The sequence below is a fragment of the Okeania sp. SIO2F5 genome, from assembly GCF_010692685.1.
In the GTDB taxonomy this organism is placed as follows: Bacteria; Cyanobacteriota; Cyanobacteriia; order Cyanobacteriales; family Microcoleaceae; genus Okeania; species Okeania hirsuta.
Genome location: NZ_JAAHGU010000007.1, coordinates 6,081 through 63,751, shown reverse-complemented (window position 1 = coordinate 63,751; position 57,671 = coordinate 6,081). Strand labels below are relative to the sequence as shown.

The 57,671-nt window shown below is 36.2% G+C and carries 45 protein-coding genes, 2 pseudogenes and 1 riboswitch (1 of these 48 only partly in view); of the genes and pseudogenes, 23 read left to right on the top strand and 24 right to left on the bottom strand.

Annotation, left to right across the window (positions count from 1 at the left end; translation table 11 throughout):
* Positions 1–344, top strand: partial view of an MBOAT family protein gene (locus F6K27_RS04580; RefSeq protein WP_287273608.1) — the end only. The gene continues 1,168 nt to the left of window position 1, outside the view; 344 of the gene's 1,512 nt are visible here — the last part of the coding sequence; the start codon falls outside the window, past its left edge; it ends in the stop codon at positions 342–344.
* Between the two features lie 852 nt (positions 345–1,196).
* Here F6K27_RS04580 and F6K27_RS04575 read toward each other — a convergent pair.
* The 6 genes from F6K27_RS04575 to F6K27_RS04550 all read right to left on the bottom strand — a co-directional run bounded on the left by F6K27_RS04575 (position 1,197) and on the right by F6K27_RS04550 (position 7,377).
* A complete protein-coding gene (locus F6K27_RS04575; protein WP_287273610.1) occupies positions 1,197–2,879 on the bottom strand; it encodes a hypothetical protein in 1,683 nt (560 codons plus the stop codon).
* Positions 2,880–3,870: 991 nt separating this feature from the next.
* The gene (locus F6K27_RS04570) at positions 3,871–4,125 is read right to left on the bottom strand and encodes a hypothetical protein (protein ID WP_287273612.1); all 255 of its coding nucleotides are present in this window, start codon (positions 4,123–4,125) and stop codon (positions 3,871–3,873) included.
* A complete protein-coding gene (locus tag F6K27_RS04565) occupies positions 4,112–4,285 on the bottom strand; it encodes a hypothetical protein (RefSeq protein WP_287273614.1) in 174 nt (57 codons plus the stop codon). The genes F6K27_RS04570 and F6K27_RS04565 overlap by 14 nt, the downstream gene beginning before the upstream one ends.
* A 189-nt stretch (positions 4,286–4,474) precedes the next feature.
* The gene (locus tag F6K27_RS04560; protein ID WP_287273616.1) at positions 4,475–5,302 is read right to left on the bottom strand and encodes a sulfurtransferase; all 828 of its coding nucleotides are present in this window, start codon (positions 5,300–5,302) and stop codon (positions 4,475–4,477) included.
* A 10-nt stretch (positions 5,303–5,312) separates the two neighbouring features.
* Positions 5,313–5,870: a hypothetical protein gene (locus tag F6K27_RS04555; protein WP_287273618.1), complete on the bottom strand. Its 558-nt coding sequence runs from the start codon at positions 5,868–5,870 to the stop codon at positions 5,313–5,315.
* A gap of 247 nt (positions 5,871–6,117) precedes the next feature.
* A complete protein-coding gene (locus F6K27_RS04550; protein ID WP_287273620.1) occupies positions 6,118–7,377 on the bottom strand; it encodes a hypothetical protein in 1,260 nt (419 codons plus the stop codon).
* Positions 7,378–7,420: 43 nt separating this feature from the next.
* Between F6K27_RS04550 and F6K27_RS04545 the strand changes: the two genes are divergently transcribed.
* The 4 genes from F6K27_RS04545 (at position 7,421) to F6K27_RS04530 (ending at position 12,979) form a co-directional block, all read left to right on the top strand.
* A complete protein-coding gene (locus tag F6K27_RS04545; RefSeq protein WP_287273664.1) occupies positions 7,421–8,311 on the top strand; it encodes a tRNA (5-methylaminomethyl-2-thiouridine)(34)-methyltransferase MnmD in 891 nt (296 codons plus the stop codon).
* A gap of 862 nt (positions 8,312–9,173) precedes the next feature.
* Positions 9,174–10,544, top strand: a complete 1,371-nt coding sequence (gene glmU, locus F6K27_RS04540) for a bifunctional UDP-N-acetylglucosamine diphosphorylase/glucosamine-1-phosphate N-acetyltransferase GlmU (RefSeq protein ID WP_287273622.1) — start codon at positions 9,174–9,176, stop codon at positions 10,542–10,544.
* A gap of 443 nt (positions 10,545–10,987) precedes the next feature.
* The gene (locus tag F6K27_RS04535) at positions 10,988–11,986 is read left to right on the top strand and encodes an NAD(P)-dependent alcohol dehydrogenase (protein WP_287273624.1); all 999 of its coding nucleotides are present in this window, start codon (positions 10,988–10,990) and stop codon (positions 11,984–11,986) included.
* Positions 11,987–11,995: 9 nt separating this feature from the next.
* Complete coding sequence (locus F6K27_RS04530) at positions 11,996–12,979, top strand: zinc-binding dehydrogenase (protein ID WP_287273625.1); 984 nt, start codon at positions 11,996–11,998, stop codon at positions 12,977–12,979.
* A gap of 212 nt (positions 12,980–13,191) precedes the next feature.
* Here the strand turns inward: F6K27_RS04530 and F6K27_RS04525 are convergent, their stop codons facing one another.
* Together F6K27_RS04525 and F6K27_RS04520 are read right to left on the bottom strand one after the other, a co-directional pair.
* Positions 13,192–13,824 (bottom strand): GUN4 domain-containing protein, encoded by a 633-nt coding sequence (locus F6K27_RS04525; RefSeq protein WP_287273627.1) that lies wholly within the window; start codon positions 13,822–13,824, stop codon positions 13,192–13,194.
* Between the two features lie 486 nt (positions 13,825–14,310).
* Entirely contained in the window at positions 14,311–14,589 is a 279-nt protein-coding gene (locus F6K27_RS04520; protein ID WP_287273629.1) for a hypothetical protein, read from the bottom strand.
* A 97-nt stretch (positions 14,590–14,686) separates the two neighbouring features.
* Here F6K27_RS04520 and F6K27_RS04515 point away from each other — a divergent pair, with 97 nt between their 5' ends.
* Both F6K27_RS04515 and F6K27_RS04510 read left to right on the top strand, forming a co-directional pair.
* On the top strand, positions 14,687–15,043 hold the full coding sequence (locus tag F6K27_RS04515) for a hypothetical protein (protein WP_287273631.1): 357 nt from the start codon (positions 14,687–14,689) through the stop codon (positions 15,041–15,043).
* An 84-nt stretch (positions 15,044–15,127) separates the two neighbouring features.
* Entirely contained in the window at positions 15,128–15,292 is a 165-nt protein-coding gene (locus F6K27_RS04510) for a hypothetical protein (RefSeq protein WP_287273633.1), read from the top strand.
* An 89-nt stretch (positions 15,293–15,381) separates the two neighbouring features.
* Here the strand turns inward: F6K27_RS04510 and F6K27_RS04505 are convergent, their stop codons facing one another.
* The 4 genes from F6K27_RS04505 to F6K27_RS04490 form a co-directional block, all read right to left on the bottom strand.
* Positions 15,382–15,765, bottom strand: coding sequence for a DUF6516 family protein (locus F6K27_RS04505; RefSeq protein WP_287273635.1), 384 nt, complete (start codon positions 15,763–15,765; stop codon positions 15,382–15,384).
* A complete protein-coding gene (locus F6K27_RS04500) occupies positions 15,755–16,045 on the bottom strand; it encodes a hypothetical protein (RefSeq protein ID WP_287273636.1) in 291 nt (96 codons plus the stop codon). The genes F6K27_RS04505 and F6K27_RS04500 overlap by 11 nt, the downstream gene beginning before the upstream one ends.
* Positions 16,046–16,120: 75 nt before the next feature.
* Complete coding sequence (locus F6K27_RS04495; protein ID WP_287300844.1) at positions 16,121–16,264, bottom strand: hypothetical protein; 144 nt, start codon at positions 16,262–16,264, stop codon at positions 16,121–16,123.
* A gap of 134 nt (positions 16,265–16,398) precedes the next feature.
* Entirely contained in the window at positions 16,399–16,638 is a 240-nt protein-coding gene (locus F6K27_RS04490) for a DUF6516 family protein (protein WP_287273637.1), read from the bottom strand.
* 408 nt (positions 16,639–17,046) lie between these two features.
* On the opposite strand from F6K27_RS04490, the gene F6K27_RS04485 reads away from it, so the two are divergent.
* Positions 17,047–17,757 carry a hypothetical protein gene (locus F6K27_RS04485; RefSeq protein ID WP_287273639.1) on the top strand — a complete coding sequence of 237 codons (711 nt, stop codon included), beginning with the start codon at positions 17,047–17,049 and terminating at the stop codon, positions 17,755–17,757.
* Between the two features lie 419 nt (positions 17,758–18,176).
* Here F6K27_RS04485 and metH read toward each other — a convergent pair whose 3' ends face one another.
* The gene (metH, locus tag F6K27_RS04480; protein WP_287273641.1) at positions 18,177–21,752 is read right to left on the bottom strand and encodes a methionine synthase; all 3,576 of its coding nucleotides are present in this window, start codon (positions 21,750–21,752) and stop codon (positions 18,177–18,179) included.
* Positions 21,753–22,305: 553 nt separating this feature from the next.
* Between metH and F6K27_RS04475 the strand changes: the two genes are divergently transcribed.
* Positions 22,306–22,608, top strand: a complete 303-nt coding sequence (locus tag F6K27_RS04475; protein WP_287273642.1) for a hypothetical protein — start codon at positions 22,306–22,308, stop codon at positions 22,606–22,608.
* On the opposite strand, the pseudogene F6K27_RS04470 reads toward F6K27_RS04475, so the two are convergent.
* Positions 22,591–22,766: pseudogene (locus F6K27_RS04470) on the bottom strand (IS1 family transposase); the annotation flags it as partial. The gene F6K27_RS04475 and the pseudogene F6K27_RS04470 overlap by 18 nt on opposite strands.
* 216 nt (positions 22,767–22,982) lie before the next feature.
* Between F6K27_RS04470 and F6K27_RS04465 the strand changes: the two are divergent.
* A pseudogene (locus tag F6K27_RS04465) lies at positions 22,983–23,180 on the top strand (DUF4277 domain-containing protein); the annotation flags it as partial.
* 653 nt (positions 23,181–23,833) lie between these two features.
* Positions 23,834–24,032, top strand: a riboswitch (Glutamine riboswitch).
* Between the two features lie 582 nt (positions 24,033–24,614).
* Here the strand turns inward: F6K27_RS04465 and F6K27_RS34290 are convergent.
* The 3 genes from F6K27_RS34290 to F6K27_RS04450 all read right to left on the bottom strand — a co-directional run bounded on the left by F6K27_RS34290 (position 24,615) and on the right by F6K27_RS04450 (position 28,466).
* Positions 24,615–24,740: a transposase gene (locus F6K27_RS34290; RefSeq protein WP_161565008.1), complete on the bottom strand. Its 126-nt coding sequence runs from the start codon at positions 24,738–24,740 to the stop codon at positions 24,615–24,617.
* 201 nt (positions 24,741–24,941) lie between these two features.
* The gene (locus F6K27_RS04455; protein WP_161564302.1) at positions 24,942–25,106 is read right to left on the bottom strand and encodes a hypothetical protein; all 165 of its coding nucleotides are present in this window, start codon (positions 25,104–25,106) and stop codon (positions 24,942–24,944) included.
* A 681-nt stretch (positions 25,107–25,787) separates the two neighbouring features.
* Positions 25,788–28,466, bottom strand: coding sequence for a DUF3536 domain-containing protein (locus F6K27_RS04450; protein WP_287275440.1), 2,679 nt, complete (start codon positions 28,464–28,466; stop codon positions 25,788–25,790).
* Positions 28,467–30,105: 1,639 nt separating this feature from the next.
* Between F6K27_RS04450 and F6K27_RS04445 the strand changes: the two genes are divergently transcribed.
* From F6K27_RS04445 to F6K27_RS04430, 4 genes are all read left to right on the top strand, one after another.
* Entirely contained in the window at positions 30,106–32,631 is a 2,526-nt protein-coding gene (locus tag F6K27_RS04445) for an HAD-IC family P-type ATPase (RefSeq protein WP_287275442.1), read from the top strand.
* A 1,326-nt stretch (positions 32,632–33,957) separates the two neighbouring features.
* On the top strand, positions 33,958–35,076 hold the full coding sequence (cax, locus tag F6K27_RS04440) for a calcium/proton exchanger (protein WP_287275444.1): 1,119 nt from the start codon (positions 33,958–33,960) through the stop codon (positions 35,074–35,076).
* A 262-nt stretch (positions 35,077–35,338) separates the two neighbouring features.
* Positions 35,339–36,109: an imidazole glycerol phosphate synthase subunit HisF gene (gene hisF, locus F6K27_RS04435; protein ID WP_287275446.1), complete on the top strand. Its 771-nt coding sequence runs from the start codon at positions 35,339–35,341 to the stop codon at positions 36,107–36,109.
* Positions 36,110–36,199: 90 nt separating this feature from the next.
* Positions 36,200–36,412 (top strand): hypothetical protein, encoded by a 213-nt coding sequence (locus F6K27_RS04430; RefSeq protein WP_124142948.1) that lies wholly within the window; start codon positions 36,200–36,202, stop codon positions 36,410–36,412.
* 757 nt (positions 36,413–37,169) lie between these two features.
* Here the strand turns inward: F6K27_RS04430 and F6K27_RS04425 are convergent.
* From F6K27_RS04425 to F6K27_RS04415, 3 genes are all read right to left on the bottom strand, one after another.
* Positions 37,170–37,820 (bottom strand): hypothetical protein, encoded by a 651-nt coding sequence (locus tag F6K27_RS04425; protein WP_287275448.1) that lies wholly within the window; start codon positions 37,818–37,820, stop codon positions 37,170–37,172.
* A gap of 252 nt (positions 37,821–38,072) precedes the next feature.
* Positions 38,073–38,195, bottom strand: coding sequence for a hypothetical protein (locus F6K27_RS04420; protein WP_287284145.1), 123 nt, complete (start codon positions 38,193–38,195; stop codon positions 38,073–38,075).
* Positions 38,196–39,100: 905 nt separating this feature from the next.
* Positions 39,101–41,131, bottom strand: a complete 2,031-nt coding sequence (locus tag F6K27_RS04415) for a flavin-dependent dehydrogenase (protein ID WP_287275450.1) — start codon at positions 41,129–41,131, stop codon at positions 39,101–39,103.
* Positions 41,132–41,433: 302 nt separating this feature from the next.
* Between F6K27_RS04415 and F6K27_RS04410 the strand changes: the two genes are divergently transcribed.
* Both F6K27_RS04410 and F6K27_RS04405 read left to right on the top strand, forming a co-directional pair.
* Complete coding sequence (locus tag F6K27_RS04410; protein WP_287275452.1) at positions 41,434–41,667, top strand: hypothetical protein; 234 nt, start codon at positions 41,434–41,436, stop codon at positions 41,665–41,667.
* Positions 41,664–41,822, top strand: coding sequence for a hypothetical protein (locus F6K27_RS04405; protein ID WP_287275453.1), 159 nt, complete (start codon positions 41,664–41,666; stop codon positions 41,820–41,822). Before F6K27_RS04410 ends, F6K27_RS04405 begins: the two co-directional genes overlap by 4 nt.
* A 476-nt stretch (positions 41,823–42,298) precedes the next feature.
* Here F6K27_RS04405 and F6K27_RS04400 read toward each other — a convergent pair whose 3' ends face one another.
* Positions 42,299–43,360 carry a tetratricopeptide repeat protein gene (locus F6K27_RS04400; protein ID WP_287284147.1) on the bottom strand — a complete coding sequence of 354 codons (1,062 nt, stop codon included), beginning with the start codon at positions 43,358–43,360 and terminating at the stop codon, positions 42,299–42,301.
* Positions 43,361–43,682: 322 nt separating this feature from the next.
* On the opposite strand from F6K27_RS04400, the gene F6K27_RS04395 reads away from it, so the two are divergent.
* Positions 43,683–44,123, top strand: coding sequence for a helix-turn-helix domain-containing protein (locus F6K27_RS04395; protein ID WP_287275456.1), 441 nt, complete (start codon positions 43,683–43,685; stop codon positions 44,121–44,123).
* A 375-nt stretch (positions 44,124–44,498) separates the two neighbouring features.
* Here F6K27_RS04395 and F6K27_RS04390 read toward each other — a convergent pair whose 3' ends face one another.
* Together F6K27_RS04390 and F6K27_RS04385 are read right to left on the bottom strand one after the other, a co-directional pair.
* Positions 44,499–46,217 (bottom strand): alpha/beta hydrolase, encoded by a 1,719-nt coding sequence (locus F6K27_RS04390; protein ID WP_287275458.1) that lies wholly within the window; start codon positions 46,215–46,217, stop codon positions 44,499–44,501.
* A 1,796-nt stretch (positions 46,218–48,013) separates the two neighbouring features.
* A complete protein-coding gene (locus F6K27_RS04385; RefSeq protein ID WP_287275460.1) occupies positions 48,014–49,369 on the bottom strand; it encodes an FAD-binding oxidoreductase in 1,356 nt (451 codons plus the stop codon).
* A 229-nt stretch (positions 49,370–49,598) separates the two neighbouring features.
* Here F6K27_RS04385 and F6K27_RS04380 point away from each other — a divergent pair, with 229 nt between their 5' ends.
* A complete protein-coding gene (locus F6K27_RS04380; RefSeq protein ID WP_287275462.1) occupies positions 49,599–50,957 on the top strand; it encodes a hypothetical protein in 1,359 nt (452 codons plus the stop codon).
* A 48-nt stretch (positions 50,958–51,005) separates the two neighbouring features.
* The gene (locus tag F6K27_RS04375) at positions 51,006–51,401 is read left to right on the top strand and encodes a DNA-binding protein (protein WP_287275464.1); all 396 of its coding nucleotides are present in this window, start codon (positions 51,006–51,008) and stop codon (positions 51,399–51,401) included.
* 286 nt (positions 51,402–51,687) lie between these two features.
* Here the strand turns inward: F6K27_RS04375 and F6K27_RS04370 are convergent, their stop codons facing one another.
* The gene (locus F6K27_RS04370) at positions 51,688–51,837 is read right to left on the bottom strand and encodes a hypothetical protein (RefSeq protein ID WP_161564304.1); all 150 of its coding nucleotides are present in this window, start codon (positions 51,835–51,837) and stop codon (positions 51,688–51,690) included.
* Positions 51,838–52,442: 605 nt separating this feature from the next.
* On the opposite strand from F6K27_RS04370, the gene F6K27_RS04365 reads away from it, so the two are divergent.
* The 4 genes from F6K27_RS04365 (at position 52,443) to F6K27_RS04350 (ending at position 56,683) form a co-directional block, all read left to right on the top strand.
* Positions 52,443–52,598: a hypothetical protein gene (locus tag F6K27_RS04365; RefSeq protein WP_287300843.1), complete on the top strand. Its 156-nt coding sequence runs from the start codon at positions 52,443–52,445 to the stop codon at positions 52,596–52,598.
* A gap of 361 nt (positions 52,599–52,959) precedes the next feature.
* On the top strand, positions 52,960–53,082 hold the full coding sequence (locus tag F6K27_RS04360) for a hypothetical protein (RefSeq protein ID WP_287284149.1): 123 nt from the start codon (positions 52,960–52,962) through the stop codon (positions 53,080–53,082).
* A gap of 120 nt (positions 53,083–53,202) precedes the next feature.
* Entirely contained in the window at positions 53,203–53,874 is a 672-nt protein-coding gene (locus tag F6K27_RS04355) for a helix-turn-helix domain-containing protein (RefSeq protein WP_240038756.1), read from the top strand.
* Positions 53,875–53,959: 85 nt separating this feature from the next.
* Positions 53,960–56,683 carry a peptidase domain-containing ABC transporter gene (locus tag F6K27_RS04350; RefSeq protein WP_287275466.1) on the top strand — a complete coding sequence of 908 codons (2,724 nt, stop codon included), beginning with the start codon at positions 53,960–53,962 and terminating at the stop codon, positions 56,681–56,683.
* Positions 56,684–57,671 lie beyond the last annotated feature (988 nt).

Below are 57,671 nucleotides of genomic sequence, written 5' to 3'. Positions count from 1 at the left end.
TAATTAGTTGGTTGTTAACTCAGAGTATGGTTTTTGGTGCTTGGATATTTTTCCGACTGCCAAATTTGAGGGATTCTATTTGGGTGATTGATCATTGGTGGAGTTATGATGGTGATGTTCAATTTGTGGATAAAGTTTATCTGGAGGCGATGGGTTTAGAAAGGTTACAGTTGGTGTGGTTAATTTTTGGGGTTGTGGTGCTTATGGCGGTTAATTATTGGTTTCATCGAGGTTTAAAGTTACAGTTAAATTGGCAGTTAAAAGTTTTGTTAGTGCCTGTATTTTTCTTTGTTGTTTGGTTGTTGGCACCGGAGGGTTTGCCTTATATTTATTTTGATTTTTAAAGAAGGAAGAGGGAAGAGGGAAGAAGGAAGAAGAAAGAAGAAAGAGGGAGGAGGTAAGAAGGAAGAGGGAAGAAGGAAGAGGGAATAAAAGGAAGAAATAAGAAGGAAGAGGGAATAAATATTGAATAAAAATGATACAGTAGTTTCCGAAGTTATGAAGTACAACTAAATGAAGTGAATGTTTTTTCCGAATAATTAATAATTAGGGCTTACTGATTAAATTTAAAAGCATTGACAAATAAAGATTTTAGCCTTTTTGGGTCGAAAAAAATGTAAGTTTGTAGGTCTAAAAAGCTCAAAAAATTAGTATTTATGGCAATAGTTGGGCAGAAAAATCAAGGGGTAACTCTTCCTCCTACCTCCTCTATAATTCCCATTTATCCTGACTCCTGACTCCTGACTCCTACCCTTCATCATTTGAGCTAACTTGCACAAAGAAAACAGAATTTTTATGCTATTTATGTTTCCTTATGTGCTTTTGTATTTTTCTAAGTCCCCTGTTGTTGTTGTATTATATTTTCAGGTTTCTGTACCGATTTAATGTTTTGCGTAATGGCTCGTATACTACAAGATATTTACTAAGTGTACTTTTTATCGTTTCATAAATATTAATTTTTTCCTATTCAATCAGGGTTAATAATCTACAACTATCTCTAGATAACTCTAGATTTTGTCAACTTCCTAATCCGGAATTTTAAGTTCTAGGAAAATGCCACCACTTCAGAAATTCAAACCAATTTAATTAGGTTCTTCTAGATTAGATATGATGACTTACTAGCTGATAATTATTCAAGCTCGCATCTCATCAAAAAATTTTAACTGAATATTATTAAGCACTTTAGATCACCAATTTTAAAACTCAGAAGTAGTTAGTTTAATATCTGCTGCTAACCAAGCTTTTTCAAACTCTTGTTTGACTTCAGCAGCTTCTTTTTGTTTACCTTGTGCCAATAAACTTTTTGCTAATCCATATAAAGACCAACCATTATTTGGATGCTGTTTTAAATCTTGACGGTAAACTACTTCTGCTTCTTTTTCCCGATTTAATTTTAACAAAGCTGCACCTAAAGATTGACGTACAGGATAATACCAATAAGGAGGTTCCATATAGGGTAAATTATCCTGAAGTTTTACGGCAGTTTGGTATTCGGAAATCATCTCTTCATTTTTATCTTTTAGGTATGCCATTTTTGCCATTAATAAATGATTAGCAATTGAAATTAAATTTGTAGCAGGAACATTTGCAGTTTCCAAAGCACTAAACTCTGAATTTTGCAATAATTTGTTGATTTTTTGATACTCAAATTGAGCATTTTCTAAATTTCCCTTACCAACCCATGCCATACCTCTTGCATAATGCCACATTGCCATTGTATAGGGTAACTTATTTGATGGTTGAGATTCGGTAAGAATTTCATCCCACTTACCAAATTGCACCAAAGAAAAATAGGGAGTGGGGAGAAACATTTCAGTCAAAGGAAACTGCTCAACTTCCTGAAGAGAAACTTTATCTACTAATTTTCTAGCGGCATTAATTGCATCTGTACTACGTCCTTCCATACTAGCTGCTGACCAGAAAAAATGAATATTGTGAGGATAATAAAGTGCTGAATATAATCCTTTTTGTTGAGAAGTTGCTAGAAATTTTTCATCGGCTTTAATCGCATTTTCGTTACTACTAGCTGCATCGTGATAACGACCAATTCTGAGATATAGATGAGACGGCATATGTACTAAATGACCAGAAGCAGGAACTAAATTCCGGAGATTATCTGCTGATTTTTCTGCTTTTTCTGGATATGGGGAAGCTTCTAGGGCATGAATATAATAATGTATTGCTCCTGGATGATTTGGATTTTTTTCTAATACAAACTCTAATTTTTTAACAACTTCATTCGTTAAAGGTTGAGGTTCACCATTTTCTTTCCAGTAATTCCAAGGCATTAAATCCATTAAAGATTCAGCAAATAGAGTTGCTGCATCTAAATCATTAGGATATTGTTTGGAAAGTTCTCTCATGGTATTAGCATAAGCCATATCTAAAGGTTGACGATTTTCTAAATTTTGAGCAGAATATCTTTGAGATAAAGCATTAATATAAGATTGTTCTATAGAAGTAGTTTTGCTTGAAAGTTTTTGAGCTTTTTGAACAGCTTGATAAGCAGTAGGAATAGATTTTTGATTCATCGGTGCATTAATATTAGGACCTTCTGATAAAGCAATACCCCAATAACACATTGCACAATTAGAATCTAGTTTAGTTGCTTGTTGAAAAGAACGTTTAGCTTCATCATGGTTGAAGCCAAAAATCAAGGTTAAACCTTGGTCGAAGTAACGTTGAGCTTCAGGAGAATTTGTTGTTATTTGATGATGGATATTTCCTAAGTTATTCCATAGAGGAACTACACTGTTTAATTGATTTTGGTTTCTCTCACTAGCTGACCAAGAAGGATTTAAAGTAAGTGTAATATAAATGCAAGTAGTGAGACAGATAGAGATAAGAAAAATCTGATTTTTTTTTGTTTTAATATTCATACTATGGTTGTTAATTATTGAATAAGGTTATTTAAGATGTCAAGTTTTGCTCTATTTTTTGTATTGGTGTTTTTGGCAATAACTTATTTAAAAAAATATTATTCTGAGGGCAAGTAAACTTCTTTATTTATAGAAGACAATATTACTATAGCAATTCTTCAGGTAGGGTATTGTATAGCGCTGTGCGCAGGCAACAGCTCATCTGGCAACAGGCAACAGGGGGAATAAAAGACCGGTAATACAAGACTTTTAGCTATTGGACAGTTCTTGTAATTTGTAAATATGCCAGCGCACATTGCTATATAACCTCAAAGCTTTACTAAAATTTTATTTTTTTAGTAGCTATAGTCCGTTTAATTAGCAGTAAAAAAACTTGACTCTATATCTTAAGCAAGTCTCCCTAATTCTATCTATTTTCCTTTTTTTGGCTGTTACTTACCCCGCAATATTTATAAGTATTCAACCAAACAGTTTCTGATTTTTTCTGAATTCCTTCTTTTTAGTTCAATAGGGTTCAGTTAAGGATTTTTTTGGAAGTTCTGTAAATTGTATAACCTCAAAGCTTTACTAAAATTTTATTTTTTTAGCTATAGTCCGTTTAGTTAGCAGTAAAAAAACTTGACTCTATATCTTAAGCAAGTCTCCCTAATTCTATCTCTTTTCCTTTTTTTGGCTGTTACTTACTCCGTAATATTTATAAGTATTCAACCAAACAGTTTCTGATTTTTTCTGAATTCCTTCTTTTTAGTTCAATAGGGTTCAGTTAAGGATTTTTTTGGAAGTTCTGTGATCTGAAAAGCTTATCTAATGGTTCCATAGTATAGGAGTTTTGGTCTTATCTATTTGCGCAGCATTCCGTAGGAAACCGTATTGCTTTTTAGTTGAAGGAGTTACAGGAAACCCAGAATAAAAAATTACTTCCTTAACTTACCAAGAATAAATCTGTTCCCCAAAATTTCCGTGACTATTTTCATCAGTATTCAAGAGAACATCATATAATTCCATCTGAATTACTCCTTTCAGTTGATTGACTCTCTAGCAAATAAGAACACCAATAATTACCACTACCTCCATCAAATTTTATTGTCTTAATACCTGGGATTTTCCATAACCATAATTTGAGATAAGGAGTTACAGGAAACCCAGAATAAAAAATTACTTCCTTAACTTGCCAAGAATAAATCTGTTCCCCAAAATTTCCGTGACTATTTTCATCAGTATTCAAGAGAACATCATATAATTCCATCTGAATTACTCCTTTTAGTTGATTGACTCTCTAGCAAATAAGAACACCAATAATTACCACTACCTCCATCAAATTTTATTGTCTTAATACCTGATATTTTCCATAACCATAATTTGAGATAAGGAGTTACAGGAAACCTAGAATAAAAAATTACTTCCATAACTATTTCAGCCAAAATCAGATTATTTATGCTAATTTTATCCTTTATAGAATCATTCTTGCTTATTCTTACTTGACCAGAAAATCAGGTATCAAGCCTCCCCTTGAAATGGGTAAAAATCAACAAAATTCAGTGTTTCAAGTCTCCCTATGCCATGAAATACTGATAACTGATAAATGTTAACTGAAGTTACTTATTATCTACTAAATAAGAACACCAATCACTCCAACTACCTGCATAAAGTTTTCCTGTATTAATACCCGCCATTTTTAACGACCATAAATTCACACAAGCAGTCACACCAGAACCACAATAAACCATAACTTCCTCAGCACTTTTTACTTCTTCCCAGCGAGAAACTTGTTCCGAAACTTTCGCCTGACTATTTTCATCAGTAACTTGTTTCCAAGGATAATTAACCGCCCCTGGAATATGACCAGCAATAGGGTCAATAGGTTCATGTTTTCCTAAGTAGCGATCGCTATCTCGCGAATCAACTAATACTACTTCTGGTAAATCTTTTTTGGCTTTAACTGTTTCTATATCTACTACCATTTTTGATTGAATTTGGGGTTCAAAGAAACCTGCTTTTGGGGTAGAAATTTCATTAGTAATTGGATATTTTTTTTGCCACTCAGAAAAACCGCCATCTAAAAGAGCAACTTTTTCATGGCCCATGTATGTCAATAACCACCATAGACGGGAAGCAAAGGCAAAGCGAGAATCATCATAAGCTACAATTAGAGTCTCTCGGTATTTAACACCTATACTTGCTAATTTTTGACTAAGTTTATCAGGAACGGGTAATGGGTGACGCCCGCCATGTTTTTGTACTGCGCTGGAAAGGTCCTGATTAAGGTCTAGATAGAATGCACCAGGGATATGACCTGCTTGATATTGTTTTTGGCCTAATTCTGGGTCAGCTAAAGAAAAACGACAGTCGATGATGATTAGGTCTGGGTCATTGAGATGGTCTACTAACCACTGAGGAGAAATAAGAATATTTTTATTAGTCATATTTACTAAGTTAAATTAAGTATTCTTCTGATAATAATAGTTGAGGATAGGTGGTAAAACTATTGATTGTTTGTGGCGATCGCTTCACTAACATTTTACTGATAAAAACAACTACTGCCATGAATAAGATTACCACAACTATCCCTAGAGTTATCTTACTAATTTTGAGATGATTCCAACTTCTATTTTTGATAGTATTAATTTTTGGCTTTGAATCAAATCTATATTGTTGATTATCATCAAAATTAGGCCAAGTTAAACTAGATGAGGAATTTAATGTTAAATCAAACTCCTGACCCCAAATTGCATAATCATCCCTGTATCTTTTAATTAGTAATTTAACTCTTTTAATTGATTCAGGAGCTAATTCTATTAATTGATGTCTAACTATATCTACAATATAACTTCTCTCTGGCAATTCTTCAGATTCTAGGAGTATGTGTAACCATCCATTTACTGCACTAACTTTTGCATTAATACCTTGAGGATGTAACGTTCCATTTAATAGGGTAGCAATGGATTTAGAATTTCCTTGTTTAGCAAGTTCGATAAATCTATATTGAACCATAATTAATTACCTCTGAATAATGAATTGCAAATATAGCAATATGATTTTAGTTGTGAGATATTGAAGATTTTTAGGGAACAGGGAACGGGGAACAGGGAAAAGAGAAGAATAAAAAAATGAATATCTTATGAATAAGATAACTGCTATACCGTATACTTTTAAGAAACATCTCAATTCTCACATCTGATTCCTGATTGCTATATTTGTTTTTATTTACTTCGTAAGTATTTCCTGTGGAATGCTTACTTTACTTTTTAATTTTCGCTACTCTAATTGCATAGTCAGCATAGCCTTGATATTCTTTGACTTTTTTTCTAGCTTGTTTATATTTAGGATGAGATGCTGGCACTATTTTCATAAATTCTGTTGCGTCTTGCCACTGACTTGCTACTGCTTCCCATTCTATTTTAGTCTGGGCATATTGAGCCATTTCTGCTGCATTTATAGCTCGATTAACTGCAAGTTTAAATGGGTCTGGTGGCGGTAATACAATAGTTGTTTTTGGGATAGGTGAAGATTTTTTTATTGGGGAATATACAGGTGTAGGTTTAGTTTTTACTTCTTCAACTTCTAGGTTTTCGGACTCAACTTTTTTTGTTATTGGTGAGGGTTTTTCCGGAACTATAACTACAGGTTTTTCGGACATTAATTGCCATTGAGAAAATCCATATACACCTAATGCCAGTAAAGGAATAATCAGTAATACAAAAATATTATCTTTGATTTTTTTCTGAATATTTTGTAAGTAATTATTTTTTTTTATTTGATGAATTTGCTTGGCTTTGTTTGCTTTATTTTTCGCTAATACTGATTTAGGTTTATTTGTTGTTACTCCATAATAAATGCTAGATTTTGCCAGTTCATGTTCTGTTTTATGCAAATTAATCTGAGGTTGTTTGGAAAAGTTTTTATTTTTTAGAGTCGGACTAGGACTATATATTTTGTTCAAGACAAAAAATATTTTAGATGAAAATTCAAATTGATATAATTTAGCTGCTACAATTAACCAGACACTAATAAAGACAAATAAAAGTAACTTATCTATAAAAGTTTCAGGATGTAAAAATTGACTTTTTTCTAAAACTGCAATTTGATAATTTAGGTTAAACCAAGGCAAAATTAATGTATATATTAAAGTTGCTGCCAGAGTACTAATAATAATTATTAACCAGCTATATAAAGCTTTCCACCAACTTATAATTGGCGGAAATAAGAAAAAAATATACCGATAACTTCGATCTAAAATTTTCCGAAAAGCATGAAAAATCAAAATAAAATAATGATGCAAAAAAGCAAAAGCAGGAATCAAAAAAAACAGAAAAATAATACTCAAACAAATGAATAACTCTAAACTTCCCCCTAGTTGTTGCCAAAAATATACTCCCAGTTTTAAATCCTTAATTACGGCAACTAAAATAGTTAAAAAATAAACCATAATTAAAGCCTTTAACCAAGAACTAGGACAAGGAAACCAAGGAGGTAAGTATAATTTTTTCTGTTTATTCATTTAGATAACTATTTCAGAGGAAAAATTGACAAATCACAAATTCATGCCACAACTAACAGCAGATGGCTCCTTTACTTTTTTTTCACCCGAATTTGGTGAAACTTTTCACTCTTATTTTGGTGCTCAACAGGAAGCAGAATTTAAGTTTGTTTACCCAGTTCAACTATTATCTAGAGTACATCAACCCGTGGTGTGCCTACTTGACGTTTGTTATGGACTAGGATACAACACAGCTTCTGCTTTAGCGGCCATCTGGAAAATTAATCCTGATTGTAAAATTCAATTGGTGGGCCTAGAATTAGACCCAGAAGTGCCAAAAGCAGCGATCGCTACAGGTCTTCTAGATAATTGGCCTGACCCTGTGCCAGAATTATTAGCTACTCTAGCTAATACCCATCAATTACAAACAGAAAAAATTCAAGCCAAACTGCCCATCGGGGACGCTAGAATAACTATTCAAGAACTAAATAACTCCGGTTTCCAAGCTGATGCTATATTTCTCGACCCCTTTTCTCCACCTAGTTGTCCTCAACTTTGGACAGTAGAATTTTTGCGCTTAGTAGGTAAGTGTCTCAAACCTGATGGTTATCTAGCAACATATTCCTGCTCTGCAGCAGTCAGAAAAGCATTACTAGAAGCTCATTTGAAAATTGGTTCTACTGCACCAGTAGGTAGGCGATCGCCAGGAACAGTGGCCAGTTTTACTGAAGAATATTTACCCCCACTGTCCGAAAAAGAAAAAGAACATTTACTAACTCGCGCTAGTATTCCCTACCGAGACCCCCACTTATCAGACTCGGCAGAAATTATTATGCATCGTCGCCAGTTAGAACAACAAAAATCTTCCCTAGAACCTACATCTCATTGGAAAAAACGTTGGTTGTTGAAGAAGGAGTCAGGAGTCAGGAGTCAGGAGTCAGGAGTTCAAATTTAAAAGTCAAAAGTCAAAAGTCAAAAGTCAAAAGTGAGGATATATGAAACTATGAAACTATAAGTACTGGAGAGTACAAAGTTCTGCTAAAAAACAGTTGGCTATCAAGATTGAAAGTGTTACTGGGAAAGGTTTACAGCACCTACTGTTGTGAATGGAGAATTTTTAACCTTGAGTCCGTGAAACCCTTGACTAGCAATAGTTATTCCCAGAACTTTGCACTGTCTAGTATAAGTAGTCATGCTATATTAATGAAACATACTCTAAAGCTAAAAAGCTGATGCTGTAAAAATTACAGAGAATAAAATTAGGTAATTAATTTTGCTTAAGCACTTAGCAGTGCTTGAGGGGTATATTTACAAATTGCAGAGACTACCCAATAGCTAAAAGTCTTATATTATCTGCTTTTTATATCAAATCCGCTAAAAAATGTTCCATTAAAGCACCGTAGAAGTCAAAAGTCAAAAGTCAAAAGTGAGATTTTATGAAAAAAAAGCAGTGCTTGAGGGGTATATTTACAAATTGCAGGGACTACCCAATAGCTAAAAGTCAAAAGTGAGATTTTATGAAAAAAAAGCAGTGCTTGAGGGGTATATTTACAAATTGCAGAGACTACCCAATAGCTAAAAGTCTTATATTATCTGCTTTTTATATCATATCCGCTTAATGTCGGTATCAAAAAAATGTTCAATCTGAGCGCCATTGCCAAATCTTTCTCAATCTCCCCTACTCTCCTACTGCCCTACTCCCTATCTCCCACTTTTTCTAAACAACCACCTCGAGGACTGCCATATATGAGAGGATAAATATTATAGATTCGCTAATATAACGTTTCTTATTCAATAAGAAAATAATCTCAAAAATCATGGTAGCGGTAGCAATTTTAGCGGCTGGACGTGGCACCAGAATGAAATCTGACCTACCTAAGGTATTACACCAGTTAGGTTCTTGTACCTTAGTTGAACGGGTATTGAAAAGTTGTGTTTCTATTCAACCATCGAGAATAATTATTATAGTTGGTTATCGTGGAGACCTTGTACAAGAGTCTCTTCTGAATACTGAAAATCAAGACGATAACTTACCCACCCCGGAATTTGTAGAGCAAAGGGAACAATTAGGGACTGGTCATGCCGTTCAACAGTTATTACCCAGTCTTGAAGGATTTTCTGAAGACCTTCTGGTTTTAAATGGGGATGTACCATTATTACGGCCAGAAACTCTGAAGAATTTAATTGACACTCACAAAGAAAATCAAAATTCAGCCACCATCTTGACTGCGAATCTGCCTAATCCCAAAGGTTACGGTAGAATATTCTGTGATACAAATAATATCGTTACACAAATAGTAGAAGACCGAGACTGTACGGCAGCTCAGAAACAAAACCACCGAGTAAATGCCGGAGTCTACTGTTTTAGATGGCCAGCTTTAGCAGAGATTTTACCAAGACTTACCACAAATAATGACCAACAAGAGTACTACATAACAGATACAGTTAATTTTCTCAGCCCTGTTATGGCAGTTGATGTGAATGACTATCAAGAAATTGTTGGTATTAACGACCGTAAACACTTGGCTACAGCTTATGATATTTTGCAAACGCGGGTTAAAGATGATTGGATGAGCGCTGGAGTAACTTTGATAGACCCCGATAGTATCACTATTGATGATACAGTTTTGTTACAACGGGATGTGATTATTGAACCACAAACTCATATTCGGGGTAGAAGTACCATTGGTGCTGGTAGTCGTGTTGGGCCAGGAAGTTTGATTGAAAATAGTCAGATCGGTAAAAATGTATCGATTTTGTATTCGGTGATTTCTGATAGTGCGGTGGCAGATCATACTCGTATTGGCCCTTATGCACATCTACGAGGAGATTCTCAAGTGGGTTCTCGCTGTCGAATTGGTAATTTCGTAGAATTGAAAAAAGCTCAGGTGGGCGATCGCACTAATGCAGCTCATTTATCTTATTTAGGGGATGCGACCTTGGGAGAAAAGGTAAATGTTGGTGCAGGTACAATTATTGCTAACTATGATGGGGTGAAAAAACATCATACCGAAATTGGCGATCGCTCTAAGACTGGTGCAAATAGTGTATTGGTTGCTCCTGTGACTTTGGGGGAAGATGTGACGGTGGCGGCAGGTTCGGTAGTAACAAAGAATGTGGAGGATGATAGTTTGGTTATTGCTCGCTCTCGACAACTTACGAGAAAAGGTTGGCGGTTAAAGCAGTAACTGTACTCAGGTGAGTTGAAAGATTACTATCCCCCTAATGAATGCTTGGATAAAGTCAATTGATCAATTGCTATTCCTGGTTCTTCAAAAATATAAAAATCAACGCCTGTTTACTAGGTTACTGATTATTGACGTAGCTCAAGAACCATCGATTATTCTAAACCAAAATTTAGAGGTACAGAGATTATACAACTTAACTATTAGGAGAGTAGGGTAGTAGGGAAGATGGTTAGAGAGAATTTTGAAAAAGGAGTCCAGTAGGGTGCGTTAATGAAATGTAACGCACCATTTATAAATGCAATACGGTTCAGGAGTCCAGTAGTAGACTGACACATATTCAATGGTGCGTTACGACAGACTGTTAAATGGCTTTCATAGTCTAAATTTTAGCCGTCTAACGCACCCTACAAATTTTGCTGATAACTGATAACTGATAACTAATTATGAAAGCTTTTGAAATTCAGGAATTTGGTAATTTAGTCTGTACTGAAAGACCACAACCACAACCAAAATTTGGAGAAGTTTTAGTGAAAGTTAAAGCTGTCTCCCTTAACTATCGAGATATTTTAATGGTTAAAGGTCTTTACAACCCCCATCTACCTTTACCTGTTATTCCATGTTCCGATGGAGCAGGAGAAGTTGTGTCAATAGGAGAAGGTGTCACTAAATTTAAACCTGGAGACAGAGTTGCGAGTATTTTTATGCAGAAATGGCGATCTGGTAATTTAACTAAGGAAGCATTTAAGTCAGCTTTGGGTGGTGAAGTTAACGGAATGTTGGCAGAATATGCAGTCTTGTCTGAAGATGGTTTAGTAAGTATTCCGTCTCACTTATCTGATATAGAAGCAGCAACTTTACCTTGCGCTGCAGTAACAGCTTGGCACGCTTTAATGGAAGCAGGTTTAAAACCAGGGGAAACAGTGTTAGTTATGGGAACAGGCGGGGTTTCTTTGTTTGCTTTACAGTTTGCAGTTATGGCAGGAGCGCGAGTCATTGCAACTTCCAGTAGTGATGAAAAGTTGCAGAAGGTGAAGCAGTTAGGTGTATCTGATGTAATTAATTATAAGTCTGTGCCAAAGTGGGAAAAACAGGTTTTGACCTTAACCGAGGGAGTGGGAGTTGATTATATTGTGGAAGTCGGTGGAGCAAATACTTTAAGTAAGTCTTTAAAAGCAGTCAAAATGGGAGGGCAAATTAGTTTAATAGGTGTATTAGCAGGATCGCAAGCAGAATTTAATCCTTTACCTGCGGTGATGAAAGGAGTCCGGATACAAGGAATTTTTGTCGGTTCGCGCCAAATGTTTGAGGCAATGAATAAGGCCATAGATGTGAATAAATTACATCCTGTATGCGATCGCGTCTTTCCATTTGAGTCAGCTCCAGAAGCACTAAGTTATATGGAAACAGGTTCCCATTTTGGCAAAATTACAATTCAACTTTAGGAGATAAAAATGAAAGCATTAGTATTGGATAAACCAGGAACTCCCGATAGTTTACTTATGGCCGAAATGCCTTTACCACAACCAAAAGCAGGAGAAATACGGGTAAAAGTTCATGCAGTAGGATTAAATCCTGTTGACTACAAAGTAGCTGCTTCTGGGTCGTCAAGGTGGAGTTATCCATTTATTTTAGGGTTAGATGTGGCGGGAGTTGTGGATGCTGTCGGTGCTGATGTGACTGACTGGCAAGTTGGAGATCGAGTTTATTATCATGGAAATTTGTCTAAACCCGGAGGTTATGCAGAATATACTAACGCTACCGCCATAGCAGTTGCTCCACTTCCAGAAGGTGTTTCTTTTACTGAAGCTGCTGCTATTCCTTGTGCGGGTTTGACTGCTTACCAAGCTTTGCATCGACGCTTGCACATTCAGTCAGAGCAAACTATTTTAATTCATGGTGGTGCTGGTGGGGTAGGTGGTTTTGGAGTACAGTTGGCAGTGTTAGCTGGGTTGGAGGTAATTACAACTTGTTCTCGGAGTAATTTTGATTATGTGCAACAGTTGGGAACAAAGTATTTAATTGACTATAAAAATGAGGATGTAGTTGCGAGAGTGAAAGAAATTACTAAAGGGCGGGGTGTTGATGCAATTTTAGATACGGTTAGTTCGGAAACTGCAACAAAAGGTTTTGAAATGTTGGCATTTAATGGTGGAATTGCTTGTATTGCTGGGTTGCCAGATTTTAGTAAGTTTAAACCTTTTAGTATTGCTGCTTCTATCCATGAAGTTGCTTTGGGAGGTGCTTATTTATCTGGGGATAAAAGAGCAATTAAAGACTTAGGGAAGATGGCAAGAGAAATGGGGGAATTAGTCAGACAAAAAAAAGTTGATTCAATGTTGACAGAAGTAATTAGTTTAGAGGAAATACCAGAAGCATTAAATCGTTTAAAAGGCCGTCATGTCCGAGGTAAAATAGTTGCTAAAGTTGAGGGATAAAGTGTATTGGAGAAAAGACAATGTCTTTGTAATATCATATCCGGATAATAGCGCCATAGAACTCCGTTCCCTTTACACGTTAAGGCAGTTGTGCGCCACCAAACAAAAAACTTTCTCCTTTTCCTCCTCTTCTTATTTCTTCCCTCCTGACTCCTGACTTCCACTCCTGGGAGGGGTTAGGGGTGGGTTTACTCCTGACTCCTTCTTCTAATTTAGAGGTTACATTCTTGAACCTTAGAATATAATATCCGACGCAAACGTTTAGTAATCATAAATTCTGGGATATTCACAGTAGCATCTAGCTCTCTTAAAGCTATTGGCAAATGACCTTTAGGAGCATTTTCTGAAAAATTTAACTGCTCATATTTTTTCCATTTTCTGGATTTTCTCCAACCTAATTGATCGCCGAATAGTTGGTAACTTTGTGGGTCGTATGCTTCCAAATTATTGCCAGTTTCTAAGTAAATTGATACTTGAATACTAAGACCAAATTTATCTTCAGAATACTTCCGCCAGAGTCGGTCTATATTACTGATTTCTTCACAAGAAATTTTTTCTTTTATTGCTCTTGTATTGATACCTCCTCCTCTCTTTCTTTGAGTTAAAGTTAAAATCAAATCGTATGTTTCTTCGTCTGCTTCTTGCCATTTATTATCTGCTAATAAATTTTCTAACTTAGAATAAGGAGAATTCTCTTGCTCTGGTGAAGTAATAATTTGAGATTGAGAAATATCTGATTTATTGTGGGTTAATATTTCTAGATTATTAGAATTTGCTAATGATGGAAATGCTGCCAAAATAATCCATAAAAAAACAATTAAATTTTTGAATTTATACTTAATCATAAATCAACCTCCAAATTATTTATTATCATGTTCTAGAATTTATTAAAAATACAACAATTTTCTAGTGGATGAGGTACATCTTGGAAGTAGGGAGTAGAGAGTAGGGAAGAGGAAAGAGAGGATAGAGATTAATATTGAACTGTACCTCACCATCTTAAAAAGTGCTGTAAAATTGTTGTCAGTTTACCTCATAAACCTGAAATACGCTGTATAAGTAATCCTATTTAATTAAAATTTTATAGAAAATATATTGGAATTAGCAACCAACTGCTAAATATTTAGGCTAAAATCCACCTCTATCTCGGAGAAGGACTAAGTTACGATAAACATTATCATACATTTTTAAATTTGACTAACTTCTTGAAGTCAAATAATCGTAACCATTCAGCTATTAATAGTAAAGTTTAAGGCGTTTCAGCAACATCAAGTTAATTTGGCCTCAATTTATCAATCGCTTTTACCTCCTGCAAAGCAATAGCTGATAGCTTACAAATAATCTTTCCACAAATGAAAATTAGTTGTCCTACCAAGTAAAAATACACCCTCTCCTTCTATTCTTGATTGCCTCAATAAATTACACGCATTTGCGATAACATAATCTAGACAATCTCGATCTGCCAACAATATATCTTGTTCCGTTTCATATAATGAAACACCTTCATTTCGCAAACATCTTCTTGCATAAAATACAGTCATATCTCTTCCTAATATTTGTTTAATCCATGCCCTTGCTCCAATGGCAAATCCTTGATTCAGATTACACATAAATACTAACCCACAAATACTGCTAATAATAGGTCTGATCCGTTCTCCCTTTTCATTAAAAGCTTGGTCTAATGGTAAATTTTTAAGTTTTAAGTCTTTGAAGGATATTAACGATATAATCGAACGAGCGAAGAAATCAGGTATTCGCATTCCTAGATTTCTGCGGAGTAAAAATGGAGCAACCAAAACTGATGGTGCAGCAGCAAGAAAAATTTTAAACTTAGTCTCTTATCTGCAAAAAAGGCGACAAATTAAAGCAGTTATATTTATCCGCGATCTAGATAATCAACCTGAGCGACAAAAAAGTATTGAACAAGTGCGCTCGGAATATAGCGATCGCCCACTTCAAATTTTTATGGGAATGGCGAATCGAACGCGAGAAGCATGGGTTTTGAATGGTTTTATTGGGTTGAACAAATCAGAAGAAAAAACTCTTGAAGAGATTAAAAATTAATTAAATTTCGATCCTTGTCAGGAGTCTCATAGACTGCGCTCCAATTCAAAAGAAGAATCGGATCGTATTAGAAATCCTAAAGTGGTGCTGGAAAAACTTACAGGAGGAGACTTTGAAAGAGAAAGGAAGTGTTGGGAAGAGACGGATTTGGAAATTTTACGAAACAGAGGTCTTAGTACAGGATTAACCGATTATATGAGTGAAGTCGAAAATCAGTTGACTAGCATTATCAAAAATGGGTTAGTTTAAAAAATCAGGACTTACGCAGAACCAACATAATATTTAGTAGGGGCGAATGGCATTCGTCCTTACAATAGAAGTCGAGCAACAAGCTATAACTACTTCAAAAGATTGTCAATTTCCTCTAATACCTCTACCAAAGTAGGGGCATTTGAGGAAATCACATTATCTTGAATACCCTCATGTTTATGGTGAGGAAAATTTGGTAAGTTTAGCTTTTTATGATGCCTCGTATTATCATAGCGGAAAATCAGATTATTTGAAGCTGTCATATATTGATACGAATACATATCGCGGTTTATTGTTAATTCCACATCTACAAATTCTCGCACCATTAAAACAGAATTATCTAGAAACTTGATTTCGCCTCGAATCATACCTTCAAAATCACTTCGTTGAGAGGGTATAATCTGAAAATGTTGCACTACTTCACAAGCTACGATTAAATCGTGAAGTTCCTGCAAGTAATCTTCAAATAACAAACTCAATATCTCCCAATGTATCTATCTTTTCTTCCAGTCGTTTCAACATCAAAGCTTCCCCTATCCATTCATCTAATTCTAAAGTTTCTTCAAATTCGTCATTTTCATATCGAAGCAGAAATTCTTGAGTGGATAACTGATATTTTTCTTCAAATTCTAAGATTCTTTTTTTTGTTTTAACAATTCCTGATTTCAGGGATTTTACCCTGTCAGATATCATATTTTCAATGGTGTTTTTTAATAATTCTGGGTGCTGGCATTTAATCTTAAGTTCTGGCATATTTATCTCCTATAAAAGTTCTTCAATTGATTTGAAGTTTTCTATATATAAAATAATCACAAAAACCGACTTTTTTCATTGTTGATTATACAGATAACTGTCGTGATTAATTGCGCCATCTGTTACATTACATTCCACAGGATTTTTACCGAAATCCCAAATAGAAGGTGTTTTTTGATGCTGGAGATAATAATTTTCCCTTTTTCTTGAAAAATTCAAATTATTGGCTTTCTCCTAACAATTCTTGAGGTATTAATAAGCCTTGTTCTGTTGCTATTAATTTCATGTTTAATTACCTCAATTAATCTTGTAGATTAATTCATTAAAATTACTCTATCTCAGAATTGCAATGCTTATGCAAAACTTTCAATCTCCTGTAATACGTCTACCAAAGTAGGAGCATTTGAGGAAATAACATTATCTTCACTTCCATCATGTTTATGATGAGGAAAGTTGGGCAAATTTAGCTTTTTATGGTGTCTAGTATTGTCATAACGAAAAATCAAGTTTTTGGAGGGAGTCATATATTGATAATTGAAACTATCCTTTATGACTTTATTTATAGGTCTAAAACTCCTGAAGAAATTTTCCAAACTTATAAAGTAACTGTAGGTTGGGTAGAACGATAGTGAAACCCAACACGCGCCTTAGTGCCTTACTATTGTTGGGTTTTTCCGTTGGAAATGCTCCGCAAACGTTCCACTTCCTTCCAGTCGCAATGACTTGAGTATCGTAATTATCTGTAACTGACTTGAGAATGTCATAATCATAAATTATCAGTCTTATTTCCTTTTTATATCAGAGTCAACTGGCAGCTAAAAACTCAAAACTGATAACTGATAACTGATAACTGATTACGGATGCTGCACTTAATTTGCCACTTTTCCATCAATCAAATAACAAATTTTGACATTAAAAAGTAAGTAATTTCTGCAATTTTTAAAGATTTGGTAAAGTTTGCAATCATCCCCTTGATATATAAAATTGGGGGGGGTAATATTATGAAAGGTGCAATCTTCATGTTTTTCACGCCCAAAGTTTTTCATACACATACATACACAGAAATAATCAACATGAATTTAAGTAACTTAAGCAAGCAAATCCTTGCAGCGATCGCTGGTGCGACGGTTTCCCTGGGAGCAACCTTTTCCCTCCTAGCTCCTTCAGCACAAGCAGCATCGTTTACCACTGAGTTTAAAAACGGAGACGGCGACGTGGTTTTTGAATTAGACTGGAGCGGCGAGTTCGGAGACGACGGGATTATATCTGGGAAAGACGGAGAGCTGACTGGGGAGTGGACTTTAAGGGACGCATACGGCGAGTCTTACTCTTTTGGGAGCTACTTCCTTACAAGGTACTCTAATTTTACTTACTCGGTCTCCACAGATCTTAATATCCTTAATATCGATCCTATTACAAATCGCATCACTTCAATTAATCTGCCACGAGTATATTCTTATTCTCCCCAATATTCCTTTTTGTTATCTTGGGCTAGATATGGGCTAGAGGGGGGACATATCAGCGATCCGAAGCTCGGGTTTCGTTTCGGCCAGGGTGGCGTGTTGAGGGAATTTGAAAATATTGCGAATTGGGAGACGAACCGACGAGACGAACAAGTATCAACCCCCGAACCTTCTCTCACATTAGGTTTTATCACACTTAGCGGTTTAATGCTAGGTGGAAGCATAAAGAATAGAAAGGGTAAAGGCTAAGAAGTATAGTCAGAAGGAGTCAGGTTAAAATTAACGTCACCGAATTTGTAGGGGCGGGTTTCACCAGAAACTTTTGTACGCAATTCAGTTATTGATCTAAACCTGCCCCCCATACAGTGAGGTTTGGGGGCGGGTTTACCTAATCAATGTGTTTTCCCAATAATCCCCTATGAAACCCGCCCCTACATGATTTCCTTAGCAGTTATTCATCACTATTATCTATATCCATACTGTCTTTGAGTGGCGATCGCGAACTCAGAAACCCGGTTTCTTCAAGAAACCGGGTTTCTTGTAGCGGGGGATAAGCACCCCACTCTTTCCTCCTGACTCCTGACTCCTGTCTACTGACTCCTTCTTCCCTCCTTCCTCCTCTTCCCTCCTGACTCCTGTCTCCTGACTCCTGACTCCTTCTTCTCTACCTACGCACTAAAATACTTCGCCACTGGATGATAAGTAATAATCGCTGTCGTAGACTGTTCTGGATAAAGCTGCTCACTCTCATCCATATACATATCAATTCTATCTACTTGCAACAGGTCTAACTGCTTAAACTGGTCTTGCATATTCGGGCAAGCAGGATAACCAAAACTATAACGCGACCCTTGATAACGCTGTTTCAGAATCTCCTTAATATTATCTGCATCCCCTGCACCGAAACCTAACTCCCGACGAATCCGAGCGTGTAACCATTCTGCCATCGCTTCGGCAGTTTGTACCGCCATACCGTGGAAATACAAATAATCTGTATACTGATCGGCAGCAAACAACTTCTGCGCAAACTCAGTCGCTATTTCTCCTACTGTTACAGCGTGCATCGGGAACACATCAATAATTCCCGAATCCTTGGGAGCAAAGAAGTCTGCAATACACAACCGTCGTCCTGATTTTTGCCGTGGAAACTCAAAACTGTTGACAACTGTTGTTGCTTTACCAGTCTTATTCATTTCGTCGGAGTCGTAAATGAAAAGTGTATTTCCTTCTGCTTGACAAGGGAAGTAACCATAAATTGCTTGGGGATACAGCAACTTCTCATTAACTACCCGTGATTTCCAAGTTTCCAGAATCGGATAAACCTTTTCTGCTAAAAACTCATTATATTCTTCCCGTGGTTGACCTTGGGGTTTACGGAATTGCCATTGCCCTGCCATCAACGCTTGCAAATCTAAATACCAGAATAATTCCTCAAATGGCATATCTTCTGGTTGTAATAACTTGGTTCCCCAGAATGGAGGAGTGGGGCGAGGGATATCTACTGCTACATCATCGGAACGTCGTGTATCTATTACGACTGGAACATCAGGTTTAGTTTCCTCTTTTTCTTCAGTAGCAACTTTGCCATTACCATTACTATGAACCTTACCGTTACCGTTACCGTTACCGTTTTCTTCGGCAAACTCACCCAAGAAACCTTTAATATCATCCCACTGACTTTCTGATTTTGCTGGCATCAACTTATCCATGAAATGCAAATCGGAAAACGCATCTTTACCATAAACGACTTTACCTTTGTAGGTATTTTGGCAATCTTCATGGACGAATTTCGGAGTCAGAGCAGCACCACCTAAAATCACGGGAACGGTAATACCTTCTGCGTTAAATGTTTCCAAGTTGTCTTTCATAAATGCGGTTGACTTCACCAATAAACCACTCATGGCGATGCAGTCAGCATTATGTTCGCGGTAAGCAGCAATGATATTATCAACTGGTTGTTTAATTCCTAAATTAATTACCCGATAACCGTTGTTGGAAAGAATGATATCTACGAGATTTTTACCAATATCGTGAACGTCTCCTTTGACAGTTGCAATGAGGAAAGTTCCCTTAGAATTATCCTCACCTGACTCTTCTGCTTCCATGAAAGGTTGTAGATAAGCAACTGCTGCTTTCATAGTTTGAGCAGACTGCAATACAAATGGTAATTGCATTTGTCCGGAACCGAATAATTCTCCCACTACTTTCATGCCATCTAATAAATAGACATTGATAATATCTAGGGGCGGATATGTTTCTAAAGCTATTGCCAAAGCATCCTCTAAACCGATACGTTCCCCATCAATAATATGTTGTTTTAAACGTTCTTCAATTGGTAAATTTTGTGTGGCAGAACGGTCTTTTTTAGTTGTTTTACCCTGGAACATTGTTGTTAACTCAGCCAGAGGATCGTAAGTACAAATATCCCCATCAAATTCACGTTGGTCATATATTAGTTTCCGACAAACTTCTTGCTGTTCTGGTTCAATTTTTGACATGGGTAAAATTTTACTGGCACTAACAATAGAACCATCCAAACCTACTGCCATTGCTTCATGCAAAAATACCGAGTTCAACACTTGTCTTGCTGCGGGATTTAAACCGAATGAAATGTTAGAAACCCCAAGCATTATATGACAACCTGGTAACTCTTCCCGAATCCTTTTAATAGATTCAATAGTAGCTTTTCCATTTTCCCTATCCTCTTCAATCCCTGTAGAAACTGGCAAAGCTAGGGTATCAAAGAACAATTCATGGGCAGGAATACCGTATTCTATTGCTGCATCATAAGCTCGTTTTGCTATTTCAAATTTTTTATCTGCCGTCCGCGCCATTCCATCTTCATCAATGGTTCCAACTACCACACCAGCACCATATTTTTTCGCCAATTCTAATACTTTAAAAAAACGAGGTTCTCCATCTTCATAGTTAGTAGAATTGAGCAAACATTTACCGCCAGCAACTTTTAAACCCGCCTCCATTTTTTCCCATTCTGTGGAGTCTAACATCAGAGGCAAATTAACATTTGTGACTAAACGAGATGCTAATTCGTGCATATCTTTAACCCCATCGCGTCCCACATAATCAACGTTAACATCGAGAATATGTGCCCCTTCTTTTACCTGAGATTTTGCCAGGGCAACTAAGCCATCCCAATCTTCATTATTGAGTAAAGTTCGACATTTTTTAGAACCACTAGCATTCAGTCTTTCCCCAACAATTAAAAAGGAGTTATCTTGTTCGTAAGTTTCGGAAGAATAGATAGAAGCTGCTGATGGAATATAGTTATATTCTCGTTCTTTTGGTGTGAGAGTTTCAGTAATTTCAGCTAATGCTTTAATATGGTCTGGACGAGTACCACAACAACCGCCGATAACTTGCACTCCCAGGTCTTCAACGAAGTGCATTAATGCCATTTTCAACTCTATAGGAGTTAATCTGTAGTGAGCTTGTCCGCCGATATTTTCTGGTAAACCAGCATTAGGAATACAAGAAATAACAAAAGGGGAATTTTCTGACAAATAACGAATATGTTCCTTCATTAAATCAGGACCAGTAGCGCAATTTAATCCTAAAATATCAATAGAATAAGGTTCTAAAATTGTCACAGCAGCATTAATTTCTGAACCGACTAACATAGTGCCAAAAGCTTCCATAGTTATTGACACCATGATGGGGCGACGTTCACCTTTTTTCGCAAAGGTTTCTTCTATACCATTTAGGGCAGCTTTTATCTGTAAAACATCCTGACAAGTTTCCACAAGAAATAAATCTACTCCCCCATCCCAAAGACCTTCCGCTTGTTCGGCAAAACCATCTTTTAAGGTGTCAAAATCAATATGTCCCAAGGTAGGTAATTTTGTTCCTGGTCCCATGGACCCGGCAACAAATCGAGGCTTTTCTGGGGTAGAAAATTCCGCAGTAACAGACTTTGCCAACTCCGCTGCGGTTTTATTCAAATAATAAGCTTTGTCCGCTAAATCGTATTCTGCCAAGACAAGTCTGGTCCCACCAAATGTATCAGTTTCTATCACATCGGCACCAGCGGCGAGGAAATCTCGGTGGACCTTAGCTACGGCTTCTGGCTTAGTATGGACAAGATATTCGTTACAACCTTCATAGTCCGCACCGCCGAAGTCTTCAGCCGTCAAATTTTGGACTTGGAGATTAGTACCCATTGCACCATCAAAGACTATAACTGGGCGTTCTGGGCTATGGAGACGATTCAAAAATGAGCTGTTCATAATCAAGTTTTTGGTTTTTAGATATTAATTTTATACTACTCTTTTGAGAATTTAAGAGCAATTTATTTTCTTTATGATAATATATCTTAAGAGGTGCTATCGCAATTAGAACATAGATTGTCTACAGTTAAATAATAATTTAAATTAACTTCAAAAAATTTGAAGTTATGACTTAGTGACTGATGACTTATATATCCTAATATCTATCAAAATTTTATTAGTAGTTATAGGATAATTACCAATAAATATAATTTTAAAATGAGAATGATATATCATCAAAAATGATAGATGAATTAAGAATTTATTTCTATTACCATTACAAAGTTATTCTTTTTGAGCAGACCAAGTTGGTATAATAAAAATCAGGCTGATTAATTATAGTGAATTAAGGTGCTTAAAAAAAAACTAATGATTTGATTCAATCAACTAGAATAAAATAGCTATGACTAGAACAGAGTAACTACCAACAATAAAACTTTGTCAAAGGTTAAATATTTGGTGGAAAAATCATCTACAAGACAAGAAATCGACTCGTAGTTTTCTGTTACGTTTGTTGGTTGCAGGTACTACTTTTGTAGTTAGTATTGCTGCTTTTTATAGCTATCAAGTTGTCCGTGAATTAATTCTGGATAATTTGAAAAAAAATGCTTTGTTGGAAATGCAGCGAGGAGCAGATAATATCGATCAATGGTTGGCTAGTAAAAAAATTGAAGCATATACTAGCGCTAATAGTCCTACTTTCCGAACCATGGACTGGTCAATGGTTAGACCTTTCTTAAAATCTAAAGAGTTGCGATCACCAGATTTCTTCTTTTTTGCGATGATTAATCCTGACGGTTCCTACTACCCAGGCTAAAATACCGGCTGGAAAATTGTCTACAGCAGTCCAGACCCAGATTTGATTTTTTTTCCGACAAAGGTTTCTAGTTGCTCCAATTCTCCTACCTCTGGCATAGTTTCTGCATCATAGGTATCTGGTAGAACTGTTCCCACAAGTTTAACCCAATCGATAATACAGCACTTTGCGACTTAATGTAATACAATAGAAGAAATAGTAAACTTAATAAATTACTCAATGAAATCTTATTAACCCACATTCCGCACTTCATTTTGTCTCACAATAGGTTACAGGAAACTTGTGTATTTAATTAAGTAGAATTACTTATGTTGTTTAGTGACTGCAAGTGAGGTCATAAAGCTGATGATCTCATTATTTTTAGTATAAAAAAAATGTCTTTAATCGAAGAAATAACAGTTGAAAATATTGACCACTTAGGAATAGTAGCAGGACTAATTGATGAGATAGGAATTGTGGAAATAATTAACCAAAAATTGGGAGTAGATAATCAAGAAAAAATTACATCTGGCCAGGTGATTAAAGCTTTAATTATTAATGGGTTAGGTATGGTATCACGTCCTTTATATTTGTGAGCGTCAATTCTTTGCGGATAGTTTTCTTGCAGAAAAACCGCAAAGAGTGGAAATAATCTGATTAATATTATCAGGATGAGGTGTTTTAGGTTGAGCTTTTAATTTGTATCTGACGATTTGATCAACGGTTTTATCGGCTACTTGAACTTGAGATTTTTCGATTAACCAATTTTGAATTTCTCCATAACTGTTGAATCCAATTAGTTGTGATTATCTTGCTTGTAAACCTGCTAGAATTTCTCCCGAAATTCTTGAAGCTTTTCCGGGTGCATTTTTTACTTATAACAGCTTGGTAGTGCATCAGTAAAGTGTGGGAATGGTAATATGAACATTGTCCCTTAATAGTTGAAACGATGATGGAATGTCCTCTCTGTGGTGATCACAAAGTCCACAAGCACGGAAAAAACAGTTAATGTNGACAAGCAAAGGCAACTTTGATATCCGAGACGGGGATCAAATTTTGTCTGTATCTCGAAACCATATCCAACCGGTCCATAGACAAGATGGATACAATTACTCATTTTAAGTATATTTTTTCTAAGAGTCATATAGAGTTAGGTTATATAATTACTCCCTACTCCCTACTATAAGTATTTATTTTCTTGACAATGCTTTAATAAAAAGCTAAACTAGATTGAATAACAAAATCCATCGTTCATCTTTCCCACAGTGTAGATTGGCTGATTAACCAAGAGCTTGAGGAAGACGGAAGTAGGGGCTAGAAATATTAGCTAAAAAGAAAAACTTACTTAAATACCTATCTTCAACAAGGTTCTAGATAAAGCTTCAATCTTGCATGGGTTACTTTGAGTAAGTTAAGCAAAATCATCTATCCCGAAGGAACGTACTACTATTATTTGAGGTAGTTGTAATGATTTCGACTTCATTGATGAGTCTCATCATTTGTTTCTTTGCCGTTTATGTTTATGTCAATACTACTGAAGAGATTGTCAAAATAGTCACAGCAGGGATAGCATTACTTTGTCTATTTTTGAGTATTATTTTTGCTCCTTGGACAATTGTTTTAATTTTGGTTATATCCTTAGTGTGTTTTCAATTTCCATTGTTGAAATATTAAGGAAGAATACGGCGTTGCACAATCAGGGATGATAAAATCCGAAAGTAGATATTTTTGGATAATTCTTTCCTCAATATATGTACAGTTTAAAATCTATTATCATTCTTTAATGTGCAACCCCAAGAATACTATGTAGCATCCTAATTTCAATTTCATCAAATACAAAAAAAATAAATCCACTTCTTGTTTGAGGTGGACTTTTTTTGATTTCAGCCAGCAACAGCTTGAGAAGTTTTGTATTTGTTACACTAAAGGCACAATTTACAGCACTTTTGAGGATGGTGAGGTACAGTAACAGCAATGAGTGAACCAATTTCTCATATCAGTTAAAGTCACTTGCTCAATTGCTTCCATTAATTAATGCTATTTCGAGCATCATCTCTAGTACGAGCCGCAACCCCTCGCAAATATTCTTTAATTTTTGACCAACAATTTTCAATTGGGTTAAATTCAGGAGAATATGGAGAAAGATATAGCACTTTTATTCGGAGCTTCTTCAATTATATTTCTGATTTCCTCAACTTGATGAGCTGGTAAATTGTCCATAAAAACTTGAAAAACATTTTTACCGAGAAATTGTGGGTATGCGCCTCCCCTTTTCAGGGGAAAAAAGAAAAAAATTTTTCATGATTAGTCAATCCTCTTGTTTTCAAGGAGAGGTAATTATTAATTATTAATTATTAATTGTTGAAAGTTATTCCTGTTTTAGCTTGAATTTTAGAACATAACTCTCTGAAAGTAGCATCTGGTTTTTCTGGAACTAATTTTGAGATTAATTCTTGAGAACCTTTTAATTTATGACCTGGACCTGGACGATCAGATTTTGCATCTATATGACCTGCCATACGTATATCTGTTGATTAGTTTTTGCACAAAACTTTTCGCTACTTGAAAACGAACAGCCAGTTGACGAATTGAGCTTTTTTGATTCAAATAAGTTTCCATAATTTTTTTTCTCAGATCGAGAGAATAAGCTTTCATATATAGGAACAGAAATGAGATTTTTAATAATTGATCAAAATTTAATTTTGGCCAAATCACTAAGTTCTGATTTTGACTTTAGCGATCGCCTATGAGACATTATTTGACTGATTCAATCATTACTGTTACTGTACCTCACTATCCTCGAAAGTGCTGTAAATACACCTATTATGGATGACGTCTTAGGTCACTGGTTTGAATACTGCCCGTCTAATGCTTTGCTTTCTTCACTGCCAGATATGAATGACTCCTTTGATCATTGGCGTTGCATAATTGCGGGATGATAATCACATTTGCACCTATCTGAAAATGTTGATAGGTTAAAACAAATTTTTTGACAGATATCAAAATCATCCCATGATGATGCAACGCTCCAGTTTTAGCTATAGAGAGGATTTCGGGTTATTTATTGTCCAAAACTCCCTCCTAATCAGCTTTTGCACCTAACATAACAAAATCAATCGAGATGTTAAGAAAGATGCGACTAATGCACACCTTAGCCGAAAAAGGAGAGAGTTTAGTTCTACTGTGAAAAAGAAACGATATTAATACAATTGATTCAGCCATTGATCCACATCAATGGCCAGCTTCTTACCTAATTGTAATAACTTGCTAATTTGAGGCAATTCCCAAGCTTCTCCTACCTCTACACCATTAGTTTGTATGTCAGCATTATTTCGCCTTTGAAGATAACCTAAACACAAAGGTACAATATGATTCTCCAGAGATTGGAAATAAATTTCCTGAGCATTAGTTAATGATAAACCTAGATTTAATCGATCGCCTACTTCAATAATTCGCTCTAAGTTGTAGACATCTTCTTCTACATGATGATGTTCATTCTGATGCAAAATATGCCGGAGTGAACTAACAATTAACCTTTCTAAAGCTTCTTTAACTTCCAGGTTGTAGAACCGACATTGCTGTTGACCTACTTCAGTAGCAAGAGCTTCTAAATCAGCCAAATGATTCTGGCTCAATTTTCCATCACTACTTTCCGCTTCTAACCCCCGTACACTTGTTAAGAACTTATGACCTAATGCCACTTCGGCAGCTACCTGTAACTCTTGGGGTACAGGTAAATTATCTCGGTGGAAAGCCATCATTATGCTGTAATTATCTCGGTACACCTGACTATACAATTGATCCAGGCGATTGAGAGTTTCCTGACTCAGTAGCCCCATTATTCGTTGACGTTCCTCTGCAAATAGATCCTTCAGGCTAAATGAACGTTCGCCAAATAACTCGCTCATAGTCATAATCACATTTGCTATACTAGCTTCCTGCAAAGCATCAAATAGCTTTTGTTTCAGTTGATCATAAACTATTTGTCCGCTAAAGGGTCGAATACAGCAATGGAAATCCCATCCTCCCAAATGCAGTACAGCAAATACAAAATTTTTACACTCTAGTGTAATTTCTGAAACTAGCTCTAACTGACCAACTGCTAGGCTTAGATTACCCATGCGTCGCATTTGATAATCATGTTGCTTGGCGTTATAGCAGTAAATTCGCTGTTCGCGAGTATAAGTAGTAAACAAAGAATTAATGGCGTAGTGAGCTGCTACTTGCTCTAAACTAATTTTAGCTGTAGTAACTAATTGCCGATAAACTTCATCACCTGTTTTGAACAACTCTACATTACTGGGGGCAAAAGCAAGTCGCCCGATAAATTCTTTTTCAAGTTCTAGCTGTATCCCTGATACATCCTCTGCTAATTCTATTGCCCTAGCTGCATAACGTAAAATTTGAGTGCCTTCTGGTCGGGATATTTCATCAAAAAACCAGCCACAACTTGTAAACATTAATAGTGAATGTCTTTGCATTTCTAGTAAACGCAAAGCATCTACTTTTTCTATTTCTGTAAGTTCGTGGGTTTGATGTTTAGATAAGAAATTATTAATGTTAGTAATAGAGCGGTCGAGAATTACTTTAACGTATTCATCTCGTGCTGCCCAAACATCGTTGAAGAAGTGACGACCCAAATCTTCGTAAATGTCTACAAATTGATCCCGTAGCCAATTGAGTGAATCTCGCAATGGTCTGCGCCATTTTTGATTCCAGGTGCCTCCACCACCGCAACCACAATCATCTTGCCAACGGTCAACACCATGAGAACAACTCCAAGCTGTTACTGGTTTTAAAACAACTTCCCAAGTAGGAGAACTAATACTGAGATAATGAGCAAAGTTGGTGACTTTCCACTCACGCTGAGGAAATTCTCCTAAGAAAGCATAGGCAAGACATTTTTCTGTACCGCTTTTGTGATGACCGAATGTTTCGCCGTCAGTGGCAACAGAAATCAATTGGGAGGGTCGGTGGTCTCCCCGCACAGCTTGGCCTAATCGTCCGGCAAAGTTATGGGAACTATTTAGGACATCGTTGAAGCCCATATCTCTTGATATTGGACCATCATAGAAGAAGATGTCAATGTATGGAATTTCTGTGGAGTTATCGCTGTTATTTGGTAAGAAACAACGATAAGGTCGGGTGGGGTCAATTTGACTGCCACCTACTTCTATCCATTCAGGATTTGCGTTTTCTGAGTTTGGGAAGGGGCGACAACGTTCTGCTTGGGAAGGTGCTAAGATGATAAAATGAATCCCTTCTGTGACTAAAACTTCTAGGGTAGGATAGTCGATCGCCGTTTCTGCTAGCCACATTCCTTCTGGGTCACGACCAAACCTGGAGCGAAAGTCTTCTTTACCCCACCGAATTTGAGTGTATTTATCTCGTTCATTGGCTAGGGGCAAGATAATATGGTTGTATGCTTGGGCGATCGCATTGCCATGTCCATCTAGTCGTTGGCAACTTTTGCGGTCTGCCTCGATAATTTTTTGATAGACTTCCATATCGTGACGCTCTAACCAACTCATTAAGGTTGGACCGATATTGAAGCTCAGATATTCAAAGTTATTGGCGATCCCCACCAATTCTCCTCGTTCGCTTAAGATTCTGGCAAAAGCATTGGGGCGATAGCATTCGTGTAAAATTCGCTCATTCCAGTCATGGTTTGGAGCTGCACTAGGTTGACGTTCGATAGCGTCTAGGTAAGGATTTTCTCTTGGTGGTTGATAGAAGTGACCGTGGATAGTTACATAAATTCCTGTAGCAGTGTTAGAAGGTGCTACAGAAGTTGTACGGTCTTTGGTTGTTTCAGACAATGATACTTCTACAAGAGAGTCGTTAAGTTGATTCAATTTCTTCTCAAATGAGGAAACCATGCGATCGCATTCTCCATTTTCAATAATAAATTATTGTCTTCGTCTTACTCTGACGAAACTGCTATAGCAGGGAACAGTAGCAAAAGCTTTTCTCAGTCTCAGATTCATCATCAATCTATTTCCTAACTAACTCGTTCCTTGCTATAGATTTAGAATTATTTTCCAACATTGAATATAGTTGTTTAACTCCAAATCTAAGTTGATTTACTTTAATATCAATTACATTTTCTACTTTTAGCCATTATTGCAGAGTTTATGAAAGGCAGATTATGTGGTTAGATGCTCTTGATTAGTTGTCCAAGCTCTTTCATATAGAAAGCTACAAAATTATCTTTTTCTTTGCCTTAATTTTGGTAGGTTAGAATTTCGTAAGTTTAATATAATTTTGAGAGCTTACTTGCAGAGTTCAAAAAGATTTAATGGTTATGTTTGTGATTTGTATTATAAAGTCTAACTTAGTTAAAAAGCAAGGCTGTAGTTATAAAACTTAATTCTACTTATAATTTTCTGTACATTAGTAATATTACTTTTCATTTGATCAATGTTGTTCTGGTCATTTCAGTTATCAGTTATCAGTACCTGAAGTCAGAGGCTTGAAATTTTGAAATATTGAACTTTATTTTTTGTCATCCCTTTGAAATGTAGGGCTAATTCTTTCCCCCCGGGAAATGGCGAAATATTTTTGGAGCGAAGCTCAAATCCCCTACTTCCCCTCCTGGGAGGGGCGGGGGTGGGTTGGGTTAGGGGTGGGTTAACTTCTGACTTCGTTAAGGGGTGCGATTTTGTAGTCTCTCAAGATAAAGCAAAAATGCTAACCTTATAGGGGATTTCACAACTTTTGCTTATTGTCTGTTTCCTACTATACCAAGGGGTGCTAGATTTGCTGCTCAGATGCGATCTGGTAGCGCTTTGTTCCGACTTTTGTCGCCGACGCGGCGATCAAAATAATATGGGTCGCGCCACCCCGCCTTTTAAGGCGAAATATTTTTGGAGCGAAGCTCAAATCCCCTACTTCCCCTCCTGGCTCCCCTCCTGGGAGGGGCGGGGGTGGGTTAACTTCTGACTTCTGACTTCGTTAAGGGGTGCGGTTTTGGAGTTTCCCAAGATGAAGCAAAAATGCTAACCTTTTAGTGGTTACACAGCTTTTGCTTATTGTCTGTTTCCTACTATACAAGTTGATGTAAAACCATGAGAAAATGGTAAAAGCGATAATTTGAAAGGAACGAGTTGGTGTTTGACTTATGTTGATGATGAACCTGAGACACAGAAAAGCTTTTGCCACTGTTCTCTCTCTTGGTGGGCAACCAGGTGCATATGTCGCCGACGCGGGTTCGCACCGCTGTTCCCTGCTATACCAACTTCAGCAGGACTTACGCAAAAGACGAAATTATATATACACCAATTCTAGGGGTTAATGGCTGTTAACCCCTACTGTATGTGGTGATTATGCTTCATTCATTGATAATTACCTCTGGTTAAAACCGTCTTAAAAGGGGAGGCTTCAAGGCGTGAATTATTTAATTATTAATTATTAATTATTAATTATTCGGTAAGTCCTGTTCAGTTAATTTATTGCCCCCAAAAGGCTATTAACTGAATATCGAAAACTTTTGCTGAAACTGTCAACACGTAATTTTTTTTGAGATATATATTTAGCACAAATGCCATGATCGATCGCCAAGATATCAACCAAACCTCAATTACTCAAGGACTTACAGAAAATGAAGTTATTGCTCGTCGTACTGCGGGTCTAGGAAATCAGGTTAAATTAGATACAAGTCGCTCCTATAGCCAAATACTAAAGGAAAACTTATTTACTTTTATCAATGCTGTTTTCTTAACTATTAGTCTCGTTTTAATCTTTCTTTCTCGTTATGGTGATGCTTTTCTTGTGATCGTGGTTATTTTAGGTGGAGTTGTAGTTAGTGTTTGCCAAGAAATATGGGCTAAACAACAATTAGATCAAATTGCTCTATTAACAAGACCGTTAGCTACCGTTATTCGAGAAAGTAAACAACAAAACATTGATCCCAGTGAAATCGTAGTCGGGGATATATTAGTTGCTCAAGCTGGAGATCAGATCGTGGTCGATGGCCAAATAGTAGGAGAAGGCCGAATTGAAGTGGACGAATCGCTACTAACTGGAGAATCGGATCTAATTCCGAAACAAGTGGGACAATCAGTTTATTCTGGTAGTTTTTGTGTTAGTGGCACTGCTTGTTATGAAGCTCAAAAAGTAGGAACTGAAAGTTTGGCCTATCAATTAACAGTCAGTGCCAGAGCATTCCGCCAAATTTACACCCCCCTACAACAGGAAATTAACTTGGTAATTAGAGTATTTTTACTCTTGTCATGCTTTCTATGGATACTTGTTGCTATTAACTGGTTTATAAGGATTTATACATTTGCTGACAGCGTTCAATATGCTGCGGTAATTGCTGGCCTAGTACCAAGTGGGCTTTATTTGGCTATTACTCTTGCTTATGCCCTCGGTGCAGTCAAAATGGTGGGGCAGGAAGTTCTGATTCAGCAAGCTAATGCTGTAGAATCGTTGAGTAATGTAGATGTTTTATGCTTGGACAAAACTGGCACATTAACATCTAATCGAATTCGTTTACAGGCAGTCTATCCCATCAGAATTAATGAAATTAAGTTACGGCATTTATTAGGTAATTATGCAGCTAGTACCACTGCTAAAAATCAAACAATTGAAGCTGTAGAAGAAGTGTGCTCTGGACATCGACTGGAGTTAATTGCAGAAATTCCTTTTACTTCAGCTCGTAAATGGAGCGGTATGAGTTTTGAAGGTCAAAAAGAAAGTTCAGATTCTGGAACATACATTCTTGGTGCCCCAGAAGTATTAGCGACAGTTACACCACTAAGTACAGAAGTTACTCAGCAAATTCAAGAATTAGCCCAACAGGGTCTTCGAGTCCTTTTATTTACTCACAGCCCAAATATTAATAGCTTGAATAATGATTTGGAACAGCCACAACTACCTGTTCAATTAACTCCTCTGGGAATTATTAGCTTTAAAGATGAACTAAGGCCAGAAGCTCGTGAAACGATACATGGTTTTTCTGAAGCTGGAATAGAGGTAAAGGTAATTTCAGGAGATAATCCTCAGACGGTGGCTACTTTGGCCTTACAAGCTGGACTTGGCTCAGACATTCAAGTTATTTCTGGGGCGGAGTTGGCCGAACTAGATGAAGCTCAGTTTATTCAAGCTGCAGAAGCTAATACAATTTTTGGCCGTGTTACTCCGGATCAGAAAGCTAAACTAATTCGCAGTTTTAAGGAGCAGGGTCATTATGTAGCGATGATTGGAGATGGGGTTAATGATGTTCTGTCTTTGAAAGAGGCAAATTTGGCGATCGCTATGGAGGGTGGTAGTAAGGCCACTCGTAGTGTGGCGGATATTGTTTTGTTGAAAAATTCTTTTGGGTCTTTGCCTCATACTTTTCTGGAAGGACAACGCATTCGTAATGGTATACAGGATGTACTGAAACTTTTTATGATTAGGGTGTTTTGTGTCACCTTATTGATTTTTGCTACAGGATTTGTTGGTGGGACTTTTCCACTATTAAATAAGCATAGTGCGGTTGTTACTCTTATATCGGTGGGTTTTCCTAGTTTTTGTATTCCTCTGTGGGCAAAGTCGGGAATGTTGCCTCGTCGTAGTTTGGTGCGATCGCTACTCCACTTTACTTTACCTGCTACTTTGAGTCTTACTCTTGTTGCTTTGGGTGTTTATTTGGGTTACTTAGTTGTGACAGTGTTGGAATCTATTGAGGAAAATAATCTGATAGATAATAGTGTAGTTATTAGTAATCAGCTTCTTTCTGTTCCTCGCAGTGCCTTAGTAACTATTATGGTTTTGTGTGGTCTACTCTTAGTGCCTTTTCTGAAGCCCCCAAGTAGGGTTTGGGTTGGTGGAGAACCTTTGAGTAGAGACTGGCGTTATTCCCTAGTTGCTTTGGCCTTGTTAGGAATCTATGTTGTAATTTTAGCTGTTCCGCCTCTACGTCAATTTTTTGAATTATCTTTACTAAGTGCCCATGATTATGTTGTGATTAGTTGGGTGGCTTTAGTTTGGTGTTTATTATTACGTTATGTCTGGCGAGCTAAACTTCTAGACAGATTTTTAGGTGTGGACCTTGGTTAATTTTTGTTTATTAATAGACCTCTGCTGAAAAGAGGGAGTAGGGAGAAATAATTGATGATTTATGGGCGATAATTGATTTGATTTTTGATTATAGTAGTTTAACTTAAAAATGAGACGTTTTTTTGTCTGAAACTCCCTCATAGCAAGAAAGCTTTGTCTCAATCTAAGGTTAAATGACTATATCACCAGATGTTTAATAGTAATAGTATTTTCTGTTGATTGCTACAGTAATATCAAATTCGGTTGAATACTTAGGGCTTGCTGATTAATTCTCAAAGTATTGATAAATAAAGGTATTAGCCTTTTTGGGGTTCAAAAAAGTGCCAGCTTTTTGTAGCTCTAGGCATCAAAAAGCTAGTATTTTGGGCTGACTATGGTAGAACAATCTTGGGACAATTCTTACTCCTGTCTCCTGTCTCCTGTCTCCTGTCTCCTGTCTCTTACCCCTACTAAAAGACTTTTGAGCGCAAACCCTACTTATTATAAAGTTGTGAGTGGGGAGTAGGGCAGTAGGGGAAATTGAATATTGAAGTAATTATAGAATGAACCTATCCCACTATTTTTAACAGGCTTATTTGTCTAAGTAAAATGTGTGGGAAAAGCTTAATTTTTCGTTAAATAAATCAGTTTTCGTTCACCAATGTACATAGCTAATTTCCTGACACATATAAGACTGAAGATCAACTTGGTTATCTAATTTTTTAGGTATTTTTATCAGTATACTTTATTGGTTTAATCGTTATTGGTATAATACCAATTTGAAAAAAGAATGTTACGAATAATAAGTGCGATTATAAAGATAAGTTAAGGAAATGTCCCTTTGACAAAAAAGAGAATTTCCTACCTCAAAATCGGTATTAAAGCTATTCATTCTGACTCCTGACTCCTAAGAAATGGCAACTCGTGCTGTATACCAAAAAATGTATTTTCAAGTCCGCCAAAAACTATCAGCTAAACTGGAAAGATATCGAGATTATATTGCTCTGTCAGGTTTGAATTGATAAATTATTGAGGTAGAATTTTACGCAAGGATTATGAGAATACAAAAAAGCAATTCTCAGAAAAATGGATTTTTATTTGGTTGAATCCTATGCTATTTAAGAGTTTAAACTCATTTCAACTACTAATTTGCTATAATCAGTTTAGGATATCCAAAAAAATAGGCTATTTTTTCTATCTCTTGCTTGGGTTTTTCGTATTTATCCTGATTTCTAACCCCTGAGTTCTTAACTCTAAATTATACCCACCCGCAAAATACTTTTCAGCCAACCCTATTGATTGATTTTTACCTAATTTCTGATTCACTAAACTGGTAATTTACACCTTATGTTAAATACAAAAACAATCATTTCAATTTTATTAGTATTTATTCCAATTTCAATTGCAGGTAATTTCCTAGAATGGGGTTCATCAGCTATCTTTATTACATCTGCTATAGCAATTATTCCTTTAGCAGGTTGGATGGGTACAGCGACAGAAGAAATTGCTGTTGTTCTTGGTCCTAACTTAGGTGGATTATTGAATGCTACATTCGGAAATGCTACAGAATTAATTATTGGTATTATTGCTCTAAATGCTGGGTTAGTAAGCGTAGTTAAGGCGAGTATTACAGGTTCTATTATTGGTAACTTATTGTTAGTAATGGGTTTATCAATGTTTTTAGGTGGGCTACGTTTCAAAGAACAAAAATTTCAGTCCGTAGTAGCTCGTTTAAATGCTTCAGCAATGAACTTAGCTGTAATTGCAATTTTAGTTCCAACAGCGGTAAATGCTACTTCTGATGGTATTAGTGAAAATACGATGCAAAATCTGTCGGGTGCAGTAGCAATAGTTTTAATTGCTGTTTATATACTCACCTTATTATTTTCCATGAAGACTCACTCTTATTTATATGAAGTTGGTGTGGCAGGTAATGAACCAGAAGAATCAGATTCTAATACTCAATCAGAAGAAAAATCTGAGCATAAACCTAATTTATTACTGTGGATTTCTGTACTATTAGTAGCAACTTTAGCCGTAGCATTTGAATCAGAATTATTGGTTGATTCTCTCGAAGAAGCTACAGAAACTTTGGGATTAACTACTTTATTTACTGGTGTAATTGTAGTTCCAATTATTGGTAATGCTGCCGAACACGCTACGGCAGTTACTGTTGCGATGAAAAATAAAATGGATTTGTCTGTTTCAGTGGCAGTAGGTTCTAGTTTACAGATTGCTTTATTTGTAGCACCAGTGTTAATTTTGGCGGGTTTGTTACTGGGTCAACCAATGGATTTGAATTTTAATCCTTTTGAATTAGTAGCAGTAGTAGTAGCAGTATTAATTGCTAATTCTGTAAGTTCTGATGGTCGTTCTGATTGGTTAGAAGGAGCTTTATTATTAGCAGCTTATGCCGTTTTGGGATTAGCTTTTTATTACCATCCTGTGATTGAAGGATTAACTTAACGAAGTCAGAAGTTAGAAGTCAGAAGTCAGAAGTTGTTTTTTGTAACTGGGATTTGAGCAAGACTCCAAAAACATTTCGCCTTAAAAGGTGGGATTGTGCAACCCAATTATTTTGATAAAAAAACTTTCTCTTCTTCCTTCTTTCTTCTTTCTTCTTTGTTATTTATTATTTACTTCTTCCTTCTTTCTTCTTTCTTCTTTACTTCTTTCTTCTTTCTTCTTCCTTCTTTCTTCTTCCTTCCTTTATAACTAACTTATTTCTATGCTGGCCAAAAGAATTTTACCTTGTCTTGATGTTAATGCAGGTCGAGTAGTTAAAGGTGTCAACTTTGTTGATCTTCAAGATGCTGGAGACCCTGTAGAACTAGCCCAAGTATATAATGATGCTGGTGCTGATGAATTGGTATTTCTTGATATTACTGCTACTCACGAAGACCGAGGTACCATAATAGATGTGGTCTATAGGACTGCAGAGCAGGTTTTTATACCTCTAACAGTTGGTGGTGGTATCCAATCCTTAGAAAATATTAAAGATTTATTAAGAGCAGGTGCAGATAAAGTCAGTATAAATTCAGCAGCGGTGCGTAATCCTGACTTGATTGATCGGGCAAGTGACCGCTTTGGGAATCAGTGTATTGTAGTAGCTATTGATGCTCGTCGTCGTCAAGACCCAGATAAATTAGGATGGGACGTTTATGTTCGGGGTGGACGAGAAAATACTGGCAAAGATGCAATATCTTGGGCGTTGGAAGTGGAGAAAAGAGGTGCAGGAGAGCTTCTTGTTACAAGTATGGATGCTGATGGAACCCAAGCTGGTTATGATTTAGCGCTCACTAGAGCTATAGCAGAGAATGTTCAAATTCCAGTGGTTGCTTCTGGTGGTGCGGGTAACTGTCAGCACATTTTTGAGGCTTTAACTGAGGGTAGAGCAGAAGCTGCTTTACTTGCTTCGTTACTTCATTATGGTCAACTAAGCGTGTCGGAAATTAAGGATTATTTGGCTAACCATCAAGTTCCTGTGAGACATGGTTAAGGTTACTTTTATATTTTTTTAGTAAAAAAATTAGGGTGTTTTTTTTAAGAAATGTTGTTAAAATAGAGGGACTGTTACAAAATGTAACTTATGTTATTCACTATTCTAATACTTGATGTGGCCTTAGTGGCTTGGTCTCTGCATCTCATGCAGGAATCATTCAATCATCGAGAATTTTCCCTAATGCTAGCTGGTATTTTAGTTGCTACATCTGCTGCTGCAATGATGGTAGTTTATTTTCTGATGGGTACTTGCATGACTCACCTAACTCAAATGTCTCAACACTCCTATGCATATTTTTAAGTATTTTTAAGCTTCTCTTGAAGATATAATGTCCCTGAGTACTCTATACTTTGAAATATAATCCCATAGGGATGTTGTTGAATTTTTTTGATTAATTTCTTGTCTGTTGACAAAACTATAAAAAATCAGCGTTGTACAGTGACAAATTATTTTAGATTTTTGATTGAATTTGATTTTGGATTAGTCAATTGCTAGAATGATTAATATTAGGTTTTTTTAGTTAAAGTATAAACTAATTTTTGGTAATATCATTCCATAATTTGCAACTCCAAAAAATCAGGTATAAATATATTAAGACTGTAGCTAGGGGTTATATATCAGTTAGTAGACGACTTCGATCAGCATTTACAAATTAGTAGGTTATGACTAATTTTGGGGCTACTACTTCTGACAAATTTACTGCCTTTTTGGTATAGATTAGTAATCGATCATTGAAGCTATGAGGAGGTGAGAATATAGGGAGGTAGGGAGTATTTTTTTACCTTTTTCCCCTATTCCTTTTCTACATATCATGATTCCTGAATCCTGGTAAAAAAAACTTAATTGCGGACAAAGATACCAAATGGGTTCTATAAGTATTCTTAGTTAGAGCAGAACAATTATGCAACAAAAATCAAGAAAGTATGTGCCATATCATTGACAAATAATTAATTGTTTGCTTAAGCCTAAAACTATCAGTTAGTATCTTTAAAATTACTAGAGAAAGGCAAAATAATTAGAGTGATGGGGAAAAACCAGCTTTTTACTTGTAAGTCCCTTAGTTGAGCAAATGTTCGTTTTGTAATTTTTTCATCTCTTCCCTAACTTCAATTGCTATTTCTAAAGCTTCGTTAAGTAATTTTCCATGTTCGCTAGCTTTGTCATTAATTTGCAAAGCTGTCAAAGTATTAAAATTAAAGGTAAATAAGTCTGTATTTTTATTAACAAATTTCTGATTTTCCCGGATAATTCGCTCAGTTTTCAAAGCTCTAATTAAATCTTCTCTAATTAGTTGTAGAGCTTCTATAATTTTAGTGCGATTACTTAATTGAACTTGGGGGTTCCCAGCGGCTTCAATTCTGTCATTAATAACGATCGCTTGAACAATCGAATTATATTTATCTACATCCTCAAACAATTTAATCAGAGGTTGATTTTTACGAGTCATAAATATTTTATAGATATCTTCTAAAAATAATCCTATTGCCATACTTATATAAGTAACTATTAATAATAAATGGTGTTGATTTAAGATTTTTACTACCATCCAGTAACTAACTAATAAAAGCAAAGCTATTAGTAAACTTTTCAAACCTTCTATTAAATATTTAGTTTTGGTGGGCGGCAGCAATATTTTACCTAAACTTACTCCACTTAGATGTTTAAGTTCACCCTTTGTAATTTCTAATCCTTCTAAATCTAACCGCATAATTGTTTGAGATTTTTAGTTCTAATCTATGGAGTGAAGTTGGGTAAAAATAGATGGGTGCATCTCAATGCAAGAATAAAGCCAAAAATTTATCGCTTTTAGGCAACAGGCAACAGGGAATAGGGAATATATAGGAAAAAAGTATTTTTGCAAATGTGAGATGCACCCAAATAGATGTATTTTCCAATTATTTTCAACCCTTTACCATATCCATAAATTTGATTTTGAGATGATTGTGTTGTTAATTAGCAATCAAATAATACCATTTCTCAAAAACTTTTCTATATTTTCACATAGTAGGGGAGTAGGTGAGTGGGTAGGGAAGTTGGATGCAACTTCCCTACAGGGAGAATTAAACATAAGAATAATTAACATTAACTTACCTCAAAGTAGTAAAAAGGTTATTCGACATAAGTTAATTACCTAATAACTGAAGTTCTCATGAAGTATAGCATTATTTTTGGGAATTGGTATAATATAGTGTTTATCAAGTTACTGAGGTAAAGTTGTTTTTCTTCTTTTCTATTTCCTCGGGACTACGGACGTTGCAGGCAATGTCCCTACCTACTCCCACGCAACAAACAAATTTTGTACCTCACTCTTTTTGGGAATTGCTATATTTGCGTAAACATTCAGCAGTCAGCTATTAATTTTGGGGAAGGTAAAAGCAACCTTTGAAATTGAGTTTGAATAAAAGTTACTACCAAAGTCTCCGGACTAAATCTTAGAAATAATTAGTTATTAATAATAGCTGAATGCAAGCGCATTCCGAAGAAAGCGCTGACTGCTAATAGCTGAATGCAAGCGCTTTCCGCAGGAAATGCTTACGTTAAATTTATCTAATTTTGCATACTAAGTTTAGATTTTTGGGCGTTGGTGAAAAGCAAGGTATGATATCATGTTCCCCCTCCGGGGGAGCTACGCTAACGGATAAGAGCGCGATAGAACTCCGTGACCTTTACGCGACCAAAAAACTTTCTCCTTCTACTCGGGGTTTCTGATTCTTTCTTCCCTCCTGAGGATCTTCGACTGACTTCCCCTCCCCTCCTGGGAGGGGTTAGGGGTGGGTTGGGAGGGGTTAGGAGTGGGTTGACTCCTAAGTAATGCGCGATTAATCAGGACTTACGCAAAGGCACTATTTATAGAGTGTAGTAACTATTGGACAACAGTTTTGAACACTATATATGGCGTATCTGCGTAAGTCCTATTAATATCATACACTAATTTACCAACGCCGATTTTTGTAGTTTAAATTTCACTTTTGAGATTAATATCATACACTAATTCACCAACGCCGATTTTTGTAGTGTAAATTTCACTTTTGGTTGACCAACATTATAAGTTAAGGCATAACTATTAGCTAATATCCAAAACCATAAACTAGGATAACGAGATTCTAACCAAGGTTGAATCCAGCGGGCAAAACTAGGCAACCATCCTAATAGGAAATTCATTAAACTAAACAAAGTGAAATTGATATAGCTTATTGTCCAGAGTAATACTTCCTGAAAGTTGATAAAATCTAGAATCCACAATAAAAGATAAGGATTTTGTCTAGCTGCTTTTAGAGCTAATCTTGTAAAAGTAAACCAATTAGCTCTATCTTTAATAAAAGTATCTGCTACTTCTGGAGGTTCCTCTGCTAATAATCCAAAAAATGTATTCAATATAGAATTAATTCTTTGGGGAGGTAAAAACTTTCCAGTTGGTACCATCATGCCTTTAGAAAATAACCAAGTAACGGCAATATTACTTTGATAAGCACGAATTTGATTTAAGTGATTCGCACTGAGTAAATCATATTTTAAAGCAGTATTTAGAAGATCGGTTAAACGAGGTAAATTTCTGACTAAAGAACCAAAACCAGTAAACACTAAAGGAGATTGGAGAGAAGCAGCATCGCCAATACAAATTAAACGGTCAAAAGCTACCTGGCGATCGCTACCTTTGATACTAAAATGCCCAGGAATATAACCAAAGGTTGGCTTTTTCCAGACTAATTTATCCATGTCACACCGTCGATATTCTGGCAAAATTGTGAAAAAATCCTCATACATTTCTAACAAAGAACCAGGATTTTCAGGATGAACTTGATGGTAATGAAATAAATAAATTGCTAACTCATTACCAGCACAAGGGAACAGCTCCCAAATTAATTGTCTGCCACGAGAAATATCGCCATGACTATTGAGAACATCTCCATAATTTGAATCCCACACTTCTGGTTCAATTCCGCCATTAATTACTGCTCCAACTGTTGGACAAATACTATCAAAAGCACGTTTACCATTTAACTGCCAAGCGATGGGAGAAGCAGTACCCATAGCATCTACTAACAAACGCCCACAGAAAATTTGTTCAGTTTTGTTAGATAGGTTTTGAGTATAAACTACAACTTTTTCTGGTTCAATTTCAGCTTTAATAAATTCTGTTTCATCTACAATTTTTCCTCCTGATTCTTGTAGTTTTCTCCCACATAAAGTGAGTGCTTTTTCTGAATCTAATGCCACATTTAAAACTGTAGGAGTATGAAGAATTGCAGCTTTGGCAAAATCAGGGTTATTACTATCAAAAAATTTGTTAAATCCGTCTTTATATTCTCTGGCAATTAAACCTTCTATTTCTGCAGCAGTAAATAAACCCAAGTCAATTAAGCTTTGTAGTTCGGAGCGAGAAATATTCCACTCTCGATTCATTTTACCAAAAGTCAAACGTTCCAATAATAATACTTTGTACCCCAATTTTGCCATGACAGCTGCATGAATAACTCCCAGAGCACCACCAACATAAATGAGGTCATATTCAACAGAATTATTATTTGTTCCTAACTCCTTTTTCCACACTACTTGTTTTGGTGTTTGAGGATTTTTAACTGATTCTCGCCAACGTTTTTCCCACCAGTATAAACGTTTAAGATCGTATTCCCCTTGAGGCATTTTTTGAAAGTATTTTGTAGTCAGAGGATAATCAGATGCTAAAGCTGTAAAAATTGACTGATTTGATAGGTCAATTATGGGAGGTTCTGGATAATTTAAAGGAAATTCTTTTCTCAAGTTGGTAGTCAAAGATGAAGTGAATTGTTTTTCTATCGAAGATATATTTCCTTGAGAAAAAACTTTGAGATAAGTAGTGCGTTGTAATGACCAGGTAAATACAGAAAATTCCTGAGTAGGATCTTCAGAAAATTTCATAACAAAACCATCTGAAGTAAGAATTTTATCACCGAACCCTGGTTGAAATTTATGCTGTAACCATTGACAAACAGTTTTTGTATCTGACGTTGGTACCTCTAGGTAGAGAATTTCTTTCATCTGTTTTTTTGGGAATTAATTTTTAATCTTAAAATTGACAATATTTTAATTTATGCTATAGTTGTTAGATAAAACTTTAATCTAATATAAAAGTTTACAATATTTTCTACCATTAAGTATACCCAAGGAAAATTTTTCTTTGGGTAGTATATTTTTAAGTTTCTAGTCTCTCTTGATAGGTAAAGATAAATCTGTCTCTAGATGACTATCTTAAATTGGTAAACTTCGTTCAAGCCTACAAAATAGTTTAGCCTCAATCAGTAGAGTAGTGACAAAATCTCAAAGACAGTAAGGGAGTAGATATGAATTATCCTGTACCTACAAGCGATGGAGAAGTAATTGCTTTGCGACGACAGCCAGTTAACGATGAACTTGTCGCTGTAGCTATAGCTGGCGTAGTTAATGTTGCTCGTTCTCAAGGAAAGTCTATAGAGGAAATTAAGGCAGAGATTCTTGCGGACGATCGTTTATTAAATATGGCCCAAAGACAACTGCTAAGTCAGATTCTTAATGAAGCTTGGGAGTATTTGCTATGACTTACAAGAAGAAGGAAGAAGGAAGAAGGAAGAAGGAAGAAGGAAGAAGGAAGAAGGAAAAATATAGCGTTGCATATTTGCGGGATGAATTAGTGTGGGAAGTGTGGGAAGCGTTGCATATTTGTGCATTGGAATTATATAGTATTTTCAAATGAGATGTAAATCTAGATTGAACTTTCTTCTAATCAAAAAATGCTGTCTTGAGTATCCATTAATTATTGTGCAAAGCTACTATTTAATGCTGTTTTCTCTTCTTTACTATTCCCTATTCCCTGTTCCCTGTTCCCTTATTAAGTAAGACTCTGTTTCCGCATCTCAAATAAAAACGCTATAGTTTCATATCATGTCTCTTTAAACACCCACAATAAAAATTTTAGGGAACAGGGAATAGTGAATAGCGAATAGGGATAAATTTATCAGAGAACACATTTTTATTATCGCTAATTAATAAGATTGGATATTAGAGAAAGAGCAAGTATAAATATGAGATTTACCTTTTCTGCAAAGATTTATCTCTTAGTTAAACAATAGCGCATTAATTATTATTATGTTTACTTTTCCCTCACTCCCCCGCTCCCCTACTCCCCCGCTCCCCTACTCTCCTAACTGACTCCTCTTCCTCCAATTAAATCTAATTTTGTTGAAATTTATCTAGCATATCTACTGCAATTTTTTGATTATCAGAGTCGCCATCCAATCCAAAGAAAAAAGCCGCCTGCTGAAAATTTTCCATCGCCTCACTTTGATTTCCAATTAAGTAGTAAACTATGCCTCTATTAAAGTATGACTTAGGATTATTAGCATCAATCTTGATAGATTTATTTAAATCTTGAAGAGCCTTTTTCTGCTCTCCTATTTGTAGATATTCATCCCCTCGATAATAATAAGCTTTAGCATTTTCAGGATTAATTTCTATTGCCTTATTAAAGTTAGCGATCGCTCCTATTCTCCTTCCTAGTTGAGAATAAGCAACTCCTCTACTTAAGTAAGTTTCACTTTGACCAGGATTGAGACTTATAGCTTGATTTAAATCCTGAATAGCACCTTGATAATTTCCTGCTTCCATCTTTTGTTTAGCCTGATTATTCAGATTAATTGCCTGTTTAGCCATATTGAATCTTTGAGTTATTACTTGATAATTTTCTCGATAAAGCTTTAATTTTTCTCTAGCTTCTGAATATGACAAACTTTCTTCAGAAATTTTTTCTAATAAATTAATTGCGTATTGCCATTTTTGCTGCGCTTGATACCAAGTATCAACAGGATGAGGAGGATTTTGTACTAATAAAGCTGCAGCCATTGCAGATTGTTTTGCTAACCTTAAATAGATTAATCCATGTTCTGCTAAATATAGTTTTCGCTTGACTGCAATGAGTTGATAATTTAGTTTAGTTATTTCTCTAGATACAGGTTGTAAGGGTACACCAGGCAGTTGAATAACTTGTTCTAAAATATCTATTGCTTCTGGCAATTGAGTTAGAGCAGCTCTAAGTTTATTAACATCAGAATCTTGATTAATATCTCCTAAATTAGCTATTTTTGCTTGAGCTAGAGCTATGGATTTTTTTTGTACATTATTTAGCCAAAAAATTGAAATGCCGTAACCCAAAACCAGGATAACTATAATAACTTTGACTAGGTTTCTTTGACCCATAGTTGCTCCTTTCAATTTCATCACTAAAGCAATTAGCAAATCATGTATTAGGCGTTAGTTTTTTTTATTTACCATATCTTAATCTTATACCAATTTTATCGCAATAGTAAAATCAAGAGATAAGAAGATCTAAAGGAAAAAAATGATAGAAATAGGTAGGAAAAAGAATTGGATTAGGTTCTTCGAAATATAAATTTTCAATTTCATTTTTGTAGCATTATTTTTGATCAATGGTATTACCTGATATTTTTTGCTCTTCGTTAAAAAAAATATCAGAATAATTTACTTTTTTGCATGCTACAGATATGATAGAAAAGATTTTTATATGAGAATAGCAGTATGGACTTGAGAGGAAACAAATATGGCCGGGGTATGTAAAATAGAAATTACAGAAACAGTCCTAGAACTCAAAACATTGCTAAATGGCCAAAAAACTGCTAGTGGCTTTCAGAAGATTCAGGCACTATATCTATTTAAAATTGGTCAAGTGACAACTGTCAAAGAATTGGCAGTTACTTTAGGAGTAAATCGGATTACAGTACAAAGGTGGTTGAGACAATATCGCAAGGAAGGATTATCGGGGTTATTACAAGTCAAACAAAGTGGGGGGCGCAAACCAGCAATCCCACCAGAAGCGCGAGATGGGTTACAAAAACGACTTAACGACCCCAATAATGGTTTTCAGAGTTATGGAGAAATTCAAAAATGGTTGAAAGAAGAATATAATATTAATGCTTCTTACAAAGCAGTTTATTCCACAGTTAGATATCAGTTAAAAGGTAAACTCACAAAAAATAAGTAGTATGGTGCTTTATATCATGTTCCCCCTCCGGGGGAGCTACGCTAACGGTTGAATACTTACAAATTAACAATGAAAGGAGTCAGTCCTCAGGAGTCAGTAGGGAAAAAGAAGCAAGAGGAGAAGAAAGTTTTTGATTGTGTTTGCGTAGCATTCTGTAGGAAAGCGGAACAGAGTTCTATGGCGCTATTAAACAACATGATATTACTCAGGCAACAGGTAATCAAAAAACTGATTGCAAATTCATGTAGAGCAGGACAAAATTTTCTGACCATCTGTCTGAATGTGTATGATTATAATCATAATGTGCGGAATGATTTAGGTTTGCTCATATTATTTTCTATAGCTCTTTAGATACCCAACTGGAGATCATCTCAATTAGTTTTTTCTTGCCTGTTTCAATGTTTTACTTAACTGAGTTTCTGACAAAGACCGCACAAAACTCAGATTAAAAGGTTTTTCGCCGATGGTCTGAGCATAAGATGCTTGTAAATATGAACTATATTCAGGGCGATCGGCAACATGGGTTTGGAAGAATGCTAAACCAAAAGCATTAGCATAACCATTGACTACATCTGGATCTGGTTGAATCAACTCTGCTAGAGAAGTGAAACTATTTTCTCTAATTGCCTCAAAATCAATATTGATATGATCTGCTCCTTCTGTTAAGACCAAATATTTGTCAGGAGTTGTCAACCAAGTAAAAGAGTTTGCTTGTTCTAAAACAATAGGAGTAATTTTATCTTCACTTGCGCTTCCCCACAACACAGGTAACTCAATCTGACTCAAACCAGCTTTTCCAAATAAACTACTATTGACTGGATCGAGTACAAATATTCCTCCAATTCTATCATCTTTCAAATTATATTTTTGAGGCTTCAATTCCAAAGCACGACACTGTAGCAGTAGCGACATATTTAAAACTTCCATTTGTGGGCCACAGTCTTGTTTTAGTTGCTGAAAGTTAATCTCTGCACCTGCTAAAGCAAAAGCAGTATAAGCACCAAAAGAATGACCAAATATACCTACCTTTTTCAGGTTTAATTGATTGTGGAATTGATATTGATTTAACTGCTCTAATTGATTTAATAAGAAAGAAATATCCAAGGGGCGGTCAATAAATTCATTGCCATGGAACATATCCTTAGTTTTACCTGCTAAAAATTTCTGGATATATTCATAATCACTACCTGGATGTTGGGGTAGAGCAACAGCAAATCCATAAGAAGCTAAATGTTTAGCTAAACTTTCAAAATTAACTCCATTAGAACCTAAACCGTGAGAAATTACAACTACAGGAATTGATATTTCTGCTGAAGAGATATTAGGTAAATAAAGTTGTACTGAAAAATTGCGATCGCGTCCTTCATCTTGCAGGATAATTTGTTGCTTTGAAAAGTTATATTTTCCTTTTTTCCTAATATCTGGTAAACGAGAAAAATCTACTTTTTCTTCTTTGTAAGCTTCTGTTTGTGTCAGATTTGCTACAGTTTCTATAAAAGTTTTTGTATCTTCTTGTACAGCAGCAATTTTGTCAGTTACAGCAAAGACTTCTTTTGTATCCAGCCACATAGTGTTGCGGGGAAAATGACGGATAAAATTTATGATAGTTAAGCCTTCAGGATCATTTGCCGCCTTTAATAAAGCAGTTCTAATTTCCTCAGCACCATTTTCAACAGTAGTTAAATTCTCATTCTCAGAATTTGATGAAGTTTTGATTACTTTCCCTAAGTTTTTCAGGAATAATTCTCCCATAGGGGAATTGATAAATTGAGAGACTATCTGAGGAGGAAAATTATAGCGGTTTTGTAATAGATCCCGATATTTATCTTCTTTTTCAGCTTCTAACAGTAGCATATAACTAGCTAGTTCATAGCTAATTTCTCCCGTTTTGGCATAATTTTCTAATGCTGATACAGGAATCAAAATATTTAGATCTTTATGACCTAGAGAAATCTGCTGTGCTGCATTCACTGGTAAAGCAGTTAAAAGAGCAGGAATTATGCTTAGACTTAGAGATTTTAACCATTGGTTAAAAGTAGAATAATTGCTTTTTCTCTTGTTTGTTTGTTTTACTGGAAATACTTTATTCTTCACTATTATATTACTCCTAATTACTCCTATAATTAATAACTTTTCAGCCGTCTATTCTGCTTTTCGAGAAAGCATACTAACCCTAAAGTTATTAATGCTAGACAAATAAATATACTATCCCCTAATAAATTTTTGCTTGATCGGAGGGATAATTCTATATAACTAATTGAGATTAATTCGGGTTTGCAGAAAAAAAATGTTTACCGTTTTCTCTAAATTTTTCTCGGAAATCACAGTACCTTTGGAGATACTATAATTCAGTATGTCAGAGTGTTAATTGACTTTTTGCATCGTTTTATACTGATTTTTTTTCGTCAATTTATAATATTATTTACCAACAAATCAATCAAAATATTAAATCAGTAATTGAACATTTAACTTGCATATATTTCTAAAAGCGCATAAGAAAAATAGAAGGATTTAGTAAATTTTGCACTCTTACAGTGACTAAAAATAAGAAGCAAACTAAATGTGTAGTTTGTTTGCAACTGTGTATTGATAGTTAAAACACATCATATTAATATGTCTGAAGCGAGATCATCCATTGCTTTTTCCACTAGCTCTTGGAAGGATAACTATAAGAATATAATCTATTATCTCATATTCAATCTATTTAATTAATTACAATAGAACTTCTTAAGATTCTTTTGTCAGATAATCTCTAATATCATGTCCGGATAATTAGTTATAAAAAAACTTTCTCCTTCAACTCCAGTTGTTCTTCTTTCTTCCCTCTTTCCTCCTGAGGACTGAGGACTGAGGACTGACTCCTCCCTAGTTATTTATTTATCACTGTTTAACCGGACATGATATAAAACATTACAGGCATGAGAATCAAGTCTTAATCCAGTATGCTAGAGACAATGAAAAAGGGAGTTTGACAGTGTATTCGGTGGTTTATGAAGTACAGTAGGGAGCAGGGAGCAGTAGGGACTTTGCGTGCAACGTCCCTAGGGAAACGAGAACATTTATGTAAGTCAATTTAAAATTGTTTAATAATTAGATGAAAGGTAAGACGTTGAGTGTAAATAGTTAAATATTATCTAACATTGACAGAGCTTTTAATCCCCTGTAAACATCAGACTTTTTTTGAGGATTCAGGTTAATTATCTGTTAACAATATCAACTAAATAATCCCCAGCAATCCCCGTATTCTATATTTTCTTTGAGCTTCTGTTCATCTACAAATGTAATTTTGAACACCGGATTTTTTGATAAATTTACCTTGATAAAATCAACCAGTATCAGCAATAGCGATCAGTCAAATTAAATTAATCAAACCTTGTACATTACCTAGACTTCCCTCTAGATTATATCCACCTGTTTTACAATCTTTAAACATGGCGAGATAGACATATTCCTACTACTGAGCAGTTACGCCAAGAGTTAGAAACCTGGAATCAACAGCGGAATCAAAATCTTAGCAAGGTGGTTTGGCGTTTTTCCACGCTTCGATGCTAGAGTCAAACTGCAACATCTTTATCTTTATCCTGTATTTGAAACTTCCAAACATCAATAACTCCCCCGGATTGTTCACCTTCACTATCAACCAGTAGCGAGATAGCTGTCGCTAGACTCCGCCAACGCTTATTTTTTGATTTTTTACTGTCTATTCAAGAGCGATTGCTATCGTCTTTACTTCTGACTCCTACCTTCAAAAAATTTTATCCCGATCCTACCGGATTTGATATGACGAGTTATTTTTTCCTTCATTAAATCATCTTGAGCAGTTGAGCTTTTTTCTAACAGAGGAAATAAGTCTGCTCCTTACCTCCATAGAAAAACTCTAATAATTTTTTCTATCTCTCTAACCAAGCTTTCATTTTTCCAGGATTTAATAATCCGTAGGGGTCTACCTTTTTCTTAAATTCTAACTGCTCAAAATCTGTGGTTTTCATTCCTCCATCTTCCAAAATATAGGTATGAGGATTAAAAATATTTACCCCATTTTTTTCGTGATATTCAATAATTTCATTTAGTCGTTCTTCTGAAGTATAACGGACAATTTGTAATCCTACTGGTGTAGTTTGACCATCCATTCGCATAAATTCTAAGTGCATGATTACTTCATCACCAAAATGCCGATACATTTTTTCTACAAGTGCTAGATTTCTATCAGCAGGAAAACCACTTTGTAAATAAGTCAAATTTGTATCTACACTCCGACCGTGTAACGTCGTATGATTCCAAGTAAATTCATATATTGGCGTACCCTTACTTGCCTCTTCAGCAGTTTTTTCATAACAAATTTCACCCTTAAATTCTTTAACTAAATCCTGAAAAGACTCCAAACTATATTCAGATACCATCAAAAAAGCACAATGTTTTCCTTCAGGAATTGAACTTTTTACCCCAGCAAAAAAACTAGGTATCGGCCAAGCAAAAACAGTAATTAATTTTTTGACAATTCCATCACTATCTCCCAATGCTTGAGCGAATTTTGCACAGGTCATAAAGTCGTCAAAAGTTACTATTAATTCTGCCCAAGGATAAGTAGGAGCTAAAGGTATTTCTAATTGAGTAATAATTCCATTTGTTCCATAAGCATGATTAACTTTTTGTACCTCATCGCCACGCAATTCTATAACTCTTGGTTCCTCTTCCATAGTAACAACTCGGACAGCAGAAACATTGCCACGCTCGCGTAATCCACCATAATTAATTGAGCCAATTCCACTACTACCACCACCGATAAAACCGCCAATTGTAGCAGTGCGATAAGTTGAAGGAGACATTCTTAATTCCCAACCAATTTCTCTGGTTTTTTTATCTAATGCTATTAATTTTACTCCTGGTTCGACGCAAGATAAACCTGGTTTAATCCAATTAATATTATTCATTTTTGTAGTGTCGAGAACTACCCCTCCTTCTAAAGGAATACATTGCCCATAATTACCAGTTCCAGCACCTCTAACTGTTAAAGGTGCTTGATATTTAACGCAAGTTTTAGCTATTTGTAAAACCTCTGCTTCATTGGTAGGGCGGACAATTAAATTAGCTTTTTTATCTTTTAGTTGCGATTGTAAAATTGGACTGAAATGATAATAGTCTAAGGATAGTTTGGTGACTTGATTTGGCTCGGTAATAATTTCGATATTTGTTAGTTCTGATGCTAGGGCATTCCAATTTATTTGTTTTGTTTTAGTTGTTGTCATAGGTATTTTGAGTAAATAAATATTTTAACAAAAATTGCTACTTTTATTTTATAATTGAGTCAAATATTACAATCTTATCATAAATATAAGAGATAAAAATCATTAGTTTAGACCGACTTTTCCTTCGGAATGTTGCGTAAATGGTTTTTTAGTGTTATTAAAATATTATTAAGGTTTTCTATTTTCCCCTTTAATAAGTAAATTTATCAAGTTCACAAAGTGAAGAAAAATGGACGACTTAAATTTAACTTTTATGCAGATTCAACCAGGCTCGACTATAAGTGGAATTGTAGCTGGTTTCGTAGATAATGGAGAAGACTTTACCCTAAATTTTAGCGGTGGTAGCACTATTGTAGACACCTCACCTTTGGACGCTAATCAATTAGGCTTAAATATCGGGGATCCCGTAAATGTCTTAGTTGCTGAATTTGATGGCCTTGAAATTGATACTATATTTATGACTAGACCAGATAATTCAATTATTTTAGGTAGTCAAACTCCCCCGCTTCCAGCGCCCCCACAAGCAGCATTAGACCCCATTACAGGAGGAATAGCTAATCCCCCTTCCCCAGTATCTAACCCTGTTATCCCTCCCCAAGGAAATCCGATTTTCGGTACGGTGGTAGGGATAGTTGATAATGATGAATTTCTCCTACAGGATGCTAACGGTACTCAAATCTTAGTGGATACAAATTTACCAGATAATCAATTCTTAAGTTTAGTACCAGGAGAACAAGTAAATGTGACGGGAATCTTTGATGATAATGATTTTGAGGCTTTCTCTGTCACCCGTCCAGACGGTTCCCTTGTGTTTACCGCTCCCCCAGCAAGCCAACTTTTCGGTACGGTGGTAGGTGTAGTTGATAATAATGAATTTCTCCTACAGGATGCTAACGGTACTCAAATCTTAGTGGATACAGATTTACCAAATAGTCAATTCTTAAATTTAGTACCAGGGGAACAAGTAAATTTAGTAGGAAATTTTGATGATGATGATTTTGATGCTTTCTCTGTCACCCGTCTAGATGGTTCACCTGTGTTTACTAATACACCTGTATTCCCTCCAGCTCCAGTATTGAACCCTGTATTGCCCCCACCTCCAGTATTGAACCCTGTTATCCCTCCTCAAGGAAATCCAATTTTCGGTACGGTGGTAGGAATAGTTGATAATGATGAATTTCTCCTACAGGATGGTAACGGTACTCAAATATTAGTGGATGCAGATTTACCAGATAATCAATTCTTAAATTTAGTACCAGGGGAACAAGTAAATGTAGTGGGCATCTTTGATAATGATAATTTTGATGCTTTCTCTATTACTCGTCCAGATGGTTCCGTTATTTTTAGCAATACACCTACATTGGAACCACCTCCAGAATTTAACCCTGTTATTCCTCCCCAAGGAAACCCAATTTTTAGCAATACACCTATATTGCCACCACCTCCAGAATTTAACCCTATTATCCCTCCTCAAGGAAATCCAATTTTCGGTACGGTGGCAGGGATAGTTGATAATGATGAGTTTTTCTGGTATGATGACGATGATGATGAGTCTTTCTGGGATGATAACGATCGTGATGACGACTAAAATATTCCATAGATTCAATTGAAAAAAAGTTATAATAGGTTAATTACCATGAATTTTATTAAAGTTGGTAGGGTAGCAAAAAGTTTAACAGGAGCGATCGCTGCTTATATAAGTTTTTTCTCAATTGTCATTGTCACCCCTACTCTTGCTAAAACTCCCATAGGAGAATTACAACGTGGTGACAATGCAACTATTTCCGGGCAAGTCATAGGAATTTCGGGTGATGAATTTATGCTTGATGATGGCACAGGACAAATTTTAGTTGATACTGACGATCGGGAACTCACAAACTTATCAGTGGGAGAGCAAGTAACAGTAATAGGAGAGTACGACGATGATGATTTTGATGCTTATTCTATTACTCGCCAAGATGGAAGTGTAATTAATATTCGGTCAGATGATGACTATGATGATGATGACGACGATGACGATGATGATAACTAATAGACATCTGGTAAAAATCAAAAATCAAATCAATTCTCACACATAAATTATCAATTATTTCCCCTCCGGTGGAGGGGGAGGGGCGAGGGGTGGGTTCCCTACTGCCTACAGCAAAGCTGCCTACTCACTCTTTTGGTGGAGATGTCTAATATAGAATCCGGTTATATAGTATATGTTTATAACTATACTTCAAGCCTTCAATCTCCCCTATTCCCCTCCACCGGAGGGTTAGGGGTGGGTTGGGTTAGGGGTGGGTCTCCTACTCTCACAACTATATAAAAAATATTCAACCGGATTTGATATAAGATATTATATACATAGGACGGTAGTCCTGCATGGGTTTTGGTGAAGATATATATTTTTTAATTTCTCCCATACTCCCCTCCACGGTCGGGGTTAGGGGTGGGTCGCCATCTCCCCACACTCTCTCTACCATTACTATGCACCACCACCCATAGGACTTACCTAGAAACCGGGTTGATCCACGAAATTTCTTGAATGAAAATAAATCCGGTTTTATCCTGATTTCTGACTCCTCAAACTCTATTTACTCTTTTGCCAATCTTCCAACGCTGCAATAATATCATGTCCGGTTGAACAGTTATAAATAAACGACGAAGGAGTCAGGTAGGGGAGCCGTCGGATTGGCGACGTACAGAAGTCAGGAGTCAGGAGAGAAGAAAGGAGAAGAGAAAGAGAAAGTTTTTTTACCAGTAATTATCCAGATTTATATAATAACCTAAGAAAATTAGAAAAATGACGACTGCTTTCAAAAATCTTAACAATTATTATAAGCGAAGAAGGAAGAAAGCGTTTATTTATTTAGGAGAGAAGAAACAATCTGGCGTTGTCTGAATTTTACAGCGCTTTTGCCGATCTCTGACCTCACGTCACAACAAAAATCCTGTAGGGGAAATGGCCATTTGCCCCTACTGTGGTCTACTTTTCAATTAATAAAGACAAAATTGCATAAGTAACTGTAGCTGAGAAATATCTTTACTCCAAGAAACACTGGAGTTATACACAAATAACTATAAACCTATGTTATCCGATCGCTCAATTTCCCAAGTCAAAATGAGTAAATCAGATGTCCATGGAAAGTGCTTAACATCTTTTCAGCGTAAACTTCTAGAAAAAAATCTACCAGTAGGGGGAAATGGCCATTTGCCCCTACTGTGGTCTACTTTTTCCAATTAAAAAGACAAAATTGCATAAGTAACTGTAGCTGAGAAATATCTTTACTCCAAGAAACACTGGAGTTATACACAAATAACTATAAACCTATGTTATCCGATCGCTCAATTTCCCAAGTCAAAATGAGTAAATCAGATGTCCATGGAAAGTGCTTAACATCTTTTCAGCGTAAACTTCTAGAAAAAAATCTACCAGTAGGGGGAAATGGCCATTTGCCCCTACTGTGGTCTACTTTCCAATTAATAAAGACAAAATTGCATAAGTAACTGTAGCTGAGAAATATCTTTACTCCAAGAAACACTGGAGTTATAAACAAATAACTATAAAACCTATGTTGTCCGATCGCTCAAACTCGCAAGTCAAAATGAGTAAATCAGATGTCCATGGAAAGTGCTTAACATCTTTTCAGCGTAAACTTCTAGAAAAAAATCTACCAGTAGGGGGAAATGGCCATTTGCCCCTACTGTGGTCTACTTTTTCCAATTAAAAAGACAAAATTGCATAAGTAACTGTAGCTGAGAAATATCTTTACTCTAAAAAACACCGGAGTTATAAACAAATAACTATAAAACCTATGTTGTCCGATCGCTCAAACTCGCAAGTCAAAATGAGTAAGTCAGATGTCCATGGAAAGTGCTTAACATCTTTTCAGCGTAAACTTCTAGAAAAAAATCTAGATGATAAGTTGTCGTGGCAATATCGCCAGAGAATAGAAATCATGCTACTAGCAGATGAAGGCAAAAGCCAAAGTCAAATCTGTAAAGCTATAGGTTGTTCTCCTGGTACCGCTAGACATTGGATACTTGTTGCTAAATCTGGTCAAGCTCACCAATGGAACAATCATCCCATAGGTCGCCCCCAAGAAGTTAACGAAGAATATTTAGAACGCTTGAAAGAGTTAGTAACTAATAGTCCCAAGGAATTTGGTTATGTATTCCAGCGGTGGACTGCTAATTGGTTAGGTAAACATTTAGCAAAAGAATTTGGCATACAATTGAGCGATCGCCATATTAACCGCTTACTCAAACAAATGGGTTTATCGACTAGACCAAAACCAACGAAAGCTGAAGAAATGTCTGGTCAAGATGTTAATGGGAAAAATATTGTGATTCGCGATCTGAACTCAGACCAAAATCTTATACGAGGGAACAGGGAACAGCGGTGCGACCCCGCGTCGGCGACAGACGCAAGGGAACGCGCACCAAGAGAGGGAACAGGGAACAGGGAACAGGAGGGAAAAGATTTCCCTGTCTGGTTTCATCATCAGTCTACGTTCTAAGGGTCTTAGCGGTTGCTATAACCCGTCCCTGAAAATATTAAGTTTCCACACTTTTAATAACTAATAGTAAATAAAATTTTGAGTTATGGTTCAAAATGCATCTACTCCTGCTTTGACTCAGGGGCAGCTTACTGATGTCTTGGGATATCAACTTTCACAAAAAGAAATAGAAAATTGCTTTAAAACTACAGAATACTTAACACCAAAAGTCGGTCTATTTTGGGAAACAGCAGATGCTCAACCAGGAATATATATTGTAACTGTGGGCAAAGTTAGACTATTAGATAGTCAGGGTGAATTAATTACCACCCTCAAAGCAGGAACTTCATTTGGGGAATCTACTCTATTTCCTAATCATTCCTTTCAACCCTACTCAGCAAGAGCATCAGTAAACCTCAAACTTTCCTATCTCCCTGGAGAAACTCTTCTTCCACTAATTCAAAAACACCCGGAAATCCGAGAACATCTTCATCAAGTTGCTCTCAAACTCGATTCTCTACAAAAAAAAGGTGAGCCAGAAACTGCCCATTCCTCTGATGAAAATCTGCCAGAAGCGAATATAACTGAATATCGGCAACCAGAGGTAAAACCACAAAAAACTATTAACAAAGCCTATTTCCCTAGTCCCACCCAACGAGTAGGTCATCTCTGGCAGCGCATCACTAAACGCTATCCTTTCTTTGCTCAACAAAGTGGTTCCGACTGTGGTGCTGCTTGTTTAGTTATGGTTGCTCGTTATTGGGGTAAAAATTTCAGCGTCAATCGCGTGCGGGACATTGCCAATGTAGACCGTAACGGTGCTTCACTACGAGGATTATCTGCAGCAGCAGAAAGTATCGGATATTCCACCAGACCAGTAAAAGCAAGTCTTGACCAACTAGCTAAACAAAAATTACCAGCGATCGCTCACTGGGAAGGTAAACATTATGTAGTGGTCTATGAAGTAACCCCTAAACAGGTCATCATTGCTGACCCCGCTATTGGTCAACGCCATCTCACTTACCCAGAATTTAAAGCCTGTTGGACTGGTTACACTCTACTCCTACAACCTACTGCTTTAATCAAACAACTCAAAAATTCCACTACTCCTTTCTGGCAATTCTTTGAGTTGGTCAGTCCTCATGGACAAGTGCTACTGGAAGTATTTATCACTTCTCTACTAATTCAAATATTTGGATTAATTACACCTCTATTTACCCAACTACTACTAGACCGGGTAGTTGTTCAAGGTAGCACTCTAACTCTAACCGCAGTGGGATTGGGTTTAGTCATCTTTGGTTTATTTAAGGTGGCAATGACTGGTTTGCGACAATATCTGCTCGACCACACAGCTAATAAAGTCCATTTGGCAATGATTGTGGGGTTTATTCGTCACACATTCCGACTACCTATGAGTTTTTTCGAGTCTCGTTATGTGGGGGATATTATTGCTCGGGTTCAAGAAAATCGGAAAATTGAGAATTTCCTCACTGGGGAAGCTCTTTCTATTGTGTTGGATTTGCTGACAGTTTTCATTTATTTAGGGCTAATGTTCTGGTATAGTTGGAAAATGGCTTTACTAGCATTGGTTATTGTGCCACCGTTTTTTTTATTAGCACTTATTGCTACACCTTTCCTACAAAAAATCTCTAGAGAAATATTTGCTGCTCTAGCTGAAGAAAGTAGTTATCTAATTCAATCTCTGACTGGTGTAAGTACTGTCAAGTCTCTAGCAGTTGAGCAAACAGTACGCTGGCGATGGGAAGAATTTCTGAATAAGTCAATTAGAAAAAACTTTTCTGGACAGGTGATTAGCAACCGACTGCAAATGTTTAGTTTAACTATTGAATCGTTGGTAACGACGGGGTTACTCTGGTTTGGAGCATGGTTGGTTATTCAAGGGGAGTTAACTATTGGACAGTTGGTGGCTTTTAATATGTTGATTGGCACTGTGATTAGTCCTTTTCAGCGACTGACGGTTTTGTGGAATCAATTACAGGAGGTGATTATTGCGGTGGAGCGCATTAATGATGTGATTGATACTGAACCAGAGGAAGATTTACAATCAGAGGGGCGTCAGTATTTGGTAGAGTTACAGGGTAATATTATTTTTGATAATGTGACTTTCCGTTACCACCCAGAAAGCGATATTAATGTTTTGGAAAATTTGAGTTTTGAGGTAAAAGCGGGACAAACTGTGGCTTTAGTGGGGCGTTCTGGGTCTGGGAAAACAACGATTTCTAAGTTGGTTTTGGGGTTATATCCGCCTACTGATGGTAAAATTTTGATTGATGGTTATGATATAACGACGATTTCTTTGCCATCCCTGCGCAACAAAGTAGGTGTGGTTGACCAGGATACTTTTTTATTTGGTGGCACTATTCGGGAAAATCTGACTATTGCTCATCCCTCTGCAACTCTTGAGGATATTGTAGGAGCAGCAAAGTTAGCTGGTGCTGATGAATTTATTCAAAGGTTGCCGATGGGTTATGAAACTCAGATTGGCGAAGGTGGGGGTTTGTTATCTGGTGGTCAACGGCAAAGATTAGCGATCGCTCGTGCTTTGTTGGGAAATCCTCGTTTATTGGTTTTTGATGAGGCGACTTCTCATTTGGATGTTGAGTCGGAGCGTATTATTCAGACAAATTTGAATAGTATTCTCCAGGGTCGCACTACGTTAATTATTGCTCACCGTTTATCTACTGTGAGAAAAGCTGATGTAATTTTAGTGTTGGATAGGGGGGTGTTAATTGAGCAGGGAAATCACGAAGAATTGATGGCGAAACGGGGACATTATTATTATTTGAATCGCCAACAATTGGAAAGTTAAAATTTCAAATTCAAAAGTCAAAATTCAAAAGTCAAAAGTAAGATGTTAGGGTTTCAAATGAAAAGTCAAAAGTAGTAGGTTGGGTTAAGCGATAGCACAACCCAACAACCGTAAGTATTTGTTGGATTTTGTTCCTGATGTATATGTTGGGTTTGGGTTCCTCAACCCAACCGACAAAGGGCAAAATGTATATGTTGGGTTTGGGTTCCTCAACCCAACCGACAAAGGGCAAAATGTATATGTTGGGTTTCGTTCCTCAACCCAACCGACAAAGTTCCCTCCTATTTACATTTAACAAAAAACACAATTATTAGGAAAATAATGCCACAACAATTCAACGTAACTGCAGAATCAAACGGTCATAAACCTTTAGAGACTGACTTAATAAAACTAGAAAAAAGTAGTAGGTTGGGTTAAGCGATAGCGCAACCCAACAACCTTCATTAATTGATAATGGATAATTGATAATTACCTCTGGTTAAAACCGTTCTTGATTAAATATAAGGAAATATTATTTCTTCTCTTGGTCGATTGGATATGGCGTTTCGCTGCGCGACATGAAAAGCGTAGCGGCTCTGTTAAAAGCGGGAGACCTCGCCATCCCATCCTGCGGAATGCTCCGCAAACGACCGCTTTTTTCCCCTTAAAAGGGGAGGCTTCAAGGCGCGAATTATTTAATTATTAATTATTAATTATTCGGTAAGTGTGTGTTGGGTTTCGTTCCTCAACCCAACCTACAAAGTTCCCTCCTATTTACATTTAACAAAAAACACAATTATTAGGAAAATAATGCCACAACAATTCAACGTAACTGCAGAATCAAACGGTCATAAACCTTTAGAGACTGACTTAATAAAACTAGAAAAAAGTAGTAGGTTGGGTTAAGCGATAGCGCAACCCAACAACCTTCATTAATTGATAATGGATAATTGATAATTACCTCTGGTTAAAACCGTTCTTGATTAAATATAAGGAAATATTATTTCTT

Coding starts and splice junctions, on each gene's coding strand:
- F6K27_RS04485 (WP_287273639.1), top strand. CDS start 17,047: ATGAAAGGTGCAATCTTCATGTTTTTCACGCCCAAAGTTTTTCATACA.
- F6K27_RS04355 (WP_240038756.1), top strand. CDS start 53,203: ATGAGTAAGTCAGATGTCCATGGAAAGTGCTTAACATCTTTTCAGCGT.
- F6K27_RS04530 (WP_287273625.1), top strand. CDS start 11,996: ATGAAAGCATTAGTATTGGATAAACCAGGAACTCCCGATAGTTTACTT.
- F6K27_RS04380 (WP_287275462.1), top strand. CDS start 49,599: ATGGACGACTTAAATTTAACTTTTATGCAGATTCAACCAGGCTCGACT.
- F6K27_RS04365 (WP_287300843.1), top strand. CDS start 52,443: ATGTTATCCGATCGCTCAATTTCCCAAGTCAAAATGAGTAAATCAGAT.
- F6K27_RS04565 (WP_287273614.1), bottom strand. CDS start 4,285: ATGGAAGTAATTTTTTATTCTAGGTTTCCTGTAACTCCTTATCTCAAA.
- glmU (WP_287273622.1), top strand. CDS start 9,174: ATGGTAGCGGTAGCAATTTTAGCGGCTGGACGTGGCACCAGAATGAAA.
- F6K27_RS04420 (WP_287284145.1), bottom strand. CDS start 38,195: ATGTTAATTATTCTTATGTTTAATTCTCCCTGTAGGGAAGTTGCATCC.
- metH (WP_287273641.1), bottom strand. CDS start 21,752: ATGAACAGCTCATTTTTGAATCGTCTCCATAGCCCAGAACGCCCAGTT.
- F6K27_RS04560 (WP_287273616.1), bottom strand. CDS start 5,302: ATGACTAATAAAAATATTCTTATTTCTCCTCAGTGGTTAGTAGACCAT.
- F6K27_RS04430 (WP_124142948.1), top strand. CDS start 36,200: ATGTTATTCACTATTCTAATACTTGATGTGGCCTTAGTGGCTTGGTCT.
- F6K27_RS04425 (WP_287275448.1), bottom strand. CDS start 37,820: ATGCGGTTAGATTTAGAAGGATTAGAAATTACAAAGGGTGAACTTAAA.
- F6K27_RS04405 (WP_287275453.1), top strand. CDS start 41,664: ATGACTTACAAGAAGAAGGAAGAAGGAAGAAGGAAGAAGGAAGAAGGA.
- F6K27_RS04455 (WP_161564302.1), bottom strand. CDS start 25,106: ATGGCAGGTCATATAGATGCAAAATCTGATCGTCCAGGTCCAGGTCAT.
- F6K27_RS04450 (WP_287275440.1), bottom strand. CDS start 28,466: ATGGTTTCCTCATTTGAGAAGAAATTGAATCAACTTAACGACTCTCTT.
- F6K27_RS04555 (WP_287273618.1), bottom strand. CDS start 5,870: ATGGTTCAATATAGATTTATCGAACTTGCTAAACAAGGAAATTCTAAA.
- F6K27_RS04360 (WP_287284149.1), top strand. CDS start 52,960: ATGAGTAAATCAGATGTCCATGGAAAGTGCTTAACATCTTTTCAGCGT.
- F6K27_RS04350 (WP_287275466.1), top strand. CDS start 53,960: ATGGTTCAAAATGCATCTACTCCTGCTTTGACTCAGGGGCAGCTTACT.
- F6K27_RS04410 (WP_287275452.1), top strand. CDS start 41,434: ATGAATTATCCTGTACCTACAAGCGATGGAGAAGTAATTGCTTTGCGA.
- F6K27_RS04385 (WP_287275460.1), bottom strand. CDS start 49,369: ATGACAACAACTAAAACAAAACAAATAAATTGGAATGCCCTAGCATCA.
- F6K27_RS04370 (WP_161564304.1), bottom strand. CDS start 51,837: ATGGTAGAGAGAGTGTGGGGAGATGGCGACCCACCCCTAACCCCGACC.
- F6K27_RS04415 (WP_287275450.1), bottom strand. CDS start 41,131: ATGAAAGAAATTCTCTACCTAGAGGTACCAACGTCAGATACAAAAACT.
- hisF (WP_287275446.1), top strand. CDS start 35,339: ATGCTGGCCAAAAGAATTTTACCTTGTCTTGATGTTAATGCAGGTCGA.
- F6K27_RS04535 (WP_287273624.1), top strand. CDS start 10,988: ATGAAAGCTTTTGAAATTCAGGAATTTGGTAATTTAGTCTGTACTGAA.
- F6K27_RS04500 (WP_287273636.1), bottom strand. CDS start 16,045: ATGCCAGAACTTAAGATTAAATGCCAGCACCCAGAATTATTAAAAAAC.
- F6K27_RS04375 (WP_287275464.1), top strand. CDS start 51,006: ATGAATTTTATTAAAGTTGGTAGGGTAGCAAAAAGTTTAACAGGAGCG.
- F6K27_RS04550 (WP_287273620.1), bottom strand. CDS start 7,377: ATGAATAAACAGAAAAAATTATACTTACCTCCTTGGTTTCCTTGTCCT.
- cax (WP_287275444.1), top strand. CDS start 33,958: ATGTTAAATACAAAAACAATCATTTCAATTTTATTAGTATTTATTCCA.
- F6K27_RS04520 (WP_287273629.1), bottom strand. CDS start 14,589: ATGTGTAATCTGAATCAAGGATTTGCCATTGGAGCAAGGGCATGGATT.
- F6K27_RS04395 (WP_287275456.1), top strand. CDS start 43,683: ATGGCCGGGGTATGTAAAATAGAAATTACAGAAACAGTCCTAGAACTC.
- F6K27_RS04525 (WP_287273627.1), bottom strand. CDS start 13,824: ATGATTAAGTATAAATTCAAAAATTTAATTGTTTTTTTATGGATTATT.
- F6K27_RS04570 (WP_287273612.1), bottom strand. CDS start 4,125: ATGGAATTATATGATGTTCTCTTGAATACTGATGAAAATAGTCACGGA.
- F6K27_RS04575 (WP_287273610.1), bottom strand. CDS start 2,879: ATGAATATTAAAACAAAAAAAAATCAGATTTTTCTTATCTCTATCTGT.
- F6K27_RS04545 (WP_287273664.1), top strand. CDS start 7,421: ATGCCACAACTAACAGCAGATGGCTCCTTTACTTTTTTTTCACCCGAA.